This is a genomic window from Xenorhabdus beddingii (assembly GCF_002127545.1).
In the GTDB taxonomy this organism is placed as follows: domain Bacteria; phylum Pseudomonadota; class Gammaproteobacteria; order Enterobacterales; family Enterobacteriaceae; genus Xenorhabdus; species Xenorhabdus beddingii.
Genome location: NZ_MUBK01000025.1, coordinates 1 through 57,671, shown reverse-complemented (window position 1 = coordinate 57,671; position 57,671 = coordinate 1). Strand labels below are relative to the sequence as shown.

Genomic DNA, 57,671 nt, shown 5'->3' with positions numbered 1-57,671 from the left:
TGCAACAGCTTGCCGCTGCCGGTCATGTAAGCGGTCAGGGCACCAACACTGTTGATGCACACCGAAACGAAAATCAGCCAGGCACCCGCGCCGCCGACGTAGCGTTTCGCCAGCCCGCTGAGTTGCAGATGGGCGCGGGTGCGCAGGGTGGATTCGGCGACGTACAGCATGGTGATGGTGGTCAGCACACCCACGAGCACTAGCCAGAACAGCAGCGGAAAAAAACCGGCTTTTTTTGAAGCGTAGGCGATGGATAGCACACCGGCACCGATGTTAGTACCGACTATCATCGCCACTCCTTCGAGGAAACTCAGTGACTTGCCGGGTACAGGTGTCCGCTTTTCGGTGGCAATTGCCGAAGAAATACGGGTATTATCAGAAGACATGCATTCCCCTTTATCGCACGACGGCAACGACCACTGGGATAGGTCGATTCCACGGTGGTTAACAGCTTACATCGAAAGACGACCGATATTTACCTTCCGTCCAATTGAAGATGATCAGTTATGCAGCAATTATAGACCAAGCTGACCATGCTGCTTGTAAACAGCATGGTCAGCTTATGCTTTAGGGGATGATAGGTGGTGTCATTACGCAGGGAAAAGCGACCTGATGGTATATTTTTGACTGGGAATCAGCGTGCTTTAAAGTTGATTATTCTGAAGCGTAACCTTGTGGTGGTAAGACCTTGCCATCCATGACTGCGGCATTCCCTTTCATGGTTAAACGGCCATCCAGAAACCAGCCAATGACCAGAGGATAAATATTATGCTCCTGGGTTTGGACCCGCCCGATAATATCTTCTTCATTATCCCCTGCAAAAATAGGCACTTTAGCTTGTAGAATGACCGGTCCACCATCCAGCTCTTCGGTAACAAAATGGATAGAAGTCCCGTGTTCCTGATCACCATTTGCCAGGGCTTTCTGGTGAGTGTGCAGGCCGGGATATTTGGGTAACAGAGAAGGATGAATATTGAGCAGGCGCCCATGATAGTGCTGTACAAAATCAGGTGATAAGATCCGCATGTAACCGGCCAAAACAACCAAATCTGGCTGGTATTGATCGATCGCCTTGAGCAGGGCATGATCATAACTTGTGCGATCCGCATATATTTTCGGATTGACAAAATGAGTGGGAATGTTCGCTTGTTCAGCCCGTATCAGGCCATAGGCATCAGCATTATTGCTGAAAACGGCAGAAAGACACCCATTAATCCGGTTTTGCTGGCAGGAATCTATGATGGATTGAAGATTACTGCCATTGCCGGAAACTAAAACGACAATTTTTTTCATGGTTTTTCTTCGCTGAAGCATTCATTGACTGATATGCCCTTGATCTTGCAGGGTGCCGTTTTATTGGCGGCAACCTGCAATTTATTGGGAGCAATATTGATTTTTTGATAACCTATTTTGTTATCACTTATTTTGTTATCACTTATTTTGTTATCACGTATTTTTTATAACTTATTTTGTTATAACTTATTTTGTTATAACAACAGGTTGCTCATCAGCGTTAAGTTCGGAAATAGTGCCTATTTGCCATGCGTTTTCACCTGATGCTTTCAGAAATGAAATGGCCTTTTCTGCCTGAGACTGGGGCAGGGCGATCACCATCCCGACTCCGCAGTTAAACGTGCGGTACATTTCATGGTCGCTGACATTACCGGCCTGCTGTAACCAGGTAAAAATGGCCGGCCATTGCCAACTGTCAGCATCGATCTTGGCTTGCATATTTTCTGGCAGGACACGAGGAATATTCTCCCAGAATCCCCCCCCCGTCAGATGGGCAATGGCATGAACATCAACTTTTTCAATCAGTTCAAGAACGGATTTGACGTAAATTTGAGTGGGTACAAGCAGATGATCCGCGATGGATTTTCCTTCAAGCTCAGTGGCTTCAGGGTTTGTCTGGCTGACTTCGAGGATTTTGCGGATCAGGGAATAACCATTGGAGTGTGGCCCACTTGATGCCAGCGCCACCAGTGCATCACCAACCTGAACCTGACTGCCATCAATAATTGCTGATTTTTCAACGACGCCGACGCAAAAACCGGCGACATCATAATCTTCACCGTGATACATGCCCGGCATCTCGGCGGTTTCGCCACCGACCAGCGCACAGCCTGCTTGTTTGCAGCCTTCGGCTATACCCGTGATGACACTGGCGGCAGTATCAACATCCAATTTGCCCGTGGCATAGTAATCAAGGAAGAAAAGTGGCTCGGCTCCCTGAACAACCAGGTCATTGACACACATGGCGACCAAATCAATTCCGATGGTATCATGGCGTTTCAGATCCATGGCCAGACGCAGTTTGGTGCCGACACCATCGGTACCGGAAACCAATACAGGTTCACGATATTTCTGTGGCAGGGCACATAACGCACCGAAACCACCCAATCCACCCATCACTTCTGGGCGACGGGTCTGTTTTACGACACCTTTGATACGGTTGACTAAGGTATTGCCAGCATCAATATCGACACCAGCATCTTTATAGCTAAGAGAGGTTTTGTTGGTCACTGCGTAGCTCCCAGGCGGTTGCACTTTTTTATGTATAGAACAGAATAAAACAGAACGGCGACAATTCTAACAGTCTAAGCAAACGTTTGCGATAGCTTTGTACAAGATCTCTGTCAAATGAAAATGGTAGAAAAATACTTATGGTTGATAAAAATCAATAGATTGATAGTGGCGTGATGAGGAAAAGGCGGTATAATCCCGCGATTTTTTATCTGCCGGCTATATTAGGAGAAACTCATGAAGATCGTTGAGGTTAAACACCCGCTAGTTAGACATAAACTTGGTCTGATGCGAGATCATGATATAAGCACTAAACGCTTTCGTGAACTGGCCTCAGAGGTGGGTAGTCTTCTGACATATGAAGCAACTGCTGATTTGGAAGTTGAAAAAGTGACCATTAATGGATGGTGTGGTCCGGTAGAAATTGACCAGATTAAAGGGAAGAAAATTACCGTCGTACCTATCCTGCGAGCGGGATTGGGCATGATGGATGGCGTACTGGAAAATATCCCCAGTGCGCGAATCAGTGTTGTTGGGGTGTATCGTGACGAAAAAACACTCGAACCTGTGCCTTACTTCCAAAAATTGGTTTCTGACATTAATGAACGCATGGCATTGGTTGTCGATCCCATGTTGGCAACCGGCGGCTCCATGATTGCCACCATTGACCTGTTGAAGAAGGCCGGGTGTCCGGTCATTAAAGTGTTGGTTTTGGTAGCGGCTCCGGAAGGCATCGCTGCACTGGAGAAAGCCCACCCGGATGTCGAACTTTATACGGCCTCCATTGATGAATATCTCAACGAACACGGATACATTGTTCCTGGCCTGGGGGATGCGGGCGATAAAATATTTGGGACTAAATAACATTTTCAGCCGGCTAGCCAGCCGGCTTTTTTTTGCTTTCTGGTAAGACGATATAAGAGGATATTCAGCATGACCCGTCGGACTATTGGGGTAGACGACAGACCCTCTTTGGTACAGACCATTCCATTGAGTTTACAGCATTTATTTGCCATGTTTGGTGCAACCGTTTTGGTTCCCATTTTGTTTAAAGTCAATCCCGCCACCATTTTATTGTTTAATGGTATTGGAACCTTGCTCTATCTGTTTATTTGCAAAGGAAAAATTCCGGCTTATCTGGGTTCCAGCTTTGCCTTTATTTCACCTGTATTGCTGCTACTGCCCTTGGGATATGAGCTGGCATTGGGGGGATTCATTGTCTGTGGTTTACTGTTTTGTCTGGTTGCCCTGATTGTTAAAGTGGCGGGCAGAGGCTGGATTAATGTCATGTTTCCACCCGCAGCGATGGGCGCTATTGTTGCGGTCATCGGTTTGGAACTGGCGGGTGTCGCTGCTGATATGGCCGGTTTGCGTCCGGCATCCGGTTCTGATGTCAATGCGACCAATCTGACCATCTCTATGGTGACATTGGGCGTGACAATATTGGGTTCTGTGGTGTTCCGTGGTTTTATGGCGATTATCCCGATTCTGATTGGTGTTTTAGCGGGCTATGCGCTGTCATTCTATATGGGGGTTGTAGATTTAACACCGGTACGTGAAGCGCCGTGGTTTGCATTACCTACTTTCTATACCCCGCGTTTTGAATGGTTCGCCATCATGACGATTTTACCCGCCGCGCTGGTAGTGATTGCAGAACATGTTGGGCATTTGGTGGTTACCGCCAATATTGTGCAGAAGGATTTGCTGAAAAATCCCGGTTTGCATCGTTCAATGTTTGCGAATGGTTTCTCAACAATGATTTCGGGTTTCTTCGGCTCAACGCCCAACACGACCTATGGTGAAAATATCGGTGTTATGGCATTGACCCGCGTCTATAGTACATGGGTGATTGGCGGAGCGGCGATATTGGCGATATTGCTGTCTTGCGTCGGTAAATTGGCGGCGGCGATCCAGATGATCCCGGTTCCCGTGATGGGCGGTGTTTCTTTATTGTTATACGGTGTAATTGGTGCGTCAGGTATTCGAGTTTTGATTGATTCTAAAGTTGATTACAGTAAAGCTCAGAACCTGATCCTGACTTCCGTTATTTTGATTATTGGTGTCAGTGGGGCAAAAATTCAGATTGGTGCTGCGGAATTGAAGGGAATGGCGCTTGCCACTGTCGTCGGTATTGGCCTGAGTTTACTTTTTAAGTTGATCAGCATTATTCGCCCGGAAGAGTCGTATATTAATTCTTCTGTCGAATCGATTAAAAATAATCAAAAGAGTGAAACAATAGAATAATCTATAAATATTTTTTTATATTAATGAGACACGGTAATTTCTGAAGATCCCTTACTCTCCGCATTGCGGGGAGTAAGGAAGTGTTCTGTAATTTTTAAATGGCATTTGTTATATAAATTATTGGATTTACTATTATTTAATGTCTTATATTGTCGATGTTTATTTTATCTATACCCGTCATACTTCAAGCTGCCTCTTTGTTGGCTGCACTCACTCACCCCGGTCACATAGTTAGCTATGCTCCCGGGGATTCGCTCCCTTACCGCCGCGATGCAACTCGAATTATTTTGGGTATATATCGATAAATTATGATGCCTGAATCTCTGAGCTACTGATTTCATTAATATCTAATATTATAAGAAATAATTTCACCATTATCTTTGTATTCCTGGATGTTTCCCCTGTTATCAATAAAAAGTGTTTTTAATGGAACATAATGTGATGTGTCTGAAATAATATTATAAACATTGGGTCTTAAAGGAGAAAGAAATTTAGGATATCTCCCCGTGTCAGTTGTCATGAAATTTCCACTATCCGAGGCTATTACGCACATGTTATTATTATTCCATTGTGTCATTCTGATTTTCCATTCCTGAAGATATTCGCTTCCCCGACAAATAATATCAGCCCAAGGATCACATATCCATGGGTCTGGTTTAATGGATAAGAATGTCTTTTCATCCATTATTGAATGAGCACGCTCTGTCATATAACATATATGGATAAAACTATGGTCATAGGGGGGAGAGACTTTATAAATGGTGATGTAAATGTTATTTCTTGGGTTTTGGTCAATGTCTTTGTAAATATTAAAAATCTTAAATGAATGGTTTTTTATTAAATAATGTAAGGCATACTTACAATGTTCGCCACAGTTTCCGACAAGATTAATTCTGAATTTTCTTTCATTAATACGGGTATATATAAGAGGTAATTTATCTATGTTATTTCTAAGGTCTGTGAATTTTCGTAATTCCTTGACTAAGTAGTCTTTTTTTAAAAAAACATCTTTAAATTTAGATATTATGGCAGGTTCGTTTTTACCTATTTTATCTATATTTTTTGTTTCTAAAGGGATTTTATTAGATGAACCTCCCATAAAAGCGGTTTGTGTTTTTTTTACCACATCATGTAATATATCTTTTATTAACATACAAACTCCAAGTGAAACACCTAACTTTCTGAAAACTCCTTACTCTCCACTCTGCGGGGGAGTAAGGAAATATCCTGCAATTTTGATATGTCATTTGTCATATGACTTACTCGGATTCAATGTTTTTGCTGCCTAAATTTATTTTATTGATATCGATAAATCCTGATTTACTAAGCTCTGACCTGCTGATTTCACCCATATTATAGGGAACGACTTTGCCATCATTGATTGTCATAATTTTGCCCACATTATCAATGAAAATAACTGCTGATGCAATATAACGGAATATATCTGAAATAATATTATAAACATTAGGTCTTAAAGGGGAGTAAAATTGATTATATCTATCTGTTTTCGTTTCCATAAACATTTTACTATCCGATGTTGCTACGTATATATTATTATAATACCATTGTTTCATTCGGTTTTTCCATTGCTGAGGATATTCTTTTCCCCGACAAACAATATCAGCCCAGGGATCACATATCCATGAATCTGGTTGAATGTGTGAGAAAGTATCGTTATTAAATTTTTCCCGAACCTGGTCTGTCATATGATATAGATTGATAAAACAATGGTCGTTGGGAGAAGGGGTCTCATAAAGGATGAAAAAAATGTGATTGCTTGGATTGGAGTTTATATTTTTGCAAAGGTTAAAAATTTTAAATGAATGATATTTTATTAAATAATGTAAGGCATACTTACAATACTCGCTACAGTTTCCGACAAGATTAAGTTTGAATTTGCTTTCATTAATATAGCTATATATATAAGGCAACCTGTCTATATGATCTCCCATTGTTGTGAATGCGCGTAATTTGTGGAGTGTTATTGATTTTTTAGCGGCGGTATCGAGCAATCTGCATGCTATTTCGGGTTCCTTTTTTCCTGTTTTATCAATGTCTTTTGTTTCTAAATAAAATCTATTAGTTGATCCTCCCATAAAGGCGGTTTGTGTTTTTTTTACCGCATCATGTAATATATCTTTTATTAACATACAAACTCCGAGTGAAAATAAGTTAAGGTAGATAATTTAAAATTCCCAGTAATGTACCGTATTTTTACCATTGGGATAGATGGTTCCAAGATGTGCAATGAACTTATTACCATTGGATATATTGGTATAGGTTCTTTCTCTAAGAGGAGAATAATTTTGATTATGCGCTAATTTCTCATCACTGAGAACGGTTCGAATACATAACCCTTTTTGGTGCCATTTCGCCATTTGATTTTTCCATACATCATCATAGTGTTGTGCAAGACAAATAATATCAGCCCACGGATCACAGACCCATGCATCTGATGGAATGGCGTTAAATTTTAGAAATCTGTTGGGGTGATAAGAAAGGCTATCTGCCTGATAAATTAAAATAAATGTATGATCGTAAGGTTGCAGTAAAACCGGAAGCTGTACATAGATAGGGCATTCCTTGTTTGTAGTGTATGTTTTCCTGATATCGGCAGGGCACATTTTCATGAGATGATAAAATGCAAAATAGGAGTATTCCCCGCAATTTCCGACAAAACCGGATGCCGGTCTATTTCTTATCAGATAGTCATATTGTTGGGACATTTTTGTTGTTTCTTCCATTTCAGTGCGTAGTTGTTGGAGATGAAGGTGTTTAAGTCTTATTGATAAATCAACATTTCTGCATGATTCAGTTGCTGGCATAAGTTCTGAACGATAAAAAAACTTATTACCTGCCCCCCCAGCGAAGACATATTGTGTGAGTCTTAAAGTTTTACGTAGAATATCTTCAATTAACATATTAACCTCCAAATGAAAATTTCATTATTCTCTTATCATAATTCACACATTGTTAAATAATATCTGAGGATTTTTTTTAAATATTATTTAATCGTAAATTAAGTCACTAACTATAAAATAGTTTTCTATTTTTATTTTATGAAAGATGATGCCTAACTTATAGATTATTTCACCAATGTTTGCTTTCTAAACTCATGTGGGTAAATTTCTTTAATATTAATGCTATTTTTGCAAGCTCTGGGATACTGAATAGTCATGTGAAAAATACTTGAATAACATAATAGTTTATGGCTATAGAGAGAAAATGAGATAATCATTGAAAATATGTGCTTATAAACAGTGAAATACGCCAGAACATTTTACTCTATAACCGCTCATCGCTCTTGCATTGCGGATAAAATAATCTTTGTTATGGAAGAACCTGCTTCAATACTAACCTAAATGCCTATCCGGATGCCAATAAAAAAATAAAACAGGGCCATTCGGCTTATCGTATCCCCGGTTTGTTATGACAAAGGCGAACACAGACAATAAGTTCCCATTGTAAACAACGCATTCATTTTATTTACAGGCGCTTTTTGTGGTAGACTTAGCGCTGTTCGTTATCCATTCTGTCTGAGGTGCTTCTGAATACACCGTCGCAGCTTTCATTGCCATTATATTTGCCAGATGATGAAACATTTGCCAGTTTCTTTGCCGGTGAGAATACTTCCTTATTAGCCGCAATAAGATTGGCCATTAGTCAGTCACATGGTAGTTATATCTATTTTTGGTCCCGCGATGGCGGGGGTAAAAGTCATTTACTTCATGCAGCCTGTGCCGAATTGTCCCAACAGGAAGAAGCTGTAGGGTATGTACCACTGGATAAACGCGCCTATTTTGTTCCCGAAGTCCTTGATGGCATGGAACATTTATCATTGGTGTGCATCGACAATATTGAGTGTATCGCAGGTGATCAGGAATGGGAGATGGCAATTTTCAACCTCTACAACCGGATTGTGGAGATTGGCCGAACTTGTCTTTTGATCACAGGTGATCGTCCTCCACGGCAGATTAACCTCACTTTGGCGGATCTGGCATCTCGTCTGGATTGGGGGCAAATTTACAAATTACAGCCCTTGTCTGATGATGAAAAGATCCAGGCATTGCAGTTGCGGGCAAAATTACGGGGTTTTGAATTGCCAGAAGATGTCGGGCGTTTTGTGTTGAAACGGCTCGATAGGGAAATGCAAACGTTGTTCAAAACGTTGGATGAGCTTGATCGGGCTTCTATTGTGGCACAACGCAAACTGACGATCCCGTTTGTGAAAGATATCCTTGAGCTTTGAGTTAACCAACGCGAGAAGTCAACGAGATCAGAATATAAAAGTGATAGAGAAATGCCTCTATCACTTTTTTGTTGGGTATTTCTGAAACAGGATCAGAACAGAATCTCTTTGACCTGCTCAGGTGGGCGACCCAAACGCGCCTTATCGCCGGCAACAACAATCGGACGCTCTATCAGTTTTGGGTTTTCAGCCATCGCCTGAAGCAAGGCTTCTTGTGAGAGCGAATGATCATCGAGGTTGAGCTCCTTATAAAGCTCTTCTTTGGTTCTCATCAATTGACGGGCATCTTTGAAATCGAGCTGTTTTAATAATACGGCCAGTTGTTCCACCGTCGGCGGTGTTTCGAGATAGTGAATGATTTTCGGGGTAATACCGAGTTCTTCAACCAGCCTGAGTGTTTCACGGCTCTTTGAACAACGGGGATTGTGGTAGAAAGTCACTTGTTGCATATCAAAATCCCTCATTTTTTATATTGGCTATAACTTTGTTGCAATTGGCGTAATTGATCAATCCGGGCATCATACCGTGCTTGAGCATCACTGCCTAATTTTGCCAATTTACTGGCTTTACTAAGGTAATCAACGGCCATATCAAATTCATCCTGTAATGCCATTACTTCCGCATATGCTGCTAATTCCTCACCACTTTTTCCCTGCTTGCCAAGTGCTTCTCTCAATAGTTTCCAACCAATGAGATCGTTAGGGTTATTGAAAGTATAACGATACAGAAGTTGTGATGCCTGTGGATACTGGCTGGCTTGAAAATAGGCATCTGCGAGATTGATTTGCAGTATAGGGTTATTTTTCTGTTTGTTGAGTGCCTCCTGCAACCGGGTAATGGCGCTGGTATACTGTTTTTGTCCGATATTGATATCCGTCATGGCATCAATGAACCAAACATTATCTGGGTGTTTATCCATAAGTGGAGCCAATATTGTATTGGCTTCAGCATATTTTTTATCTTTAACCAGCAAAATTGCACGCCCATAGGCTGCAGCAAGCCGCTCTTTGGCAGTTCCCTGATGATATTTATCCAATAATTGATGAATATAAGGGAGTCCTTCGTTTGAGTACATTATCGAAAGACGGACACGGGCAAACAGAAAATCCTGAGACTCAGGGACGGTCTTAGCCGGATATTGATTTGCCCTATTACGAGCGTCAGCTAAACGGCTGTCAGGTAATGGGTGAGTATATAGCATCTGAGGCAATTTGGAGCTGTAGCGGGATTGATCTGCCAGAATCTGCATAAAATTAGGCATTCCATTCTGATCAAACCCCGCACGGCTGAGAGTCCTTATTCCAATACGATCGGCTTCTTGCTCATTTGCTTGGGTAAAACTGATCATATTTTGCTGAAAACCCGCAAGTGTGCCACTGAGAGCCGCTATGCCTGCCTGTGGATTAGCCATCATCAGCAGAATAGAACCCAGGGCGCCGGCCCAGGCAAGGGGGCTTTTACGCTGTTGATCTTCTATCAACCGTGCCAAATGCCGCTGTGTGACATGGGAAATTTCATGGGCTATGACTGACGCCAGCTCACTCTCATTGCGGCTATAGCGCAACAGGGCTGAATGGAGAACGACATTACCACCAAAAAATGCGTAGGCATTAATATTGGGGTTATTGAGCAGATAGAAATGGAAAGGGGTTTTTACTGAGTCCGCGTGTTCAACTAATCTTTGACCTAATTTATTAATATATTGCGTCAGCAACGGGTCATAAATCAGAGGCGACTGGGCGCGTATCGAACGGATGTATGAATCACCTATTGCTATCTCCTGATTGATACTGAGGGTCGCTCCCGCAGTAGTACCGATATCAGGCAATAAATCTTCGGCTGGTGCGGAGAATACAGGGTGATTGCCCAATAATAACAGGCTGATAAAGAGGGTTATTAGAGATTTTCTTGGTATTTTTTTCATAAAGCGATTCTCATAAAACGATCTCCATAAGACAATGTGTTCCAATTAGCCATCCATTTCATGAATACGTGTATGATAGTAAAGGGTACCTTAAAATACGTTAATCGTAATAATTTTTAATAAAAAATAGTCACAGAGTGTCGCTGTCAAGGAGTTGTATTTATGTTGGATATGATTATGCAGTGGTATCGCCGCCGCTTCACAGATCCACAAGTTATTGCATTATTGGTTATTTTGTTGGCTGGATTCGGGATCATCTATTTTTTTAATGGAATTCTGGCACCTGTCCTTGCTGCCATTGTGCTGGCGTATTTGCTGGAATGGCCAACCGTGCAATTAGGCAAATTGGGCTGTAGCCGCCCGCTTTCCGTCTCCATAGTATTAACTATTTTTATGGGAATCAGTGCACTGGTTATCCTGATTATTGCACCAACTGTCTGGCAACAAGGGTTAAATTTGTTCTCTGATTTACCTAATATGTTTAATCGGTTTAATGATTACGCGCATACTTTACCTTCCCGCTATCCTGCGTTGGTCGATGCCGGCATCATCGAAATGGTCGCTGACAATTTACGCAGCAAACTCTCTCTGGCGGGGGAGTCTGTTTTTAAATTTTCGGTGGCGTCTTTGATTGGTTTGTTGACGCTGGCGATTTACCTGATCCTGGTTCCCTTAATGGTGTTTTTCTTGTTGAAAGACAAAAATCAAATGGTAGCGGCATTACAGCGGATATTACCGCGCGACTACGGTTTGGCCGGTAAATTGTGGAATGAGATGAACCAACAAATCACTAACTATATCCGTGGCAAAGTCACTGAAATGGTGATACTGACCCTCTGTACATATGCGGTATTTGCTTTCTTTGGATTACATTATTCTCTGCTGCTTGCGGTTTTGGTCGGTTTATCTGTACTCATTCCCTATATTGGTACGGTCATTGTGACGATCCCCGTTATTGTTGTCGCCCTGTTTCAATGGGGGCTGGGAACGGATTTCTGGACGTTGTTTATCGCCTATTTGGTTGTACAGGGATTAGACGGCAATCTCCTCGTGCCCATTTTATTTTCGGAAGCGGTCAATCTTCATCCTCTTGTCATCATTCTTTCGGTCATTATTTTTGGCGGATTATGGGGTTTTTGGGGCGTTTTCTTTGCCATTCCACTGGCTACGTTGATCAAGGCGATCATTCATGTCTGGCCGGAGGAAAAAACTGAAGGACAAGAAGAGTAGGGCAAATGCCAATCTTAAAGGTGGGGGAGTAGTTTAGGGATATAAGGGGTTGTAATGAGCAACTCCCCCTCCCCGGAGGTCAGCCTTTGGCTGGCGGGAACGAACTTGTCGTTCCCTTGCCGTCGCGCTATATCTTGAAATCCATCGGGTATATAACGAATTCACAACGCATGCTGTTTCAGATAATCGAGTACAATTTGATGATGATCACTGGTTTTGAACTTATCAAAAACATATTCAATATCGCCTTGGGGATTAATCAAGAAACTAATGCGGTGAATGCCGTCATAGGTTTTACCCATGAACTTCTTCTCTCCCCAAATACCAAACTGCTCGGCAATTTGATGATCAACATCGGACAGGAGTGTGAAATTCAGCCTCTCTTTTTCTGCAAAGCGAGCGAGTCTTTCAGGTGCATCGATGCTGATCCCCAATACTTCAACATTGAGACTTTTTAGTTCATTCATCGTGTCACGCAAACCACATGCCTGAACGGTACAACCGGGTGTCATGGCTTTGGGGTAAAAATAAACTAAAACCCGCTGGCCTTTGAAGTCAGACAAATTAATGGTTTCGCCGGCTTGGTCAGGAAGGCTGAATTGAGGTGCCTTATCACCGGCTTTTAATGGATTCATCACGCATTCTCCGTTTAATTGTTTTGATGTAAATTTAGATGAAAAATTAATTGTCTTGGGAAAACCAGATAGGACTCTGATTTTCCCGGAAGTCGTATTACTGTCTATATTTAATCTCTGACCAGTCCCGCAGCATAACACAACCACTATACATTACCCTTGGACAATAAAATCGTTATCAAAAGCAGTGGGCTATTCCAGTCCAAGCCATTTCTCTAAACGTTTCCGGCAACATTATTTGATCAACCCGAAAGCATGGCAAGTGAAGTATGCGGTGAATCACTCATCGCCGTAAATCCTCGCCCAATGCGTGGGCGGGGATATAAAGCGAAACGTCCTGTCCTTGGTTAAACTTATAAATGATTTTGTACAACAAGACTGCCTTGTGCATTTAACTCTGTGCATAGGTGGTAAAAAGTTTCTTTGAATAACCTCCCATTATCATTTAATGGGTGATGGCCTGTAATTTGAATTTGCAGGCGGGCGGCATGATTTCCTTCTGCGGGATGCGTTTTTGATACCAGTTCAGCGATATTCAGATTCTGGGCGGTAAACAGGCTGGTAAAACGTTCAACAATTCCGGGTGAATCATCGACATCGACTTTGACGGTAATGGTCGAAGGAAATTTGGTCTGGATACCACATCGGGTACGTTTCATCACAATGAGTAATTCAAGCTCTGCGCCTTTCTGTGGCAACGTTGACTCGATCAGGGCAATGGCATTCCAGCTACCAGACAGCAACATGATAAAAGTAAATTCTTCGCCAAACATTGCCAGACGGCTATCCTCAATATTGCAGCCGCATGTACTGGCAAGACGGGTGATAGTATTGACGATGCCGGGACGATCTGTACCCAGGGCCGTGATCACTAAAAAATGCTGTTCTGATGTTGGCAAAGCGATTTTCCTTTAGTTGTAATGAGTGCTAGTTGTAATAGGTGCTAGTTGTAATGGGTGATTGCTGTGTGCGGTATATTTAAACATAAAAAATGATCAAGGGAAGGTCAATCGCATTTGTTGGGGAGCCGATTATAATTTCTGTTTAATCGACTACACTTGGTATTAATAAAATTCATTGAAATCGCGTGCTTAAGGAGTTTTCTTCTGTATAACAAGACAGTACCATAAACTTCTCATTTGCAGTTTAAGGTTTCAATTAAGGGGAAATGGCAATGGTAAGCGATCACTCTGATTTTACAGGCAGTATAGTGGCATTGATAACACCGATGGATTCGGCTGGCCGGATTGATAAGGCCGGTTTGAAAAAGTTAGTTGATTATCATATCGCCAGTGGTACATCTGCGATTGTATCTGTTGGCACAACCGGTGAGTGTGCAACACTTAGCCACGACGAGCACGTTGAAGTTGTACTGAGAACCCTGGAAGTGGCGGATGGGCGTATTCCTGTGATTGCCGGCACTGGGGCAAACGCGACAGCAGAAGCCATTTCACTGACCCAGCGTTTCGAAAATACCGGCGTTGTGGGTTGCCTGTCAGTGACACCTTATTATAATAGGCCGTCGCAAGAAGGTTTATATCTGCATTATAAAGCGATAGCTGAGAATACCGACTTACCACAAATTCTGTATAATGTGCCATCTCGTACCGGATGTGATTTACTGCCACCGACGGTTGCCCGTTTGGCGAAATTGAAAAATATTGTTGCAATTAAGGAAGCAACGGGGAACTTAAGTCGTGTCAGCCAGATCCAAGAATGGGTTAATGATGAAAATTTCATTTTGCTGAGTGGTGATGATGTCAGTTTTGTCGATTTCATGAAGCTGGGTGGCAGAGGGGTTATTTCTGTGACAGCGAATGTTGCAGCGGCGGAAATGGCCCGGATATGCAAATTGGCTGATCAGGGCGAATTTTTGCAGGCCCGTAGCCTGAACAGCCAACTGATGGAATTGCATCATCAATTATTTGTTGAACCTAGCCCGACGCCAGCCAAGTGGGCCTGCCGTCAATTGGGTCTGATTACCGATGATACACTGCGTTTGCCTATGATTCCGTTAACACAGGAAGGGCAAGTTTCAGTGGGTAAGGCCCTGAAAATGGCTGGATTACTGTAAAATTTAGGGAATTTTAATGGCAACATTATTGCAAAAATCGAAAGTCATGAAGGTAGCAGGTTTGTCACTGGTCGTTTTGTTGGCAGCTTGCTCCAGCGATCAGCGCTATAAACGTCAAGTCAATGGGGATGAGTCTTATCTTGAAACGCCTCCACTAAAAACGTTGAACATCCCTGCGGGAATGATATTACCGTTACAAAACGGTGAATATAATATTCCGGCGGCGGCTTCAACAAGTGCCGTGGGTAAGGAGCTGGATATTCGTCCGCCGTTGCAAGCCCTGGCTTTATTGACGGGTTCCCGCGTTGAGAATAGTGCACAAAGCAGTAAATTGTTGCTTGAAAATAGCCCGGAATACAGCAAGTTGTGGTCAGAAATCAATAGCTTGCTGACAAAGAAAAATTATCAAATCAGCCAGAAAGATGATGCGACGCAAACGTTGACGACGGATTGGATTACATGGACTCGGGCTGATGAAAATACGCCTTATCAGGCGCGTTACCGGATTTCGGTTTCCCAGCAGGGTTATCAAACAGCCCTGTCTGTTGCAAATGAAGGGTTGAAACATGGTGGACAGGACATCACCAATCCGGCAGAAATTCAACGTTACACGATCCTGATGCTTAATGAATTGGCGACGGCTTTAAACCAGCAGCAGGAAGAGGCCAGCCAAAACAGCGCCAAAGATTCTGGTGCATTACCCGTACAGAGTGGTAGTGACAATACCGGGTTGCCAAGAATTATTGTCCGTGCACCCTACGATGTCGTCTGGAACAGATTGCCATACACCTTAGAAAGTGTCGGTATGCAGGTGACGGATCGTACCCGCTCCACGGGAGCGATAACGGTCACTTACAAGGGACTCAGTGCTTCTGATTGGAAAGCGTTGGGCGTAGAAGCCCCTTCCCTCAGCGAAGGAAATTACAAGTTACAGGTAGGCGATTTGGATAACCGAAGCAGCCTGCAATTTATCAGCGAGAAAGGTAAACCGCTGACCCAATCTGAAAATGATCAAATGGTGGCTGTGCTGGAAGCTGTGTTCAGCAAATCCACAGGTAAGTAATATATAAAGGGGCCTCAGGCCCCTTTATTTTTTGGGTGAAGTTTTTCGTTTAAAAAAGTCATATCCCTGGAGTATAAAATGCAGAAAAAAGCTGAGTTGTATCGTGGAAAAGCAAAAACAGTGTATACCACTGACAATCCTGACCTGCTTGTACTGGAATTCCGTAATGATACATCAGCATTGGATGGTGAACGCATCGAACAGTTTGATCGCAAGGGCATGGTGAATAATAAATTCAATCATTTCATTATGAATAAACTGGAAGAAGCGGGCATTCCTACGCAAATGGAACAACTGCTGTCAGATAATGAATGCTTGGTGAAAAAACTTGATATGGTGCCTGTTGAGTGCGTTATTCGTAACCGGGCGGCCGGCTCTCTGGTGAAACGCCTTGGGGTCGAAGAAGGAATGGTACTTAACCCACCGCTATTTGACCTGTTTTTGAAGGATGACGCTAAACATGATCCGATGGTCAATGAATCCTACTGCGAAACATTTGGCTGGGTGAATAAAGAACACTTGTCTGAAATGAAACGATTGAGCTACAAGGCCAATGAAGTATTGAGCAAACTGTTCGACGATGCGGGTTTGATTCTGGTGGATTTCAAATTGGAGTTTGGTCTGTTTAAGGGGCAAGTCGTATTGGGCGATGAATTTTCACCCGATGGCAGCCGTCTGTGGGATCAGCAAACCATGGATAAAATGGATAAAGATCGCTTCCGTCAGAGTCTGGGTGGTTTGATTGAGGCGTATGAAGAGGTTGCACACCGTATTGGCGTTATTTTGGATTAATGACGCAAACGATTACTTAAAAATTATGGTTTAAAATAATAGAGGGTTTAACATGACAGGATGCCCTTATCATCAATAAGGGCATCCTGTCATCGTTTCGCAGGTTAAGCCAAACGGTTAAAACAGGTATTTTGTTTTTTTCTTCCAGCCGTTTTGTTGCATACAGCTATCATACATGTTGTTTCTGGAATCCCTGTTCACATCTATCACATAGCTTTCGAGCGTGGGAATACTATAACTGCAAGTCCCCTTTTTTGTTTCACAGGGGTGGGTGACTGTTCTGAGTTCTGTTCTTTGGGCAACTTCATTTTTTACCGGAAATAGCCTTGATGCTGAATAATAGCATGTTGTTTTTGCTTCACTGAAAGGAGTTGGGCTACTTGTTGCAGGAACCCATTGAGTGGTACAGCCTGCTAAGGAAAGACTGATCATTATGAAGAATGTTAATTTTTTCATATTGTTTATACGAACGCATCCTGTTTGCAAGGTGTTCCTTACAACCTTTCTGCATTCACCTTGATAAAAGTGTTAATGTTTATCAGTAAGATGTCATGAGGCCGGTTTGTTACTGATGTTATGTATAAATTGCCCTGGTTGTGATGCTTTCCACGATCAAGAAACAAAGCGGCGCCTTGATTGGAATGAGTAATAATTTATCAAAGTTATTATCTAAAGCAAGAATGCTAACAAACTGCGCATGGCTGCGCTATTTACCCAATTTAGGTATGGTGCTTCATGTACCGGGAAAATGGGTTTCATGTCATTTTATTACCGATTGTTTTATATGTGAATATAACCGCTAATAAGCATTCTTCCACTGAATGTTAATATTTTTGATTAAGTAAAAAAAATTTTAAGTTATTATTCTATTTGTGCCAGAACTGATGTTGCTTGGTTTGAAAATAGTCAAATGTTGTTTTTTTAGGAAATAAAAATTAATGAGCTACATTGATCCTACGTTACTTATTTTGCTCGTATTGGCAGGGTTAGGCATCATCAGCCATAACATGACCGTGACGCTTGCCATGTTATTTCTGTTAGTGGTTCGAATCACACCCTTGAATCAGTTTTTTCCTTGGGTAGAAAAATATGGTCTGACGATAGGCATACTGATTCTGACCATTGGTGTCATGGCACCGATAGCCAGCGGGAAAATCTCTTCACAGGAAATCTTTAACTCTTTTTTGAATTGGAAATCACTGTTGGCTATGGCTGTTGGGGTGCTGGTCTCATGGTTAGGCAGCCGTGGTGTTGCTTTAATGTCCAGCCAGCCTTCTACGGTAGCAGGATTGTTGGTCGGCACCATATTGGGGGTTGCGCTATTCAGGGGCGTTCCTGTTGGCCCATTGATTGCGGCGGGCATTCTGTCAATCATGATGGGTAAGTTATGACCACTGTGTTATGACCATATGGGTGTACAGGCTGAAATAACCCCATTGGCATGGGGTTGAATTTGGAGTCATTATGTTGGATAGCGCATGGGTAACGTTGCAGGCACAGATGCAACAACAGGGACAGCGCCGTTTAGTTGTATTGAGTGGTCAACCTCAATGGAGCGAATTGATTGTTAGTCAACTAAAAGAACAATTTCAGGGAGATTGGCTAACGGTTTCATCTTATGAACCGGATGGCATCGAACCCACAAAAGCGGTGAGTTTGCTTGGGCGTGAATTTTTACACGGCGTCTTTGATGCAATGACCGGCTTTAATGCGGAAGCCTTGGCGATATTGGCCGGCACGTTAAAAGCGGGAAGTTGGCTGGTGATGCGCGTACCCGATTGGTCACAGTGGACGGAACAACCGGATAAAGACAGTGTGCGTTGGAATGAATCGGGGGGGATCATCCCCACTCCTTATTTTGTCCAGCATATCCAGCAGCAGATCCTCGCATTTCCTGATGTACTATTATGGCGACAAAGTGTATGGCGACAAAGTGTATGGCAGCAGGGTACGCCTTTTCAATTACAGCCCTTGCACCAGACTGGGTTGTGGCAGGTGCCTGACGGAAACCCAACGGTGGGTCAGCAAACGCTTCTTGAAGAATTGTTACAGTCATCAGGCGGGGTTTGGGTCATCACTGCGCCGCGAGGGCGGGGGAAATCTGCCCTGGCCGGGATGTTGGTTCGGCATTGGCAAGGAACATGTTGGTTATGTGCCCCGGCAAAAATCACAACCGAAGTTATTCAGCGTTACTCCGGCATTTCAGGGCAAGAAACGCCATTCTGGGCGGTAGATAACTTATTGAAGCATTGCCGATTGAAAAAGAATGGGCTGGGAAATAAAAACGACGCTGACTGGTTATTGATTGATGAAGCGGCGGCGATACCTACGCCACAATTGGCTGAACTTATCTGTTATTTTCCCAGAGTGTTGTTAACTTCAACGGTGCAGGGATATGAGGGAACCGGGCGTGGCTTTTTGTTGAAGCTGTGTGCTGCATTACCTGACTGTCATGTTCGTGAATTGAACACCCCCATGCGCTGGGCTGAAAATGATCCATTGGAAACCTGGCTGGATAGCGCGCTGTTCTTTAATGATAAACAGCTCCTTGATGATCAACTGCGCCTTGACGATCAACGGCCTCACTGTCATCTTGAAAAAAACCTGAATCTTGAAAAAGACCTGTATTTCTACCCTATTGAACAACCCATGTGGTTACAGCAACCCACGTTATTGCGTCAATTTTATGGATTATTGACTAGCGCCCACTATCGCACATCTCCCCTCGATTTACGCCGGCTGTTGGATGGTCATGGGATGACGTTTCTCTCTGCCATGTCTGGTTCAGTGGATGAACCGCAATTAGTGGGTGCGATGTGGATGGTGAATGAAGGGGGATTATCACCGGCACTGGCGCATGAAATATGGGCAGGAAGGCGTCGTCCGAGGGGAAATCTGGTGGCTCAATCCTTAGCCGCACACGGCGGTTTTCCACAGGCTGCGATACTGCGATCACAGAGAATCAGCCGTATCGCAGTGCAAGCTCACTATCGTCGCCGTGGCATTGCGCAACACTTAATAACTCAACAGTGTCAGGAAGCCAGAAAACACAAGTTGGATTTTCTTTCTGTCAGTTTTGGTTATACCGCCGAACTTTGGGCGCTCTGGCAAAAATGTGGTTTTCGCTTGGTCAGAATGGGAACCCACCGGGAAGCGAGTAGTGGTTGTTATACCGCAATGGCTATTTTGCCATTGAATGGGCAAGGTGAGCATTTTGCTCAATTAGCGCAACAGCAATTATCCAGGGATGCCCGTGGGTTGGGAGCGTTGCTTGGCTTTGCCTTACCGATTGAACACGATGAGGATAATCAGCTCAATGGCAGTGACTGGCAGGAATTGGCTGGATTTGCGTTTGCCCATCGTTCCTTATCGGCATCTTATTGTGCATTACAAAGATTATTGTTAATGAGCGATTTGGCTTTGCCTGCATTAAGAAAACATCTTCAGCAGCAGAGAGATATCGAACAGTGTGCGGGCGATTTATCGTTAAGTGGGCGCAAGGCATTATTGAAGCATTGGCGGGAAGAGACGGCCCACGCTTTGGCAAGTATGGATGCAATACTTGCCAATCAGTGGAAAAACTGGGTTATTTCTTGCGATTCTGCTGAGACCAATCGTCCTCATCATCCCATTGATCGTTAAGATCACGATGGGGTGGCAATTCGGGTTTGTTATCTAAAAAACGCTTTTGGTCGACGCGACTTAGCGCCTTGACTGCATTAATGATAGTGCCGACGAGCACTAACAGAACAATCCACCAATAATCTATCAGCCAATGCATTACGTTCTCCTCGGAATATTAAGAGCCTTTTCCATAAGGCTCTGGGAGCCTGATCAGTTATCTTCCTAATCTTTTTCTAATCGACTATTTTCCTGAGCTACTATTTTCCTGATCTTCTACCATGATGTATTTTTTAAAAATATAAGTCAGGTTGGTTTTTAGCCAGTCTATGCCGGCAATATCATGATGTTGCCAGACATTCAGGAGGACGTCTTCATCGAACAAACGTTCAGCTTCATGGGATATAGGCCAATAACTGATATGCCACGGCTCATAAGCTACGCCAGCATCAGGGCGAGTATAGGGGCGATAGAAATCATAGTGAGACATGTTTTCTGTCAGCCAATCGGTCAGTGGCTCAAAGTAGCCCCCGTTTTCATATTCCCGGGGTTCCAGCAGCAATGTCTTGCCCTGCGGTAGCAGGAATGGGTCATAGACATCCAGTTCAGTCCCCCAATGATGACGACTTGCTCCCGGCAAGGCTGACCAACGAAGAATGGCTTCACAACGTTCACCTTCGCTCATCTCTGAAATGTTGAGCGGTTGGCTATGAACATCTAAAACTGGACGCTGACCGCGAAATTTTTCATTCCAGATAGTTTGCTGGCGTGTGAAATCACGGAATGAGCTGGCGGGTTGTAGCTTAAATCCCGCCTTGGCAGCCTCTTTCTGCATGGCAAGAAAGGCTTTGGTGGCATTGAACTGTAAACGGTGATTGCCCGCCAGCGTGACCAAATGTTCTGTGGACAAGCCAGTCAACATGTCAGGTGTCATCATTTAATGAGTTGCTCCATGATACGTTGATAAATCAGACTCAATGCCTGTAAATCAGCCACGTTGACGCATTCATTGGTTTTATGGATAGTGGCGTTAATGGGCCCCAACTCCACAACTTGAGCGCCCATCCTGGCAATGAAACGCCCATCTGATGTTCCCCCGCCCGTTGATAGCTCCGGTGTACGCCCGCAATAATGGGTCACTGAGTCAACCACGGCATCAACGAGTGCGCCTTTACAGGTCAGGAAAGGCTGACCTGACAGCCACCAGTCAAGTTCATACTTCAGATTATGCTTTTTCAACATGGCTTCCACCTGTTGGCGGATTTCGGCATCCGTTAACTCGGTGCTGAAACGGAAATTAAATTGCATCCACAATTTACCCGGAATAATGTTATTGCTGCCGGTTCCGGCCTGAATGTTAGCAATCTGCATGCTCGTGGCGGGGAAAAATTGATTGCCATTATCCCATGTGGTATTGACCAGATCGTGTAGAAAGGGCAGTGAACGGTGGATCGGATTATCGGCCAATTGAGGATAGGCAACATGGCCTTGAGTGCCAAAAATAGTCAGGTTGGCCGTCAGGGAACCCCGGCGTCCATTTTTGATCATATCTCCCAGGTGTTGTTGGCTGGAAGGCTCTCCCACCAGACAGTAATCCAGACGCTCATGACGAGACATCAATGTTTCAACCACCTGAACGGTACCATTTGTTGCCTTGGCTTCTTCATCAGAGGTGATGAGGAAAGCAAGGCGGCCTTTATGGGCAGGATATGCCCTGACGAAACGTTCAGCCGCCACAACCATCGCAGCCAGAGACCCTTTCATATCTGCGGCACCACGGCCATAAAGCATTCCATCGCGGAGAGTCGGTTCGAAAGGTGCGGTCTGCCATTGTGAGATATCTCCGGCAGGGACGACATCGGTATGCCCGGCAAGGGCAAACGTTTCTCCTGTGCCCCGATAAGCCCAGAAATTCAAGGTATCACCAAAAGGCATTCGCTCTATCGTGAAGCCGATGTTCTGCAGACGTTGGATGAGCAACTCCTGACAGCCCTGATCATCCGGACTGACAGAAGGGCGCTTAATTAACTGTTGAGCAAGATCGATTACAGGACAAGTCATAATGAGATCCTAGCCATGCGAGAAAAATTGTTGATACTGTTCAGCCTTGAAGCCGATTAAATACTTCTCTATTGCTGAGGCCGCTGTTTTTGAGATCAAACGGTTTGAGATCAAAAGGGGACGCTTTATGATTGACGGTTGTTCCAGCATCAGTGCCTGAGCGGCTTCTGCATTATTAATGGCGGCTTTTTGCTCATCAGATAATTTTCGCCAGGTTGTACCACGGGTATTTAGCAGGGGTTCCCAACCAATGGGTTCAATAAAGGATTGGAGTAGCTCAGAAGATAAACCGTCAGCGCGATAATCATGAAATTGATAGGGGATCTCTTGGTCTTCTAACCAGCGACGCGCTTTTTTTATGGTATCGCAGTTTTTGATACCGTAGAGGGTAAAAATGTTGTGAGAAGTGGTATCCGACATGATGAGATCCTTGGTTTGGTTTAACGTAGCCGACATAATGCGGGAAATTTAGGATTTTATCCAGATAGAGATATCCCCTTCATCTTTCAGGTTGCCGCTTTGTCGGCGGCATCTTGAAATCCATTAAGTATAGGGTTATTAAGCAATAATAAATTAAATAAATAGCACCTATAATTATTAGGCGTGAAATTAATCTGCTCTGAACTAATTTGTTATTCTTAATAACCCACAATTTCCCCGCTGACAAAACTTAGGGAAATTGTGTTTCATATTGGGCGGGTTGAAAAAGAACCCAATGTTAGATGAACTCTGTTTTCCTATGTTTTAGATAGATGATAGTGGCTTCGAGACGGGAGCGGGATTTAAGTTTTTTCAATAAGTTACGGGTATGAACTTTCACAGTCTCTTCTGAAATAAACAGGAAGTCAGCAATTTCTTTATTTGTCATTCCTTCTGCAATTTCTTTTAAGACATCTAATTCCCGCTTGGTTAATTTTGATAAAGGGTCGACATAAAGATGGCGGGTAGATAAATATTGATAAACTTTTTCACTGAACACCGCATGACCATCCGCCGCTTTTTTTATGTTGTTCAACAGAGAAACAAGTTCGATATCCTTTAATAAATAGCCATTAGCCCCGGCATCAACGGCATCATAAATATCACTGCGATGATCTGAATCAGAAAGTACCAAAATATAGGAATCAAGGCCCTTGCGCCGGAGAGATTTAATCGTATCAATTCCTGAAAGACCATAGATATTCAGATCCATCAAAATAATGTCTGGTTTTATCTGGCAAGCGATATTAATTGCATCTTCACCATTGTCAGTTTCGGCAGTCACAATGAGTTCCCGTTCCAATTCAATCAACCCTTTTAAGCCGTGACGAATGATAGGATGATCATCGACTATCATGACTGAATGATTATGCATGTTCTTTCTCCCATATAGAAATGCAGATTTTATGTTTAATAAAACATAAAAGACAGAGCTCTGCTTTATGTTAAATTGCTGTGTGATTTTTATGGAGTATATTGAATCATCATTAATGAGATTCTGAAAATATATCCTGATATAAAAAGAGAAATATCGCAAACAGGTTTAACCATTCAGGTGAAATGAAATTCACTTTCATAAGAAAATGTGTTTCCTTAATTGCTGATAATTTTCTAAATAAACTGAGGTTAATATTTTATAGATTAAATTTTGTTTTTGTAAACTTATTTTAAATGCTGACTTTAAAATACTTGTTTAATTAATTTATCAGTTCATTAATGAGGAATAAAATACCTCTCTATAGGTATCATTAGGTTCCTGTCTATATCATGTTGGTTAACATCAAATCATGACTAGCTTACTTTTTGTTCTTGGGTTTTTGCGGGTTATAAACAAAATAATGCTACTGACATCATGATTTAACTTCCCGTAACTATTATACTGAGCAAATTTTCACTTCGATATGACGCGTAAAGGATCAAATAATGGACGAAAAACTAAAACAAAGTGCGCTTGATTTCCATGAATTTCCACAGCCGGGGAAAATCACGGTGACTCCGACTAAGCCACTGACAACTCAACGTGATTTGGCACTCGCGTATTCACCGGGTGTCGCAGCCCCTTGCCTTGCAATAGCAGAAGATCCTTTGGCGGCGTATAAATATACTGCGCGTGGTAATCTTGTTGCGGTTATTTCCAACGGCACGGCGGTCTTGGGATTGGGCAACATTGGCGCATTAGCCGGTAAACCGGTGATGGAAGGCAAGGGCGTTCTGTTCAAGAAATTTTCGGGCATTGATGTTTTTGACATCGAAGTAGATGAAACCCATCCTGACAAACTCATTGATATCATTGCGGCGCTGGAACCGACCTTCGGTGGCATTAACCTTGAAGATATCAAAGCCCCGGAATGCTTCTATATTGAGCAGAAGCTCCGTGAGCGCATGAAAATTCCGGTATTCCATGATGATCAGCACGGGACAGCCATTATCTGTACCGCTGCGGTATTGAATGGCTTGCGGGTTGTTAACAAAGATATCAGCCAGGTACGCATGGTTGTATCGGGTGCTGGCGCTGCTTCGATAGCCTGTATGAACCTGCTGGTGGCTTTGGGGCTGAAACGTGAAAATATTGTCGTTTGTGACTCGAAAGGGGTTATCTATCGGGGTCGCGAAGAGAATATGGAAAAAACCAAAGCGGATTATGCGATTGAAGATAATGGCAGCCGTACATTGGCCGATGTGATCCCGGAGGCTGATATTTTCCTCGGTTGTTCAGGGCCGGGCGTATTGACACAGGACATGGTGAAAACCATGGCGCCTGCTCCGTTGATTATGGCATTAGCCAATCCGGAACCGGAAATCCTGCCGCCATTGGCAAAAGCCGTTCGCCCTGATGCCATTATCTGTACTGGCCGCTCTGATTTTCCTAATCAGGTGAATAATGTCCTGTGCTTCCCATTCATTTTCCGTGGCGCACTGGATGTTGGGGCGACCACCATCAATGAAGAGATGAAACTTGCCTGTGTACACGCTATCGCAGATTTGGCGCTGGCTGAACAAAGTCAGGAAGTCGCCTCCGCTTATGGCGATCAGGATCTGTTTTTTGGCCCGGACTACATTATTCCGAAACCCTTTGATCCCCGCCTGATTGTAAAAATCGCTCCGGCCGTCGCGAAAGCAGCGATGGAATCCGGCGTTGCAACACGGCCTATTAGCGATTTCGGGGCATATGTTGAGAAACTCAATGAGTTTGTCTATAAAACTAACCTGTTCATGAAACCGATCTTTTCTCAGGCGAAAAAAGAGAAAAAACGCATTGTGTTGGCAGAAGGGGAAGATATCCGCGTACTGCATGCCACACAAGAGCTGGTTTCCCTTGGATTGGCATTCCCTATCCTGATTGGTCGTCCCAGTGTGATTGAAATGCGGATTAAGAAGCAGGGTCTGCATATTGAAGCCGGTAAAGATTTCGAAGTTGTGAACAATGAAAATGACCCGCGTTTCAAAGAATACTGGCAAGAATATTATCAAATAATGAAACGTCGTGGCGTTTCTCAGGAACAGGCTCGCCGGACAGTGATTGGCGATCCAACCTTGATCGGGGCCATCATGGTTCATCGTGGTGAAGCCGATGGCTTGATTTGTGGCACGGTTGGCAGCTACAGCGAACATTACCAAGTGGTGAAAGATGTCTTTGGTTTCCGCCAGGGGGTACATACCGCAGGTGCCATGAATGCCCTGATGTTGCCGATGGGAAATACTTTTATTGCGGATACTTATGTCAATGAAGATCCCAGCCCAGAAGAACTGGCAGAAATTACGCTGATGGCGGCTGAAACTGTTCGTCGTTTCGGTATTGAACCTAAAGTGGCCTTATTATCGCGCTCAAGTTTTGGCTCTGCTGATTGTGATTCTGCGCGAAAAATGCGTAAGACACTGGAATTGGTTCAACAAATGGCTCCCTCACTTGAAATTGACGGTGAAATGCACGGCGATGCGGCTTTGATGGAAAGCATCCGCCGGGATATCATGCCGGACAGCCCACTGAAAGGTTCTGCAAATTTGTTGATCATGCCAAATATGGAAGCCGCCCGTATCAGCTATAACTTACTGCGTGTCACGAGTTCGGATGGCGTCACTGTCGGGCCAGTCTTGATGGGCGTGGCAAAACCGGTTCATATCCTGACCCCGATTGCCTCGGTGCGTCGTATCGTGAATATGGTGGCATTGGCGGCGGTTGAAGCACAAACCCATCCTCTCTAAATGATGTCTGTGATTGTCCTGATCCTGCCGTGAGATTGGGATGAAATTGTGAACTTCCCTGTTAAGTCTATGCTTAACAGGGTATTTTTATTTGTAAACGATTCTCATTATCTATAATATGCGGGCAATTTTTCTTTAATAATGAATAAATATGAAAACATCTACCTGCATAAAATCGACTTTCTTAGCGTGTTCCCTGTTACTGGGTGGCTGTGCCGTAGCGCCAAACACGGCGCAAAATACCTCTAAAGAGGCACTTCAAGTCCTGCCTGCTGAATTAATGCAATCCGGTGCGGTGCTGGATATGAAAACCGGAAAGACCATAACGCCTGATGAACTGCTTGAACAATTGGCGAGCTTTCCCCGGGTTATTGTGGGTGAAAAACATGATAACCCTTACCATCATCAGATCGAGTTATGGTTGGTGCAACAACTGGGGGAAAAACGTCCTCATGGTTCCGTATTACTGGAAATGATTAGCCCGGACCAACAAGAAAAGGTTAATAAAGTTAAAAACTGGTTACAGGGTAACCCGATTGTCAGGGATGAGCGAGTCCAGAAATTATTGGCGTGGAATCAGGGGTGGCCGTGGAAATGGTATGGCGACTTGGTTATGGAACTGATGAAAGCCCCTTACCCATTGTTGGCGGCAAATTTGGATCGCCATGAAATTGATCAGGCATACAAAAATCACAGGGCAGGAGACAGAACCCCGCTGGTTCCTGATGATGTGAAAAAGCGCCTCGAAATAACCATTAAAAATTCTCATGGTGGAAACATCGACGACCAACACCTCTCTGCGATGACTCAGATTCAGCAACTGCGTGATCAGCGAATGGCAGAACAGTTAGTTAAAGCGCCCGCTCCGGCGTTGTTATTTGCAGGCGGATATCATGCGGTAAAAGCGATGGGTGTTCCTCAGCATGTGAAAAAAATAGCGCCGGATGAAAAAATGGTTGTCTTTGTCATTGCAGAAAAAGGGGTATCTTTGAACAACGAATATGCTGATTTTGTCTGGTTTACGCCAAAAGTGAGCGAAAATGTAACCAAATGAGGGTAAGTATCACAAGGATGTGATTAATAAATAAAAATAGTTTTCATTTATATATTGAATTGATTATCATTCATCTCCATTCATTATTGACATAATGTGCTATAAGAGATGTTGACGTATACCGCTTATCAAAATGCTCACACGGGTCATGTGGCAAAATCCTTTCTCGCTGCGATCACACTTCATGCTTTGTTGGTGGGCTGGCTCGTCTACAAACCAAAGGATGTTGATATCGAGGAGTTTCTTCCCCCGCCTGCGGTGATGGTGGAACTTTCAACGCAGACAGAAGCAATACAAAAAATACAAAAACAGCCAGTTGGCATTGATCAACAGCTTTCTGTTACCAGTAAGCAGCAGGAGAGCAAAGTGGATGAAATCAATGTGCCTAAATTGGACGTGAATGAAAACGCCTTGCTTTTGGTCAATAAACAGAAAAAAAAGCAGAAAGAACAAGATGTACTGAAAAAAACACAGCCCGTTAAACGAGTAAAAACAAAAGAGCAGGAAAGTGAGAAGTCTCGCAGTAGCGCGGCACCCACCACCAGTAATGCAACGGCTGATAATGTCACTGTTCGCACAGCGGCATCCTATGAAAGTAATTCTGATGCCATTGCCGACGCTAAAGCCATCTGGCAGGCAGAAGTCAGCGGTCACTTAAATCGTTATAAAAAATACCCGGAAGATGCCCAGAGAAGAAAACGGACAGGGCGTCCGGTGGTGAAATTTACGGTTAATCAATCGGGAACGTTGATTGACAGTGAATTGGCACGACGTTCAGGAACTAACTCACTAGACAGGGAAGCCAGGATGGTGCTGGAAAGGGCGCAGCCTTTACCTAAGCCACCCGACGTCATTTTAACTCATGGCAGGGTGACGGTTGAACTGCCAATAGATTTTTATTTATCCCAATAAAAATACAGGATGGATGGCATGTCACAGTATAAAACGGCTTTTCCCCCCGATACGAAAGAGCCAAATAATAAAAAGATAATGTGTAACCAAAAGACAGCTTTTAATAAGGTTATGCACGGTAAAAGAGTGATGCTTGGCTTTTTGCTGGGTGGTAGTTTATTCAGTTACAGTTTTGCTACTAGCGCAATGGAGGAAAAAATGGTGCCGCCTACGGCCACAAAGCAGCCACATAAAATGGAGATGCACGAAGATGTTCGTGTTGATAACTATTATTGGCTGCGTGACGACAAGCGTCAGGATAAAAACGTTATTGATTATTTAACGGCTGAAAATCAGTATACCGAACAGATGCTGAAATCGGGTCAGGCATTGCGTGAAACCCTGTATAAAGAAATGACTGACAGAATGAGTAAAGAAGATCAGTCCGTTCCTTATACCTATAATGGGTATGTCTATCGTACCGTTTACGAGGCAGGAAAAGAGTTTCCAATCTATCAGCGTAAGCCGGTGGATAATTCAACCGATTGGCAGATTATGGTTGATGGCAATGAGCGGGCAAAAGGCCATAAATTTTATCAAATGGGTGGATTTGCCGTGACGCGGGATAACAAGCGCATTGCTATAGCAGAAGATACCCAAGGGCGCCGTAACTACCAGATCTCATTTAAAAATTTTGATGGTGACTGGCAAAGCAATAAGATAGAAAATAATGTCATAGAAAACACGTCCGGCAATATTTTGTGGGCAAATGATGGCGAAACCTTGTTTTATGTGCGCAGAGATCCACAAACGTTGCTGCCTTATCAGTTATTCCGCCATCAATATGGCACGGATACCAAGCAGGATAAAAAAGTCTATCAGGAAAAAGATGATCGATTCTATTTGTCGATTTCTGAAAGCACTTCGCTTGACTATATTTTGATCTCAAGTGGCAGTTATTCAAGCTCAGAATATCGACTGATCGATGCCAATAATCCGCAGTCGGAACCGCAGGTTTTCTCTGCCCGTCAGGCAGGGCGTGAGTATGATCTCGACCATTTCCGTGGGCAATTTTATATTCGTTCTAACCATGAAAACCCTTTGTTTGGTTTATATCGGGCGGAGGCTATCAATAAGCCGTGGGAAACCGTCATTGCGCCACAAGAAAACACGGATCTGGAAAATTTCGCCCTGTTCAATAATTGGTTGATTGTACAGGAACGGACTAAAGGATTGTCATCAATCCGTCAGATTGATTGGAAAACTCAGCAGGAAAAACGGGTCCAATTTGATGATCCGGCATATATGGCTTCGCTGGGTTATAACCCAGAACCCGATACCCATGTATTGCGCTATCGTTATTCATCCATGACAACGCCAAGTTCGGTATTCCAGTGGAATATGCAGACGGGTGAACGCGAATTGTTGAAGCAGCAGGAAGTGAAAGGGTTCAACAAAGCACATTATGCAAGCCAGCGTATTTGGGTCAAAGCCCGTGATGGCGTGGACGTTCCGGTTTCTTTGGTCTACCGCAAATCGTTATTCAAGCAAGGGGAAAACCCGATCCTGATTTACGGCTATGGTTCTTATGGCATCAGCATGGACCCTTATTTTAGCTCTGCGCTACTGAGCTTGCTGGATCGTGGCTTTGTCTATGCCTTAGTGCATGTCCGAGGAGGTGGCGATCTGGGTAAGAATTGGTACTTGCAAGGTAAAATCAAAAACAAGATGAACAGCTTCCATGATTTTATTGATGCAACCAAGACACTGATTGCTGATGGCTATGGGAACAGCAAACGGGTTTATGCAGAAGGTGGCAGTGCGGGTGGGTTATTAATGGGTACGGTGATTAATCAGGCTCCGGAATTATACCGGGGAGTGATTGCAAAAGTGCCTTTTGTGGATGCTTTGACCACCATGCTCGATCCCTCCATTCCATTGACAACGGGTGAATATGAAGAGTGGGGTAATCCTAATAATAAAGAAGATTACTTGCGTATTAAATCTTATAGCCCTTATGACAATATTCAACATCAGCGCTATCCCCATTTGTTGGTTACAACAGGCTTGCATGATTCTCAGGTGCAATATTGGGAGCCGGCAAAGTGGGTGGCTAAATTAAGAGAAATGAAACAGGGCAACAGTCTCTTATTATTGGAGACGAATATGGATACCGGACACGGCGGAAAAACCGGTCGTTTTAATCGTATCAATGATATTGCCTTTGATTATAGTTTCTTATTAATGTTAGATGATGCTAAAACGTATTTTCCAGAATTAGAAGATTAATAAAAATAGCGAGTTATTACCAAGGTGCTGATAATTTTTATCAGCGCCGTGGATATTTTATTCTCAAATTTGAGAAGCAATGTGAACAATAATAAACATTATTTAATTTAATGGGATGATATTAATGAAAACTGTGGCAAAAATAGCTGGAGCCAGCGCAATGTTGATTGGGCTTCAGGGGATCGCTTATGCTGAAAACGCAGATGACAACAAAAAAGAAAAAGTCGTTCGGTTCAGCAGTCTGAAAGTTTCAGGTGCTCAGGATAATAATAATGCTCCTCAGATTGAGGCAATGGAAAAACCGGGTGCTTATAGTTCTGTGGGCGAAGATAATAAATTGGAGTCCGTGGATAGTATATTACGTAGCTTGCCGGGGACTTATACTCAGATGGATGCGAGTCAGGGGCAAGGGATCGTCAGTGTTAATATCCGTGGCTTAAGTGGTTTTGGCCGTGTCAATATGATGGTGGATGGGGTTAGCCAGAGTTTTTATGGTTCTTCACCCAGTGAATTTGCACATGGATCTCAGCCTTATAGTCAATTTGGTGCCTTGGTTGATCCCAATTTTATTGTTCGTGTTGACGTTGCCCGAGGGCAAGCTGATGGTTCTGATTCTGTCAATGCCTTAGTTGGAAGTGCCAATTTCCGTACCCTTGGTGTTGATGATGTTGTATTCGAAGGCAATAAAGCAGGAGTTCGTACTAAATGGACCTATGGTAACAATGGTGCCGGCCGAAGTGGCATGATGGCGGTTGCAGGAAAAACACAGGCATTCAGTCCAGAAGGTTCTTTGGGCGCTTTATTTGCTTTTAGTGGTCACAATATTGAAGCTCATTATAGAAATGCTGACGGTGTCAGTAGTGAAAAGTTTGGTACAAGCAAAACATTTAAACAAAAACCTAACTCCCAATTGATGAAACTAAATATTAAACCCAATGATTTTCATGACTTGGAGTTTAGTAGTCGTCTTTACCATAATAAGTTTAACAAGCGTCATATTGATAATTATGATTATTATTTGAAATATCACTACACTCCATTTACTGAATTGGTTGATACCAATGTTATGCTTACTACCAGCAATGGTCAACAGAGTTATCAAAGTGAGTCGGTGGGAGTTTTTGATAAAAGTGAAGCAAAAAATAAATCCAATTCTATCAATATAAAAAATACCAGCCGATTTAATTATGGTGACACTGACTTTGCATTCACTCTAGGTGGTAAATGGATGCGAACTGAATATAGTAAAGAAATAAAAACCAGGTCGAAGAATGAAAAAGAAGACATGCAAATAAAGGAAAATAATGCTTTTGCGCCAAGTGGTAAGCAAGATATAACTAGTATTTATGGTGGTTTGAAAATTGAACGCAGTATTTATACTGCTAATCTGGGATTGAATTATCTAGATTATAGTGTCAAAGGATTAAAACCAGCTTGTGAAGATCGTGTGAGTTGTTTTCCACAAGGAGAAGCACAATTAAATTTAAAAGAGAGTGGGTTTAATCCAAATATCTTATTGTCAGCAGAAATAATTCCTGAATTTCAACCGTTTATAAGTTATACCCATTCAATGCGAGCGCCCAATGCTCAGGAAATTTTTCAATCCAATGACAGTGGTACTTCTATTAATCCATTCTTGAAAGGAGAGAAAGCGGATACATATCAGATTGGATTTAATAGCTATCGTCCAAATTTAATTGTGGATGAAGATGTTTTTCGCCTGAAAGTAACGTTATTCCATACCAAAATTAAAAATTACATCAGTAATGATCATTATATGCTTTGTACTGGAAAGAAATTATGTAAACTTGATGGAAAATTATCGGCTGAAGAAGAGCGTGCACTTGATGTAAATGTTTCTACTTATATCTATACCAATAGTTTGACGCCAGTAACTATGAAGGGTTATGAGATTTCTGCTAATTATGATGCAGGTATGTTTTATAGCTCATTGACATATAGCCAGCAAAAAACACAGCAACCGACATCATTATCGGCGCATTATTTTGGCGCAAGTCCTGAATCCCAATTACCAGAACGTTATTTAACACTGGATACGGGAGTTCGTTTTTTGGATGAAAAATTTCGGATAGGAACCATTATGAAATATACTGGTCAATCTTATCATCAGAGCCCTAATGATGATAGAGATGATGACAACCAAATTATAATGGAAAAATCAGATAAAATTCCAATGATCGTTGATCTATATGGTGATTATCAGGTTAACAAAAATTTATCAGTTAAATTGTCAGTTCAAAACTTAACTAATAAAAACTATTCTGACGCATTGAACCGTATGAATTCGTCGCCAATCATGGGGGATCAAGACACTAAAACTCAAACCGCCCGTGGCCGAACCTACGTTATGGGAGCAGAAATTCGTTTCTAATGGGGTTTTAAGTTTAAATAGGCTGATAAAAATAGCGGTGAAAATTCACCGCTATATTTTTAACAGAGACATAGGGAATTCACTAGATGATATCTGATAAATGGAAAGTAATTACATAAAAGATAGCAAAATAATTAACTGATTTTGAAAAAAAACATGGTGTGGTTAATTACTCATCTCATGAGAGAATAGTCTGTCTAATGCTATTAAAATAGCTGCTGTTATACTTGCTATACATAGGGTTATAATACTCATTGTATTATAAGATATAACGCCATGTTTCTTTAATATTTTAAATATGTCTTTAAGTAGATTTGAAATATCTTTAATGCTTTTGTTGATATCTTCCAATGTCTGACGACTAATAGCCAAGTCTGTTGTTACCTTTGTTAATTCGTTCATAATGTCCTCGCTATGTAATTCTGTGTGTAATAATCCCAAACTGACCGTGGTGTGACCTACGTTATTGGAGCAGGAATTCGTTTCTGATTAGGTTTTAATAATCAGATAAATAGCGGTGAATTTTCACCGCTATTTTTTAACAGAGACATATGGAAACTGCTAGGTGATATCTGATAAATAGAAACTAAGTGTATAAAAAATATCAAAATGATTAACCTCTTTTGAAAAATCCATGGCGTGGTTAATTATTCTTGTTTTGGAGTGAATATATTGTTTAATATAATATTAATGGCTGTTACTATAGCATCTAAGGAATCATTTACATTATTCATTGCGCTATAAGATATAATATTATATCGCTCTAATATCCCAAATATACTTTTAAGTATATCAGCAATGGCTCTAATAATTTTTTTGATATTCTCAAGTTTATGACGAGAAATAGCTACGTATGTTGTTACATTTGTTAATTCGTTCATGGTTTCCTCACTATATAATTCTATGTGTAATGTGATTGTTTGTCAAAATATAATGCGGATGAAAAATTCAATATCACGATAAAATAAAGGGTGATATGTAATCATAAATAATAATAGGATTTAAAGTATATTTATTTATTCCTTACAAGGGAAGTAACCACTCTAAAAAATGCACTAGAGTGGTTATTTATTTTATGGGGTTGGATTAATAAACAAGTCATTAAGAATTTTGTCGCCACCTTCAGTCAGTGCAGTCAGAATTGCTTTTGCAATTTCCTTCTTTTTTTTACATCTTCTGTTGGGTGGGCATCATATATTGCGTTAACTATTGCCAGCGCTAGACTATTGAGACTATCCCAAGTACCTTTGATCGCAGTCCAAAAGTCTTTACCATAAGGTTCTTTTGTTTCTTGTGTGGTTAATTCTGTCATAATATCCTCACTATTTAATGTTGTGTGTAATATAATTAATCAATAATCTGATGATCGTCAGCCAGAAAAGATATAATAGCTTTGTGATAGATGGAAAATATTAAGTTTTAGACAGAGGGAAGCAAAATAACTAATTAAAATAAACCACAGAGAATAATAAATTAATGCCACTTGGTTAAATCATTTCCCTACGTAATTAAGTATAGAATAGAAAATTATCTCATCAACCAATAAAATGAGAAAAAAGTGGGCTAGGGGAAAAAGTTAACGTAAGCATTTAATTAATCCCCAAATATTTCGCGTTAATTTTATTTCTTTTTCTTGATGTCTTCTTTTACCTGCGTCACCTGACTCTCAACCCAGCCATCCTGCAACCGCGTTTTCAGCCTATCACCTGCTTTTACCTGCTTAATTTGCTTCAATAATTTTCCGTCAGATGTTTCACTGATACTGTAACCACGACTTAACGTTGCCAGCGGGCTGACCGCCTCCATTCGTGAACAGGAAACAGCAAATTTTTCCCGATAACGTCCTAGTTGTCGTTCAAGCGCCTGTTTTAAACGGAAATCAAATTGCTGGATAGATTGGCTATAGTGCCGAAGCTCCCGCTCAGGATGGATTTGTAGCAGTCGCTGATTCAATTTCTCATATGAAGTTGCATTCTGTTTCAGACAACGTAACAAACTATCAATCAACCTTTGGCGTAATTCAGCCAAATGATGTTGCTGACGTGCCAGACGTAAATCTGGGTGTTGTTGCCGGAGACGGTGCTGCAATAGATTAAAAATGCGTTGTTTTTGGGCAAAGAAATAATCCAGCGCCATTTCAAGGCGTTGTTGCAAGGATTGAACTTGTCTTAATAACTCTATTTGATTGCGGCTAACCAACTCTGCTGCCGCAGAAGGTGTTGGCGCGCGTAAATCAGCGACAAAATCCGCAATGGTTACATCGGTCTCATGCCCGACGGCACTGACAATGGGAATGCGGCTTTGAAATATTGCCCGTGCAACGTGTTCATCATTGAAGCACCATAAATCTTCCAGTGATCCTCCGCCACGCCCGACAATCAGGATATCACACTCTTGTCGGGCATTTGCCAGTTCGATTGCCCGAATAATCTGCAATGGCGCTTCGGCTCCCTGAACAGCGGTGGGATAAATGACAATGGGCAGGGAAGGATCACGCCGTTTCAGGATATTCAGAATATCGTGCAGGGCTGCGCCACTGGCAGAAGTTATGACACCGAGTCGTTTTGCCGGCGAGGGCAGTGGTTGTTTATGAATTTGATCAAACAAACCTTCGGCGGCGAGTTTTTGTTTCAATATGTCAAACTGCTGTTGCAGCAAACCCTCTCCGGCAGGTTGAATACTTTCCACAATCAGTTGATAGTCACCGCGCGGCTCATACAGGGTAATCTGTGCCCGAACCAACACCTGCTGACCATTTTGTGGACGAAATGTTGCCCGCAGATTGTGACTTCGAAACATGGCAGCACGAATTTGTGCCCGTTCATCTTTTAATGTGAAATACCAATGCCCTGACGATGGCTGAGAAAAATTGGACATTTCGGCGGACAACCAAATCCTGCCCATTTCCAGCTCCAATAGCTGACGAACAGTCTGATTGAGACGGCTAACAGAAAAAATTCCGGTATTGGCTGGTAGTGACATGTGAGCTAGATCAAATTCCAAAACAAGGACTTAATTGAACGATATTAATCTCATCACATGACTAATCAAGAATTTTTTTCAAAAAATGCTGGAGGCAACCGATTTCGGCCTGTATAATGCCGCGGCAATATTTTATCCCTCTTATTGCTCCATAGCCTGGTGAGATATTGCCCATGTTACGAATTAAAAAAGAAGCATTAACGTTTGACGATGTTTTGTTGGTTCCTGCCCATTCTACAGTCCTGCCCAATACCGCAGATCTGTCCACTCAATTAACCTCTACTATTCGCCTGAACGTACCTATGCTGTCCGCAGCGATGGATACTGTCACGGAATCTTCACTGGCAATCGCACTGGCACAGGAAGGGGGCATTGGCTTCATTCACAAAAATATGTCAATCGAGCGTCAGGCTGAAGAAGTCAGCCGAGTGAAGAAGCACGAAAGCGGTGTTGTTACCGATCCGGTTACTGTCACGCCACAGACAACCCTGCGTGAAGTCCATGAACTGACCGAACGTAATGGTTTCGCGGGTTACCCGGTGGTCACAGAAGCGAACGAATTGGTGGGTATTATTACTGGCCGTGATGTGCGTTTCGTTACCGACCTGGATCAGCCAGTAACTGCGGTGATGACGCCTAAAGAACGTCTGGTGACGGTAAGAGAAGGCGAAGCCCGTGAAGTTGTCTTGCAGAAAATGCACGAACAACGTGTTGAGAAAGCCCTGGTTGTTGATGATAACTTCCATTTGCTCGGCATGATTACGGTGAAAGATTTCCAGAAAGCCGAACGTAAGCCAAACGCCTGTAAAGATGAGCAGGGCCGTCTGCGTGTCGGTGCTGCGGTTGGTGCCGGTGCGGGTAACGAAGAGCGTGTTGATGCATTGGTCGCTGCGGGTGTAGATGTACTGCTTATTGACTCTTCCCACGGCCATTCTGAAGGTGTTTTGCAGCGTATCCGTGAAACCCGCGCTAAATATCCTGATTTGCAAATTATCGGGGGTAACGTGGCGACGGGCGAAGGTGCCAAGGCGCTGATGGAAGCGGGTGTGAATGCCGTTAAAGTCGGTATCGGCCCAGGTTCTATTTGTACAACCCGTATCGTGACAGGGGTGGGTGTTCCGCAAATCACTGCCATTGCAGATGCGGTTGAAGCGCTGGAAGGAACAGGCGTTCCTGTGATTGCAGATGGTGGCATCCGTTTCTCTGGTGACATTGCTAAAGCCATTGCGGCGGGTGCAGCCTGTGTGATGGTCGGCTCCATGCTGGCAGGGACAGAAGAATCTCCGGGTGAAATCGAACTGTATCAAGGTCGTTCATTTAAATCTTATCGCGGCATGGGTTCTCTGGGCGCAATGTCCAAAGGCTCTTCTGACCGTTACTTCCAGACGGATAACGCAGCGGACAAACTGGTGCCAGAAGGTATCGAAGGCCGTGTAGCTTATAAGGGCCTGCTGAAAAGTATCGTTCACCAGCAAATGGGTGGCCTGCGCTCTTGTATGGGTCTGACGGGTTGTGCAACCATTGATGAACTGAGAACTAAAGCCGAATTCGTTCGTATCAGTGGTGCCGGTATTCAGGAAAGTCACGTCCATGATGTGACGATCACCAAAGAATCACCCAACTACCGTTTAGGTCTGTAATTTATTTAGCGTGGCCCGTCTATCGGGCCACTGACTTTTTTATCTATTTTTTATTGCCACTTGTTTTTGGAACTCACCTCAAATGACAACTAATATCCATCAGCATCGCATTCTGATCCTTGATTTTGGTTCGCAATACACTCAGCTTATTGCCCGCCGCATTCGTGAAATTGGTGTTTATTGTGAACTTTGGACATGGAATGTCACTGAAGAGCAAATCCGCGAATTTAACCCGAGTGGGATTATCCTTTCTGGTGGGCCAGAGAGCACGACGGAACACAATAGCCCGCGTGCGCCGGAATACGTTTTCAATGCAGGTGTACCTGTGTTGGGTATCTGCTATGGTATGCAAACCATGTCTATGCAGTTGGGCGGACAGGTTTCTAATTCTGATGAGCGTGAATTTGGTTATGCTCAGGTTGAAATCAAGAATGATTGTGCGCTATTCCGCGATATTCAGGACGCTCTGAGTGAGGCCGGCAAACCGCTGCTGGATGTATGGATGAGTCATGGTGATAAAGTGACGGCGATCCCCGCTGATTTCACCACTATTGCCAGCACGGATACTTGCCCGTTCGCCATTATGGCCAATGATGAAAAACGTTTTTATGGCGTGCAATTCCACCCAGAAGTAACTCACACTCATCAGGGTCTGAATATCCTGAAACGCTTTGTGCTGGATATCTGTCAATGTGAGGCGCTGTGGACACCCGCCTCTATCATTGACGATATCGTAGAGCGTCTGCGTGCGCAGATTGGTGATGATCAGGTTATTCTGGCCCTGTCTGGCGGTGTGGATTCCTCTGTCACCGCACTCCTGTTGAACCGTGCGATTGGCAAGCGCCTGACTTGTGTCTTCGTAGACAACGGCCTGCTGCGTTTGAACGAAGCGGATCAGGTGATGGAAATGTTTGCCGGTAAATTTGACCTGAACATCATCCATGTTAAAGCAGAAGACCGTTTCTTGTCTGCCTTGGCGGGAATTGATGAACCCGAGGCCAAGCGCAAAGCCATTGGTCACGTCTTTATTGATGTATTTGATGAAGAAGCCTCTAAACAAACGCAGGTCAATTGGCTGGCACAGGGCACCATTTACCCGGATGTTATCGAATCCGCAGCATCTGCAACTGGCAATGCCCATGTGATTAAATCTCACCACAATGTGGGTGGCCTGCCAGAAGATATGAAACTGGGTCTGGTTGAACCGCTGAAAGAGTTGTTCAAAGACGAAGTTCGTCGTATCGGTTTGGAGTTGGGACTGCCCTATGAGATGCTCTATCGCCACCCGTTCCCGGGTCCGGGCTTGGGCGTTCGCGTGTTGGGCGAAGTGAAGAAAGAGTATTGTGATTTGCTGCGTCGTGCCGACGCCATCTTTATTGAAGAGCTGCATGCCGCCGACCTGTACCATAAAGTGAGTCAGGCATTTACCGTATTCCTGCCGGTTCGTTCTGTCGGGGTTATGGGCGATGGACGTAAATACGACTGGGTTGTTTCCCTGCGTGCGGTAGAAACCATTGACTTTATGACTGCTCACTGGGCGCATTTGCCCTATGATTTCCTGGGGCGGGTATCGAACAGGATCATTAATGAAGTGGATGGTATTTCGCGGGTCGTCTATGACATCAGCGGTAAGCCCCCTGCGACGATTGAGTGGGAATGATTTAACACTTCCCCAAGCCTCACCAAATCATCATAATTTTCTGATTAAGGCCCTGTTTTCAGGGTCTTTTTGTTTATAGCTGAAACCAAAATAAGAAATTTTGCCGCTTACTCTGCCATAGCTTTAATGGGGGAATTTCTCCCTTTTAATACGAAAGGCGTGGAAAGAGGACTAAAATGTGTCCGGAAGTCCTTGATCACAACAGATTCAAAATGATTAGAACACCTTTACTCGGTATAATACTGGGCTGATTATGGGCCAAGGCCATTCAAAAACGAATTAAAAGTGGAGTTTCACAATGACAAGTACCCAACAACGCGCCGAACTACAGCGTCAAATCTGGCAAATTGCCAATGATGTGAGAGGTTCAGTTGATGGCTGGGATTTCAAACAGTATGTATTAGGTACGCTGTTTTATCGCTTTATAAGTGAAAACTTTGCAAACTATATTGAAGGCGGTGATGAGAGTATCAACTATGCTGAGCTTTCAGATGATGTTATCACTGACGATATTAAAGATGATGCCATTAAAACTAAAGGCTATTTTATTTACCCAAGCCAGCTGTTTACTAATATTGCCGCAAATGCTAATAAAAATGATAATTTAAACAAAGACTTAAATTCAATTTTTGTCGCTATTGAAAGCTCAGCCAGCGGCTACCCATCTGAAGCCGAGATTAAGGGGCTTTTTGCCGATTTTGACACCACCAGTAACCGTTTAGGTAATACCGTTAAAGACAAAAACACCCGCTTAGCCGCTGTATTAAAAGGTGTGGCAGGGCTTCAATTTGGTCAGTTTGAAAATAACAAGATTGATCTATTTGGTGATGCTTACGAGTTTTTAATCTCCAATTACGCTGCTAATGCAGGTAAATCAGGCGGTGAATTTTTTACACCACAACACGTGTCCAGGCTAATCGCTCAGCTCGCCATACACGGGCAAACCAGCGTGAATAAAATATATGATCCAGCCGCTGGTTCGGGCTCACTGCTGTTACAAGCCAAAAAACACTTCGATGCCCACATTATTGAAGACGGTTTCTTTGGTCAGGAGATTAACCATACCACCTATAACCTTGCGCGTATGAATATGTTTTTGCACAACATTAACTACGACAAGTTTAATATTATGTTGGGTAACACCTTAACCGAACCGCATTTTGGTGATGACAAACCGTTCGATGCCATCGTCTCTAATCCACCGTATTCGGTGAAATGGATTGGCAGCGATGATCCAACGCTAATCAACGATGAACGTTTTGCTCCCGCTGGTGTATTAGCGCCAAAGTCTAAAGCCGACTTTGCCTTTGTACTGCACGCATTGAGTTACTTATCCAGCAAAGGCCGCGCAGCGATTGTTTGCTTCCCGGGTATTTTTTACCGCGGTGGAGCTGAGCAAAAGATCCGCCAATATCTGGTAGATAACAACTATGTTGAAACCGTGATCTCATTAGCACCCAATCTGTTTTTTGGCACAACCATTGCTGTAAACATTCTTGTGCTGTCTAAACACAAAACCGACACCACTACTCAGTTTATTGATGCAAGCACTCTGTTTAAAAAAGAAACCAATAACAACATACTTACCGATAATCATATCGAACAAATTATGCAGGTGTTTGATAGCAAAGCTGATATTGAACATTTGGCAAAATCAGTCAGTTTTGAAGCCATCGCCGCTAACGATTACAATCTGTCGGTGAGTAGTTATGTAGAAGCCAAAAACAATCGTGAAGAGATTGATATTACAAAACTCAATGCTGAACTAAAGACTACCGTCAAAAAAATCGACCAGCTGCGGGCAGATATTGATGCCATTGTTGCTGAGATTGAAGGCACGGAGAATAAGGCATGAGCAACATGAGCTTTATGGAAAAACTGCTTGATGGCGTTGAGGTGGAATGGATGGCCTTGGGTATGGTAACGAAATATGAACAACCGGCCAAATATCTTGTTAAATCAACTAACTACAGTGACGACTTTGAAATTCCAGTATTAACAGCAGGTAAGACTTTTATCCTTGGATATACAGATGAAACGGATGGTATTTATAAAGCGTCAGAAACTCCTGTTATTATTTTTGATGATTTTACAACGGCAAATAAGTGGGTTGATTTTGATTTTAAAGCCAAATCATCAGCAATGAAAATGATTTCATCAGCAGATGAGTTTAAGTCCCTATCTAAATACATTTATTATTGGTTGAATACATTGCCTAGTGAATTAGTTGACGGTGATCACAAACGTCAATGGATTAGCAATTTTTCAAACAAGAAAATCCCCATCCCACCCCTCGACATTCAAACCGAAATCGTCCGCATTTTGGACACCTTTACCGAGCTTACCGCTGAGCTTACCGCTGAACTTACCGCACGCAAAAAACAGTACAACTATTATCGCGACCAGTTGTTAAGTTTTGAAGAAGGTGAGGTGGAGTGGAAGACTTTGGGGGAAATTGGTGAATTTATTCGTGGCAAACGTTTTACTAAAGCTGATTATGTGGAACACGGTATAAGCGTTATCCACTACGGTGAAATTTATACACAGTATGGTGTATCAACCAGTCATGCGCTTTCAAAAGTTAGCCCTGAAATGGCAACGACTTTACGCTATGCAGAGCCGGGGGACGTTGTGATAACCGATGTTGGAGAAACAGTTGAGGATGTAGGCAAAGCTGTTGCGTGGATCGGAAATGAAAAAGTAGCTATTCATGATCACTGTTATGCTTTCCGTCATGCGATGAATCCGAAATTTGTTTCCTATTGTATGCAAACAACTCCATTTATTGCTGAGAAAGCAAAATATGTTGCTCGAACCAAAGTCAACACATTGTTGATTAATGGGTTTGCAAAAATATCTATCCCAGTTCCATCCATTGAAGAACAGAATCGTCTTGTCGGCATCCTAGATAAATTCGACACCTTAACCAGCTCCATCAGTGAAGGTTTGCCGCGTGAAATTGAATTGCGTCAAAAACAATACGAATATTATCGCGATCTGCTATTGAGTTTCCCCAAACCAGAGGTAGAAGCATAATATGAGCAAAACGCTAACGGAAATAGCCCAGCAGCTAAAAGATACCAACAAAAAAGTACAACTGATCTATGCCTTTAATGGTACGGGTAAAACCCGGCTTTCGCGGGAATTTAAACAGCTTGTTGCTCCTAAAAATGATAATGATGAAAGTAGCAACAATGAAGAACTATCATTGACGCGTACTAATTTTTTGTATTACAACGCCTTTACCGAGGACTTGTTTTACTGGGATAACGATTTATCTGAGAATACCGAGCCTAAACTCAAAATCCAGCCGAATTCATTTACAGATTGGGTGCTGAAAGATCAGGGGCAAGATCGGAATATCATTGCTAACTTTCAACGCTATACGGATGAAAAATTAACTCCACATTTTAGTGAAAATGGTTCGGAGGTTACATTTTCTTTCGAACGTGGCAATGAAGCACTAACTGAAAATGTTAAAATATCAAAAGGCGAAGAAAGCAACTTTATCTGGAGTATGTTTTACACACTGATTGAGCAAGTAATAAGCGTGTTGAATGTTGCAGAACCCAGTGAGCGAGAAACAGATCAGTTTAATCATTTACAATACGTCTTTATTGATGATCCTGTGAGCTCGTTAGATGAAAACCATTTGATTGAGTTGGCAGTACATCTTGCTCAACTTATTAAATCTAACGAGTCTAGCGTTAAATTCATCATCACGACGCATAACCCTCTTTTCTATAACGTGCTACACAATGAGCTAAACAGTGATGATAAAAGCTATAAAAAGAAATGGTTTGAGAAATACAGGCTGACAAAACATGAAGACAGTACATATCAGCTAGCAATCCAACCTAATGATTCACCATTTTCATATCATCTTTATCTGAAGTCAGAACTCGAAAAAGCCATCGAAAGCGGTCAATTAAGCAAGTATCACTTCAACTTTTTAAGAAATATATTAGAAAAAACCTCTACTTTTCTTGGCTATAAAAAGTGGGGTGATTTATTGCCAAAAACCGATGATGGCAGACCTAATCCTTATGAAGCCAGGATTATTAATATCTCCAGTCATTCAAAACATGCAGGTGAAGAGGTCGCTGAGCTTACGGAAGATGACAAGCGTGTTTTGCGCTATCTGGTTAATGAAATTAATACTATGTACCGCTTCCAACAGGCAGAAGACTAGCGTTAACCAAATTTATAGGTGAAGTATGTACGAATACAAAACGGTTGCTGAATCAAAAAACTTTATCGTACTTGATAAATACATTAAGGAATTACAGCTAAATGAAACCTACCAAAGCGAAGATGATTTAGAACGGGAATTGATCGACGATTTAGTCAGCCAAGGTTATGAATATGTTACCGGCTTAAACACGCCCCAAACAATGTTGGCTAATGTGCAGGCGCAATTGCAGATCCTGAATAATGTTAATTTTTTAGAAAGTGAGTGGCAACGCTTTGTTGAGCAATACTTAGATAAGCCCAACGATAGCAGCATAGACAAAACGCGTAAAATTCATAACGATTATATCTACGACTTTGTTTTTGATGATGGGCATATCGAGAACATCTATCTCGTGGATAAGAAAAACATTGCCCGTAATAAAGTACAAATCATTAAGCAATTCAAGCAAACAGGGGTGCAAGCGAATCGATACGATGTGACCATTTTGGTTAATGGTTTGCCATTGGTACAAATTGAGCTTAAAAAGCGCGGAGTTGCTATCCGTGAGGCCTTTAACCAAGTGCACCGTTACAGTAAAGAAAGCTTTAATACAGAAAACTCTCTGTTTAAATACTTACAGCTTTTTGTGATTTCAAACGGTACAGACACGCGCTATTTTGCCAATACGACCAAGCGTGATAAAAACAGTTTTGATTTCACCATGAATTGGGCCAGATCTGATAATACGCTGATTAAAGAGTTGAAGGATTTTACAGCCACATTTTTTCAGAAAAATACTTTGCTGAATGTGTTAATTCATTATTCTGTATTTGATGTTAGCAATACTTTATTAGTGATGCGCCCCTATCAAATAGCGGCTACTGAACGTATTTTGTGGAAAATTAAAAGTGCGTATCAGGCTAAAAATTGGAGTAATACTGAAAGTGGTGGCTACATTTGGCATACCACGGGGTCGGGAAAAACCTTAACTAGTTTCAAAGCGGCGCGTTTGGCTACTGAGTTGGATTTTATCGATAAGGTGTTTTTTGTGGTCGATCGTAAAGATCTGGATTACCAGACCATGAAAGAATATCAACGTTTTTCGCCTGACAGCGTTAATGGTTCGGAGAGTACCGCAGGGCTAAAACGGAATATTGAAAAAGATGACAATAAAATTATTGTTACTACCATTCAAAAATTTAATAACTTAATAAAAAGTGAAAGCGATTTACCAATATACAATAAGCAAGTCGTGTTTATTTTTGACGAAGCACACCGCAGCCAGTTTGGTGAAGCACAAAAAAACCTAAAGAAGAAATTTAAAAAGTATTATCAATTTGGTTTTACGGGCACGCCAATTTTCCCGCAAAATGCTTTAGGCGCAGATACCACCAGTAGTGTATTTGGCCGAGAATTACATTCGTATGTGATTACCGATGCCATTCGTGATGAAAAAGTGTTGAAGTTTAAAGTTGATTATAACGATGTAAGACCACAGTTTAAGTCCATTGAAACCGAACAAGACGAGAAAAAGTTAACAGCGGCAGAAAACAAGCAAGCTTTTTTACATCCTGTTCGTATTCGTGCAATTTCCCAGTATATTTTAAATAACTTCAGGCAAAAAACACATCGTCTCCAAGCCGGTGGCAAGGGGTTTAATGCCATGTTTGCTGTCAGTAGCGTGGATGCCGCCAAAGCTTATTATGAAGCGTTCAAGCATTTACAAAAAGAGACTAAAGAAAATAAAGCAAATAAAAAACCGCTTAATGTCGCCACTATCTTCTCTTTCGCCGCTAATGAAGAGCAAGATGCTATTGGTGAGCTTATTGATGAAAGTTTTGAGCTCACCTCAATGGACAGCAGCGCCAAAGAATTTTTAAGCGCGGCCATTGATGATTATAATGCAGCGTTCAAAATGAATTTTGGTGTAGATAGTAAAGGTTTCCAAAACTACTATAAAGACCTTGCTCTGCGGGTGAAAAATCAAGAAGTCGATTTACTGATTGTTGTTGGCATGTTCTTAACAGGATTTGATGCGCCGACATTGAATACTTTATTTGTCGATAAAAATCTGCGTTACCACGGTCTAATGCAAGCTTTTTCACGCACTAACCGTATTTATGACGCCACGAAGACCTTTGGCAATATCGTCACCTTCCGTGATTTAGAACAAGCTACAGTTGACGCTATCACTTTGTTTGGTGATAAAAACACTAAAAACGTGGTGCTGGAAAAAAGCTATAAAGAATACATGGAAGGCTTTACTGATTTAGTCACCGGCGAAGCACGTCGCGGATTTTTAGAGGTAGTGACAGAGCTACAAAGACGCTTTCCTAATCCTGATGATATTGTTAAAGAGCAAGATAAAAAGGATTTTGCCAAACTATTTGGTGAATATTTGCGTGCGGAGAATGTACTGCAAAACTATGATGAATTTGCAGGATTAAAGGCTCTACAACATGTAGATATTAGTAATCCAGAAGCTGTTGAGGCATTTAAAGCTAAATACTACCTGAGTGATGAAGATATCGCCGCGATGCAAGCGATTGAGATGCCAACCGAGCGTGCTATTCAAGATTATCGCTCAACCTATAATGATACGCGTGATTGGTTACGCCGTGAAAAGTCGTCTAACGAGAAAGATAAATCTACTATTGACTGGGATGATGTCGTCTTTGAAGTGGACTTGCTCAAATCGCAGGAAATTAATTTAGATTACATTCTTGAGTTGATTTTTGAAAACAATAAAAAGAATAAAAATAAGGCAGAATTAATTGATGAAGTTCGCCGTTTAATTCGTTCCAGCCTTGGCAATCGAGCAAAAGAAAGTTTAATTGTTGATTTCATTAATCAAACTAACTTAGACGAAATTATCGACAAGGCCAGTATTATTGATGAATTTTTCAAATTTGCTCAAGCTGAACAAAAACGTGAAGCAGAAGAGTTAATTAGCTCGGAGAAATTAAATGAAGATGCGGCTAAGCGCTATATTACAGCATCATTAAAACGAGAATATGCAAGTGAAAACGGCACAGAGCTCAATTCCACTCTACCTAAGTTAAGTCCACTTAACCCGGAATATAGAACGAAAAAGCAGACTGTTTTCCAGAAGATTTCTGCATTTGTTGAGAAGTTTAAAGGTGTAGGTGGGAAAATATAGATGTAAGCTACTAAGGAAACATCGCATACAGAGACTCTCTCTATTATGAAAACTTATGTACAGGGTCTAGATGGTTTCAATTATGGCTTCATCCAGTTTAAGAAGCATATGCTTCTTAAACATGAAACCACCCGCTATGCGCTGAGGAATCCCCAGAAAATAGACAGGCATAGCGTTGTGTGATCTACTGATTGTTCCACCAAGTCAATAAGGTCACCGCTATGCCTGCACGTGAAATATGTCATAACTTCTTTGAAGATGCTTTAGCACCGTTTCATCAATATCGTCAGAATGCATTAATCGATGCCACTGTCGCTTTGATTAATGGAGCTTCTCTTACACTCACCAGTATTGGACGTTTTTTACCAGGAAGCGCTCACGTCAAACATAAAATTAAACGCGTTGACCGACTACTCGGTAATAACGCTCTCCATAGGGATGTTCCTGATATCTTTCGTAATATTATTGCCATGCTGACTGAATCACTCTCATTGTGTGTCATTGCTGTTGATTGGAGTGGATATCCCTCACAAGAACATCATGTGCTCCGCGCTGGTTTAATTTGTGATGGGCGCTCAATCCCTTTGTTAAGTCAAATAGTTCCGTCATGTGAACAACAAAATGTAAAGATACAAAACGCATTTCTTGACACATTAGCACGCGCTGTTAACCCTAAAGCCAGAGTTATTATTGTTACGGATGCAGGCTTTCAAAATGCCTGGTTCAAACATATAAAAACGCCCGGTTGGGATTTTGTCGGACGCATTCGAGGAAATACTCAACTAAGGCTTGAGAAATACGGTGAGCATTGGTTTAAACGGCAAGCGTTAAAAGCGATGACAACACCCCAATTTTTAGGGCTTGGTACACTATCAAAAGCGGAATATGCACGTTGTGATGGTTATTTTTACCTTCATAAAAGAGCCAATAAAGGTAGAAAATTCAAAAAATCACGATATCGAATGGTGCGAAAATCTCAGGTGAAAGATGGGTGTTCGGCAGCGATGGAACCTTGGCTTATTTTTACTAGCATGGATGATTTTAAGCCTCGTCAGGTTATGAAACTTTACAGCAGGAGAATGCAAATAGAGCAAAATTTCAGAGATGAAAAGAGCAAACGTTTTGGGTTTGGGCTGAGGGTTAGTTATAGCCACGGCGCTGGTCGCTTATCGGTATTGAGTTTTCTTGCAACACTGAGTTCGATTGTACTTTGGTTGATTGTTTTTTATGCTGAAAATAAAGGAATACATCTTAATTATCAGTCAAATAGTATTAAATCAAGGAGAGTCATCTCTCATCTGACATTAGCGAAGAAGGTATTACGTCATTCGCCGCTAATATTATTTGAAATCGTACTTAATAAGACACTCAAATACCTCGCCAAAATCTACCAAAATATGGTTTTGATTTACTAGCGCTGATTTGTGGGGATCCCTCAGCGCTTCGGCGGGGTTTTTGCTTTCTTGGGTTAATGATAACATCGGAAAATATCACCTCTTTAAACTGGATTTTTCTTGCTCTTGGGTGTATCAAGGTAGATGGGTTTGACTCTGAATGAGGGAAGAAAAATGCCGGGGAATATAGCTCTTCCGTATCATGAAATAATGTTACATTATGCTCAGCACAGAAGAAGAAACTTAGGGTGGCTGCGTTATATTGCTGGCTCGACCATTGGCTATCTGGTGGATAATACTCATTACCAATTGATACGGCGTGTATTCGTTTTTATCGATGTTGGTTATCGTACAAGTCCACAACCAACAAATGATTTTCTATGCGATGATATTACTGAACAAGATCTGGCTCAGGGTGTATTCACTTTGTTGAATCAAGTGAACGTTAATTGTATTTTTCTGGCAATAGATCGGGTTGGAATGAGACGTCATCCTCAGATTGTAGCGAACAGGTGCGGGATGCCTGTTTTTGCACCACAAGGGAACATAAGAATCGAATTTCAACCGAATAATATTAACCCCACGCAGTGTTTTCTCGAAAAAAACCCACCACTCAATCAGATAAAATATTTTTATCCACAATTTTAATGGTTGTCTGCTGTTACTTGCAGCCTGCTGGTGAGTACGACAAGTTCAAAACCCCAATATGGGAATAATTCCAAGCCTCGCACTCGCGGGGCTTTTTCATTTCTACCCGTAGTCAACTCAGCGCTGATAACCGAACGGGGTCGGTCAACACCAATATCGTAGTTAAATTAACATATTAGGTGTTATCTTGGGTGATTCGGTCAACATACTGACATCCCTCTACGCTATGTAAATCAATTAGTTAATTTTATTTTCAGAGAAAAAGAGATCACCCCATGAAAGATGAATTCGAATGGTGCGATGAATTCGATGGATTTTAATTCCCCCAAATTCGAGGGAACCTAGTAGTCTACTTTTTATTTTCGCCTTTTTTCAATTTAAGCCCAAAGAGAACAAGCCCAATAGCCAATAAGCTTTCGACAGTACCCAGTAAAAAATCATCATATTGAATAAATCTAATACCCGCCATAAAAAGTAATATCACACCGGCAAGAATGAATTTAAATGACTTTTGTTTGAGTGGGTTTTTATCGTTCTGTTGCATAAAAATCCTTTATATTAAATGTTAAAATCTAGCATGAGTTTCACATATTCGGTTATTCCGAACAACTGAATCCTAACTATTTGAGGTTCATTAGATATGGTAATCCCCATATCGGCACCCTATTAACTCACTAACGAGGTGAATGATGGAAAAACGTATTGAAGAACTGGAACAAAAGGTTATTGAGTTGGAAAAACAGCTCACTGAACTGCAAGGAGCTGTTAGTCATTATCATGCCATCCATCAAGTAGCGATTGATGAAATTAGACTCATGCTAGCAAGATGATTTCTTTATGTATTTTGCATATGATTAATCGTTAGTCGATTGAGCAAGTAGCAAGGTATTTATTGTATGCTTAAGGGCTAATTGCGATTAATTATTCAATATTTCCATGATAGAGGATTTTGTTGTTCACTGTGAATTTTTCCAATAGTAAGAAAAATCTTTGTTTTTAGCATCATAAAGCAAGTAAACAGTTTGATTTCATTGGGAGTATCAGAGTCAATAAAAGAATAAGAATTCTTTATGGAACCATCCTCGCTCATAATGTTAACAGACATCTCGTCAGAGCGTTTGTCTGTTGGATAATCTAACCGGTACTTATCTAAATGCGGCCTGTAATGTAAGCTCTGGAAAATTAAGTTCCCCTATCCGATCTACAAATATTTGTGGGTTCATGAAGAGTCTCCATCAGGAATTGTTATGATAAATTGTCCAAAATTTATGATATTAACACTATCAGATACGGGAGTATCTGTAACTTTTAATGGAACTGTAGGCCATTACAACAACAAGGGAATTCTTAAGTTATGCATAGGTAATAAAATGGATATTCCCGCACACATTAAAGTTTTTGATAAGCGTTCCGTGATTACCACTAAAGCTGATATCACTTAATTTCAGCGCAAAATTTAGCTTACCTTCTTTAACTAACTCACAGGGGCGAACATAGCTCACCCCACGGACGCCCATTGTTCAGATGGGGTGGATTATGAAGATGAAAGAAAACCCTGATTTGTGGGCCGATTTATTGAACGGCCTGAGAAACTCGTGGCCGCAGATATCCGGCTCCGCTTTGGCAATTGCCATTTGTTACGGTCGCCTGATTTACGACGGTGTAGAACGGAAGAACCGATGGGTAGAGGCGTTATTGTGTGGTGCCTTGTCATGGTGTGCTTCCAGCGGTCTGGAAATGTTCGGCATTCCCGGTAGCTTTGCACCGGCTATCGGTGGCGCTATTGGTTTTATTGGTGTTGAAAAGATACGGGGATTTGCTATCCGCGCCATCAATAAGCGTTTGGGAGGTAAAGAATGAGCAGAGGCATTCGTAATAACAACCCCGGCAATATTGATCACAACCCTGCCAATAAGTGGCAAGGTCAGTTAAAGCATGACCCAAAGATTGAGAAGCGGTTCTGTCGGTTTGAATCCCCTGAGTATGGTATTCGGGCACTGATGAAGTTGCTGTCCAACTACCACAAGAATGGTTATCAGACCGTGGCGAAGATGATAGACCGTTGGGCACCGACTAATGAAAACAACACATCGTCTTATATCAAGGGTGTTGCTAAGGCACTGAGTGTCGATCCCCATCATGTTATCCGTGTGGATAAAGCCACCTTGATTGCATTGGCTAAATCCATTATCCGGCACGAGAACGGTAAGCAACCGTATTCCGAGGCGACGTTTGAGAAAGCGTTTGAGTTGCTATGAAGCTGGAAAAATTTATCTTTCCAGTCGCCTTGATATTGTTCGGTGGTATGGCTTTTGCTCTCCAGTTGCAAAGTGACAAGATAGCAGAATTGAAGAGGAATAAAGCCGAACTCAGTCAATCCCTATCTGAACAAATCGCCATCAACACCACCCAGCAAGAGCGGATCAAACACCTTGCAGAACAGGATGCAAAGCACTTACAGGTACTCGCCAATGCCAAGAGTAAAATCGATGAGCTTCACACTGCTTCTCTTGCTCACCCTGAGCGGGTGTATGTCAAAGCCAAGTGTCCCGTGCCTAAAACCACTGCCCCCTCCGGCATGGATGATGCAACCCCCGCCCGACCTACAGACTCCGCTATCAGAAATTATTGGCTACTCAGAGAACGCATTGCCACCTCTGAACAAATGATTTTGGGGTTACAGGAGTATGTTAGGACGCAGTGCCGGTAAGCCCCTAGGACTCAGGGGCTGAGGGTGTTTTGGTGGTGATTATCGTCGAGGGGGGATCCCCCCCATAACACAATCCAATATATCTTGTTCGTTGTCGGTGTTGGCAGTTGGGTGGTTCCGAACATGAGCTACCCAAGCATTTACTTGGTTATGAACAATTGGTCGATTTTGCTGGACTCGATGTCGAAATAAGTGTGCTACGACCTGATCAAAATTGACGAATTCACCCCTAACTATAGGTGGAAGTATATCCTGCTCGTAGCTGAGTGGAGTTATATTGAAAGCATGGTGAGCCAAGGTATAGGTATCAGCCCTATTTTCTATTCTGCTTTGGGTCGCATAAAAACCTAAATGATTGATATAACTACTTATTGTCCTTTCTGCCACCACATTACGAAGACGATAGGCGACAAGAACTGTGAGAGTCATATTATGCTGCGCATACCCTGTTATCGCTAGAGATCTAACACCATATTGTAGGACAGGTCTGATAAATTGTCTTAGTTCATTATAAATATCTTGGTGTCGTTCGGACATAACCACCTCCAAAAAGAAACCTATTTGCAACAACACATAAACCCCTTCGAAACAAATAACAAGCGAATAATACTGAACAATTAGTACCACTCTGAAAATAAAGGCAATATTTCTTTGCCCATTCCCTTGAATGGCTAAAGGAATATGGATAACCCATGCTGCCACTCCGTTCCTGCCGCGTACCCAACGCACACGGATTGGTGGCATTTTTATTTGCGCCGGGTTATCGCCGTCTGCCTGTATGAGCCATGACATGTTTCCTTTCACATCGAGCGTACAGACAGAATCAAAAATAACCCATGCCACCGGATAGAACGGATCATTATCAGCAACATCTCGCTGTAGGCAGACGAAGTGGTGTGACAGCCGGAGAGACGGCCTGTATTGCCATCATCATTCATTGAGTGGTGATCGCCATACAGAGCAGCAATGTCCGATTATCGGATATTGGATAATAAGTGGCTTTCTGAACGTTTTCCCAGAATTTTATATCACCCTAGTTCAACATTTGTCGGGGTTATATCAACCCAATCAGTTGAATATGCTAAATGAGGCAAAAACAATGATGATAATTCGTATTAATGAAGATGGCAGTGCTTCAATAACGGCTGCTGGATATATGGCATGTTACGGTAAGGATGGAAAACTTAAGATGACTGTAGGGGATGCGCCCCAGTATCTCGTCATTCACAATGCATTCAAACCGAAAACAAAGACCTACGATGCAGGCATGACACTGTCAGTGGATGCGGGGATCACCAGTGACGATCACCTCCGCCAGATAGTCCGTGAAGAAATAAGACAGTTCGTCAGCCGCGAGAGTGGGCGAGGCGGCCTGTTCTCGAAGTGGTGACATCATGCCACCGCGTATCCCCAGAGCCTGCCGTCAGTCAGGCTGTCCCAAGACCACCACTGACCGCAGCGGCTACTGTCCTGATCACCTGCACACCGGCTGGCAATCTCACCAGCAAGGCCAGAGCCGGCATCAACGCGGTTACGGCAGCAAGTGGGATAAACTCAGGGCCAGAGTCAAGCAACGGGACAAACACCTGTGCCAGCAATGCTTACGCGAAGGGCGCGCCGTAACCGGGGTGACCGTTGACCACATCAACCCCAAGGCCCATGGCGGCACGGATGAACTGTCCAACTTGGAATTATTATGCTGGTCTTGCCACAGGCGCAAGACCGCCACGGAGAGACTGCGATGAGTCACGAAGAACAAACATTGCTCATGTTTAAAGGGCTGGTCAGTGAATTGCCCGATGACTATCGTCAAAACTACGCACACTGCGTTGATGTCATTCGAACGCTGCTCGCGGATTACCCCCACGGTGAAGCCTTGCTGGCGCTCGGTATGATCGGGGCAGAGCAGCAGAGGCAAGGTCAGTGGGCGCAAGGTCAGAAACATTAGTCTCATGTTAAAACCCTATCAACAGGGATAGTGACGATGAGGTTAACCCTGATGTGATTTTAATTTCCATGTGAAATCATTACACATGTCATAGTCACGCAAGGGGGGCGGGTCAAATCGCTACCCCTCTCGCCCCTGAGGACCGCCGCCTTCCCTCTTTTCACATCGCCGCGAAATACAAACCTTTTTTTGGGGTGCCCCAACCGCGCCGTTTTACAGGAGAAATCACATGGCAGGACGACCGCCAACCCCGACCCACCTGCGTTTGGTGAGGGGGAACCCCTCCAAGCGCCCGATTAACACCCGTGAGCCGATGCCGGAAAAAGGGGTCCCCCCTGTCCCCAAGCATTTCGGGAAAATAGGCCGGTACTGGCACGAGCGGATCGCCGGGGAACTGGATAAGGTCGGTGTGCTGACTAGCCTGGATGCGAAAGCCCTTGAATTGCTGATTGAAGCCTACGTCGAATACCGCACCCACTGTGACACACTGGAGAAAGAAGGTTACACCTACCGCACCGATCAGGGGTTAATTAAAGCGCACCCGGCGGCAGGCATGAAAGCCGATGCATGGAAACGTATCCACACCATGCTGGGCGCGTTCGGCATGTCACCCTCCAGCCGGTCTAAGGTCAACATGGCCGGGGAAGACAAAGCCGATCCCCTGGCTGAATTTTTACACATGAGGGATTAATCATGGCAAAGGTATCAGACGGCATCCGCTACGCCGAACGGGTTGTGGCGGGGGAAATTGTCGCCGGGGAACTGGTCAGGCTCGCCTGTCAGCGATTCCTCAATGACCTGAAAACCGGCGAGGCGCGGGATATCCATTTCAGCGAACCCCGTGCCCGGCATATCCTGAATTTTTACAAATTCGTGCCCCACGTCAAAGGGGCACTGGCAGGCAAGCCCATTGATCTGATGGACTGGCATATTTTTATTCTGATTAACCTGTTTGGCTTTGTGCGTCCGCTGGTCGATGAGTCCACCGGCGAGGTAGTCTTGCGCAATGACGGCAGCGGGCGGCCGGTGATGGTGCGCCGTTTCCGCACCGCCTATAACGAGGTGGCACGCAAGAACGCCAAATCCACCCTGTCGTCCGGTATCGGGTTGTACATGACCGGCGCAGACAGCGAGGGCGGGGCGGAAGTTTATTCGGCCGCTACCACCCGTGATCAGGCGCGCATTGTCTTTGAGGATGCGAAGAACATGATCAAACAGGCCAGACCTTCATTGGGACGGCTGTTTGAGTTCAACAAGCTGGCGATATATCAGGAACAATCGGCCTCCAAATTTGAGCCGCTGTCCAGTGACGCCAATAACCTGGACGGCCTCAACATCCATTGCGGCATTGTCGATGAGCTGCACGCCCACAAGACCCGCGATGTCTGGGACGTACTGGAAACTGCCACGGGTGCCCGGCTGCAATCACTGCTGTTCGGCATCACCACGGCGGGCTTCAACAAGGAAGGGATTTGTTACGAGCTGCGTGACTATGCCGTCAAGGTTCTGCGTGGTCAGGTGGAGGATGACACTTTTTTCGGTCTTATCTACACCCTCGACAAAGAGGACGATCCCTTTGATGAAACCGTCTGGCAGAAAGCCAATCCCGGACTGGGGATCTGCAAGCGCTGGGATGACCTGCGGCGGCTGGCGAAAAAAGCCAGAGAACAGGTCTCAGCCCGGCATAACTTCTTCACCAAGCACATGAATTTGTGGGTCACGGCGGAATCAGCGTGGATGGACATGCTGAAATGGGATGACTGTGAACCGATTGCCCCGCCGCATGAGCTGAAAACCTACCCGCTGTGGGTCGGGGTGGATTTGGCGAACAAGATTGACATCTGCGCCGCCGTCAAGGTGTGGCAGGCAAGCAACGGTCATGTTCATGCCGACTTTAAGTTCTGGCTGCCGGAAGACCGGATGGAACGCTGTTCCCGGCAGATGGCGGAGCTGTACCGCAAATGGGGGGAGATGGGCGTCCTCACCCTGACCGATGGCGAAGTGGTGGATCACGGCCAGATAAAGGAAGAGCTGCAACACTGGGTCAGCGGTGAAAACCTGAAAGAAATCGGCTTTGACCCGTGGAGCGCCACCCAGTTCAGCCTGGCACTGGCGGAAGAGGGATTACCCCTGATTGAAGTTTCCCAGACCGTGCGCAACCTGTCGGAGGCCATGAAAGAGGTTGAGGCGCTGGTCTACAGCGGCAAGTTCCATCACAACGATCACCCGGTCATGAACTGGATGATGGCTAACGTCACCGCCAAACCGGACAAGAACGACAACATTTTTCCCAACAAATCCACGCCGGAAGCCAAGATAGACGGTCCCGTTGCCCTGTTTCGCCATGCTTCACTGGAAAATCCCCGTACCCCGCTGACAGCAGAAACGGCTGATCCTGACGGCCTGTTCAGTGCCGACGTGTATGTCAGTCCGGAAACGGCCATGAAACTGGCCGCCGTCTACGCCTGCATTTATGTGCTCTCGTCCTCCGTGGCGCAAATGCCGCTGCATGTGATGCGCAAAACCGGAAAATCGGTGGAGATGGCGCGTGACCACCCGGTGTTTTATCTGGTGCACGATGAACCGAACGACTGGCAGACCAGCTATAAATGGCGGGAGCTGAAACAGCGCCATGTCCTCGGCTGGGGCAATGGTTATACGTGGGTGAAGCGTAACCGCAAAGGGGACGTGTCCAGCATTGAGGCCTGCATGCCGTGGGAAACCACCCTGTTGAACACGGGGGGGCGCTATACCTACGGGGTCTATAAAAACAGAGGGCTGGAAAGCGAATGCGTAGGTTATCCGGCGGGGTGATTATCTGACGGTGGGCAATGAATTGAAGATGGTGACGGACAATGTCGTCAGTGATGGCAAGGGCGCGGCCATCATTCCCTTTTCCCCCATGTTGCGTTATTCACCGAAATTACATGATCGTATTGAAACCGAACGACCCTTTGGGGTTTTTAAGCAGACCAGCAGCGATCAGGGGAGTTTCCAGCGCAAGCCGGGGATTTTCACCAGTTCCAGCCTGTCTTTTGAAGAGGCATTATTCTGATGTTTTACCATCCGTTTTCTAATGACATGGTGCGGGCCATCAATGAAGGAGCGCATCTGGTTCTGGCCGCCCGGCTGGACTTCGTGTCCGGGACTGTCTGCGCGCATACCGGCGTCGGGAATTTGGTTATTGCGGGTGAAACGTATCTTGGCGTGGGTAATCTGGGGGAAGTTGAAGCCGCATCGGAAAGCATGACCACCAGCCCAACCCAACTGGTTTTAAAGCTGACCGGCTTTGATCGGGGGCTGGTGGGAACCGTGTTAAACGAGCGGGGACGCGGCAGGGAAGCCCGGGTCATGATGGTCGCCATCGGGGAGAATGGTCATCCCACCTTGGCCGAAGTGCTGTTCGCGGGGCAGATCTCCACCATCAACGTGGTGGCGGGTAATGAAAATGCCGTCAGTGTCACCATTTCCAACCGTTTTGAGCGCTGGTCAATGGGGCTGCCCGATAGATTTACGGATGAATCATGGCAAGCCCGGCGGCAGGGGGATCGCATTTTCCGGTATGTGGCACAGATGGCGGAACGCGCCATCTACTGGGGCAACAAAAAAGATGCGCCTGCTTTCATTTACAAATAGGTGATATGATAACCAGCTTAACTTATTACGGATAAGGTAATGGCATGAAATATTCCTCACTTTTTGTCTCTGCTGTGTTGTTGTTTTCATCTTCTTCGTATGCAATGGCACAGGAAGGCTATTGGTATGAGGGGGCCCCAAGTATTCAGAAAAGGGGTTGAAGGAACTCATTCAAGAAGCAAAAAACACCCCGTCAAATCAGTGCGCGACTTGCAGGAATACAACAAAGGGGAAGTGGAAGTTTATGTCAACAAATCGAAATGTGATTTGCGTAATTTGGAAGAATACGCAAGGGCATTAGAAAAGAGGCTAGAAGAGAATGAAGTATCCCACTCTTAGCCACGATCTCAATCAAGTGAATAGCCTCATTTACGGGGCTTTTTTGTTGGTAGTGTCCCGTCCTAAATAAAGTTGACACTTTCCTTCATCTCTTTAGGAGAGTGTTATGAAATCAGAAAGTAAACGCACTCAGCGTGATTATTCATTGGCTTTTAA

The 57,671-nt window shown here is 43.4% G+C and carries 57 protein-coding genes and 1 pseudogene (1 of these 58 running past the window's edge); 36 read left to right on the top strand and 22 right to left on the bottom strand.

Annotation, left to right across the window (positions count from 1 at the left end):
* The 3 genes from Xbed_RS14350 to purM all read right to left on the bottom strand — a co-directional run.
* A protein-coding gene (locus Xbed_RS14350; RefSeq protein WP_086113592.1) for an aromatic amino acid transport family protein crosses the window boundary here: on the bottom strand, positions 1-386 show its beginning. 859 nt of this gene lie to the left of the window's left edge; the window shows 386 of its 1,245 coding nt (coding positions 1-386); its start codon is at positions 384-386; its stop codon lies off the left edge, out of view.
* A gap of 268 nt (positions 387-654) precedes the next feature.
* Complete coding sequence (purN, locus tag Xbed_RS14345; protein WP_086113591.1) at positions 655-1,293, bottom strand: phosphoribosylglycinamide formyltransferase; 639 nt, start codon at positions 1,291-1,293, stop codon at positions 655-657.
* Between the two features lie 186 nt (positions 1,294-1,479).
* Positions 1,480-2,523 (bottom strand): phosphoribosylformylglycinamidine cyclo-ligase, encoded by a 1,044-nt coding sequence (gene purM / locus Xbed_RS14340; RefSeq protein WP_086113590.1) that lies wholly within the window; start codon positions 2,521-2,523, stop codon positions 1,480-1,482.
* Positions 2,524-2,760: 237 nt separating this feature from the next.
* On the opposite strand from purM, the gene upp reads away from it, so the two are divergent.
* Entirely contained in the window at positions 2,761-3,387 is a 627-nt protein-coding gene (gene upp, locus Xbed_RS14335; RefSeq protein WP_086113589.1) for a uracil phosphoribosyltransferase, read from the top strand.
* A 69-nt stretch (positions 3,388-3,456) separates the two neighbouring features.
* Positions 3,457-4,767: a uracil permease gene (gene uraA, locus Xbed_RS14330; protein ID WP_086113588.1), complete on the top strand. Its 1,311-nt coding sequence runs from the start codon at positions 3,457-3,459 to the stop codon at positions 4,765-4,767.
* Positions 4,768-5,107: 340 nt separating this feature from the next.
* Here the strand turns inward: uraA and Xbed_RS14325 are convergent, their stop codons facing one another.
* The 3 genes from Xbed_RS14325 to Xbed_RS14315 all read right to left on the bottom strand — a co-directional run bounded on the left by Xbed_RS14325 (position 5,108) and on the right by Xbed_RS14315 (position 7,688).
* Complete coding sequence (locus Xbed_RS14325) at positions 5,108-5,920, bottom strand: hypothetical protein (RefSeq protein ID WP_086113587.1); 813 nt, start codon at positions 5,918-5,920, stop codon at positions 5,108-5,110.
* A 106-nt stretch (positions 5,921-6,026) separates the two neighbouring features.
* A complete protein-coding gene (locus Xbed_RS14320) occupies positions 6,027-6,917 on the bottom strand; it encodes a hypothetical protein (protein WP_086113586.1) in 891 nt (296 codons plus the stop codon).
* Between the two features lie 36 nt (positions 6,918-6,953).
* Positions 6,954-7,688, bottom strand: coding sequence for a hypothetical protein (locus tag Xbed_RS14315; RefSeq protein ID WP_086113585.1), 735 nt, complete (start codon positions 7,686-7,688; stop codon positions 6,954-6,956).
* Between the two features lie 620 nt (positions 7,689-8,308).
* Between Xbed_RS14315 and hda the strand changes: the two genes are divergently transcribed.
* Positions 8,309-9,016 (top strand): DnaA inactivator Hda, encoded by a 708-nt coding sequence (hda, locus tag Xbed_RS14310; RefSeq protein ID WP_167371924.1) that lies wholly within the window; start codon positions 8,309-8,311, stop codon positions 9,014-9,016.
* Positions 9,017-9,108: 92 nt separating this feature from the next.
* On the opposite strand, the gene arsC is transcribed toward hda, so the two are convergent.
* Together arsC and bepA are read right to left on the bottom strand one after the other, a co-directional pair.
* Positions 9,109-9,465, bottom strand: coding sequence for an arsenate reductase (glutaredoxin) (arsC, locus tag Xbed_RS14305; protein WP_086113583.1), 357 nt, complete (start codon positions 9,463-9,465; stop codon positions 9,109-9,111).
* Positions 9,466-9,476: 11 nt separating this feature from the next.
* Positions 9,477-10,940 (bottom strand): beta-barrel assembly-enhancing protease, encoded by a 1,464-nt coding sequence (gene bepA / locus Xbed_RS14300; protein ID WP_086113582.1) that lies wholly within the window; start codon positions 10,938-10,940, stop codon positions 9,477-9,479.
* A gap of 162 nt (positions 10,941-11,102) precedes the next feature.
* Between bepA and Xbed_RS14295 the strand changes: the two genes are divergently transcribed.
* Positions 11,103-12,170, top strand: a complete 1,068-nt coding sequence (locus Xbed_RS14295; protein ID WP_086113581.1) for an AI-2E family transporter — start codon at positions 11,103-11,105, stop codon at positions 12,168-12,170.
* A 161-nt stretch (positions 12,171-12,331) separates the two neighbouring features.
* Here Xbed_RS14295 and bcp read toward each other — a convergent pair whose 3' ends face one another.
* Positions 12,332-12,805, bottom strand: a complete 474-nt coding sequence (gene bcp / locus Xbed_RS14290) for a thioredoxin-dependent thiol peroxidase (protein WP_167371926.1) — start codon at positions 12,803-12,805, stop codon at positions 12,332-12,334.
* Positions 12,806-12,953: 148 nt separating this feature from the next.
* Here bcp and Xbed_RS14285 point away from each other — a divergent pair, with 148 nt between their 5' ends.
* On the top strand, positions 12,954-13,100 hold the full coding sequence (locus Xbed_RS14285) for an AraC family transcriptional regulator (RefSeq protein ID WP_208612249.1): 147 nt from the start codon (positions 12,954-12,956) through the stop codon (positions 13,098-13,100).
* Between the two features lie 58 nt (positions 13,101-13,158).
* On the opposite strand, the gene Xbed_RS14280 is transcribed toward Xbed_RS14285, so the two are convergent.
* Positions 13,159-13,704 carry a glycine cleavage system transcriptional repressor gene (locus Xbed_RS14280; protein ID WP_086113580.1) on the bottom strand — a complete coding sequence of 182 codons (546 nt, stop codon included), beginning with the start codon at positions 13,702-13,704 and terminating at the stop codon, positions 13,159-13,161.
* Between the two features lie 275 nt (positions 13,705-13,979).
* On the opposite strand from Xbed_RS14280, the gene dapA reads away from it, so the two are divergent.
* From dapA to purC, 3 genes are all read left to right on the top strand, one after another.
* The gene (gene dapA / locus Xbed_RS14275; RefSeq protein WP_086113579.1) at positions 13,980-14,879 is read left to right on the top strand and encodes a 4-hydroxy-tetrahydrodipicolinate synthase; all 900 of its coding nucleotides are present in this window, start codon (positions 13,980-13,982) and stop codon (positions 14,877-14,879) included.
* 16 nt (positions 14,880-14,895) lie between these two features.
* A complete protein-coding gene (gene bamC / locus Xbed_RS14270) occupies positions 14,896-15,942 on the top strand; it encodes an outer membrane protein assembly factor BamC (RefSeq protein ID WP_086113578.1) in 1,047 nt (348 codons plus the stop codon).
* Positions 15,943-16,020: 78 nt separating this feature from the next.
* Positions 16,021-16,734 carry a phosphoribosylaminoimidazolesuccinocarboxamide synthase gene (gene purC, locus Xbed_RS14265; RefSeq protein ID WP_086113577.1) on the top strand — a complete coding sequence of 238 codons (714 nt, stop codon included), beginning with the start codon at positions 16,021-16,023 and terminating at the stop codon, positions 16,732-16,734.
* 117 nt (positions 16,735-16,851) lie between these two features.
* Here purC and Xbed_RS19770 read toward each other — a convergent pair whose 3' ends face one another.
* Positions 16,852-17,220 carry a hypothetical protein gene (locus Xbed_RS19770; protein WP_167371923.1) on the bottom strand — a complete coding sequence of 123 codons (369 nt, stop codon included), beginning with the start codon at positions 17,218-17,220 and terminating at the stop codon, positions 16,852-16,854.
* 452 nt (positions 17,221-17,672) lie between these two features.
* On the opposite strand from Xbed_RS19770, the gene Xbed_RS14260 reads away from it, so the two are divergent.
* Together Xbed_RS14260 and Xbed_RS14255 are read left to right on the top strand one after the other, a co-directional pair.
* Positions 17,673-18,125, top strand: coding sequence for a DUF441 domain-containing protein (locus Xbed_RS14260; protein WP_086113576.1), 453 nt, complete (start codon positions 17,673-17,675; stop codon positions 18,123-18,125).
* 73 nt (positions 18,126-18,198) lie between these two features.
* Positions 18,199-20,376, top strand: a complete 2,178-nt coding sequence (locus Xbed_RS14255) for a tRNA(Met) cytidine acetyltransferase TmcA (RefSeq protein ID WP_086113575.1) — start codon at positions 18,199-18,201, stop codon at positions 20,374-20,376.
* Here the strand turns inward: Xbed_RS14255 and Xbed_RS14250 are convergent.
* From Xbed_RS14250 to Xbed_RS14230, 5 genes are all read right to left on the bottom strand, one after another.
* Positions 20,321-20,515 (bottom strand): YpfN family protein, encoded by a 195-nt coding sequence (locus Xbed_RS14250; protein WP_086113574.1) that lies wholly within the window; start codon positions 20,513-20,515, stop codon positions 20,321-20,323. The genes Xbed_RS14255 and Xbed_RS14250 overlap by 56 nt on opposite strands.
* An 84-nt stretch (positions 20,516-20,599) precedes the next feature.
* A complete protein-coding gene (locus Xbed_RS14245; RefSeq protein WP_086113573.1) occupies positions 20,600-21,292 on the bottom strand; it encodes a M15 family metallopeptidase in 693 nt (230 codons plus the stop codon).
* A complete protein-coding gene (gene dapE / locus Xbed_RS14240) occupies positions 21,289-22,416 on the bottom strand; it encodes a succinyl-diaminopimelate desuccinylase (protein ID WP_086113572.1) in 1,128 nt (375 codons plus the stop codon). Before dapE ends, Xbed_RS14245 begins: the two co-directional genes overlap by 4 nt.
* Before the next feature lie 9 nt (positions 22,417-22,425).
* Positions 22,426-22,836 carry an ArsC family reductase gene (locus Xbed_RS14235; RefSeq protein ID WP_086113571.1) on the bottom strand — a complete coding sequence of 137 codons (411 nt, stop codon included), beginning with the start codon at positions 22,834-22,836 and terminating at the stop codon, positions 22,426-22,428.
* 298 nt (positions 22,837-23,134) lie between these two features.
* Positions 23,135-23,770 (bottom strand): response regulator, encoded by a 636-nt coding sequence (locus tag Xbed_RS14230; protein WP_086113570.1) that lies wholly within the window; start codon positions 23,768-23,770, stop codon positions 23,135-23,137.
* A 548-nt stretch (positions 23,771-24,318) separates the two neighbouring features.
* On the opposite strand from Xbed_RS14230, the gene maeB reads away from it, so the two are divergent.
* The 5 genes from maeB (at position 24,319) to Xbed_RS14205 (ending at position 33,224) form a co-directional block, all read left to right on the top strand.
* Positions 24,319-26,598 (top strand): NADP-dependent oxaloacetate-decarboxylating malate dehydrogenase, encoded by a 2,280-nt coding sequence (maeB, locus tag Xbed_RS14225; RefSeq protein WP_086113569.1) that lies wholly within the window; start codon positions 24,319-24,321, stop codon positions 26,596-26,598.
* A 151-nt stretch (positions 26,599-26,749) separates the two neighbouring features.
* Positions 26,750-27,652, top strand: coding sequence for a ChaN family lipoprotein (locus Xbed_RS14220; protein ID WP_086113568.1), 903 nt, complete (start codon positions 26,750-26,752; stop codon positions 27,650-27,652).
* Between the two features lie 108 nt (positions 27,653-27,760).
* Complete coding sequence (locus tag Xbed_RS14215) at positions 27,761-28,564, top strand: energy transducer TonB family protein (protein ID WP_086113567.1); 804 nt, start codon at positions 27,761-27,763, stop codon at positions 28,562-28,564.
* Positions 28,565-28,693: 129 nt separating this feature from the next.
* Complete coding sequence (locus tag Xbed_RS14210) at positions 28,694-30,832, top strand: S9 family peptidase (RefSeq protein WP_422641366.1); 2,139 nt, start codon at positions 28,694-28,696, stop codon at positions 30,830-30,832.
* Positions 30,833-30,956: 124 nt separating this feature from the next.
* On the top strand, positions 30,957-33,224 hold the full coding sequence (locus Xbed_RS14205; RefSeq protein ID WP_086113566.1) for a TonB-dependent receptor domain-containing protein: 2,268 nt from the start codon (positions 30,957-30,959) through the stop codon (positions 33,222-33,224).
* A gap of 165 nt (positions 33,225-33,389) precedes the next feature.
* Here the strand turns inward: Xbed_RS14205 and Xbed_RS14200 are convergent, their stop codons facing one another.
* The 4 genes from Xbed_RS14200 to xseA form a co-directional block, all read right to left on the bottom strand.
* Positions 33,390-33,626, bottom strand: a complete 237-nt coding sequence (locus Xbed_RS14200; RefSeq protein ID WP_086113565.1) for a hypothetical protein — start codon at positions 33,624-33,626, stop codon at positions 33,390-33,392.
* 245 nt (positions 33,627-33,871) lie between these two features.
* Positions 33,872-34,105 (bottom strand): hypothetical protein, encoded by a 234-nt coding sequence (locus Xbed_RS14195; RefSeq protein ID WP_086113564.1) that lies wholly within the window; start codon positions 34,103-34,105, stop codon positions 33,872-33,874.
* 254 nt (positions 34,106-34,359) lie between these two features.
* Positions 34,360-34,536: a hypothetical protein gene (locus tag Xbed_RS19765; protein WP_167371922.1), complete on the bottom strand. Its 177-nt coding sequence runs from the start codon at positions 34,534-34,536 to the stop codon at positions 34,360-34,362.
* A gap of 308 nt (positions 34,537-34,844) precedes the next feature.
* On the bottom strand, positions 34,845-36,206 hold the full coding sequence (xseA, locus tag Xbed_RS14190; RefSeq protein ID WP_086113563.1) for an exodeoxyribonuclease VII large subunit: 1,362 nt from the start codon (positions 36,204-36,206) through the stop codon (positions 34,845-34,847).
* Between the two features lie 173 nt (positions 36,207-36,379).
* Between xseA and guaB the strand changes: the two genes are divergently transcribed.
* The 8 genes from guaB to Xbed_RS14150 all read left to right on the top strand — a co-directional run bounded on the left by guaB (position 36,380) and on the right by Xbed_RS14150 (position 48,882).
* Complete coding sequence (gene guaB / locus Xbed_RS14185) at positions 36,380-37,846, top strand: IMP dehydrogenase (protein WP_086113562.1); 1,467 nt, start codon at positions 36,380-36,382, stop codon at positions 37,844-37,846.
* Between the two features lie 82 nt (positions 37,847-37,928).
* Entirely contained in the window at positions 37,929-39,506 is a 1,578-nt protein-coding gene (guaA, locus tag Xbed_RS14180; RefSeq protein ID WP_086113561.1) for a glutamine-hydrolyzing GMP synthase, read from the top strand.
* Between the two features lie 298 nt (positions 39,507-39,804).
* Complete coding sequence (locus tag Xbed_RS14175; protein WP_086113560.1) at positions 39,805-41,361, top strand: type I restriction-modification system subunit M; 1,557 nt, start codon at positions 39,805-39,807, stop codon at positions 41,359-41,361.
* Entirely contained in the window at positions 41,358-42,542 is a 1,185-nt protein-coding gene (locus Xbed_RS14170; RefSeq protein ID WP_086113559.1) for a restriction endonuclease subunit S, read from the top strand. Before Xbed_RS14175 ends, Xbed_RS14170 begins: the two co-directional genes overlap by 4 nt.
* A 1-nt stretch (position 42,543) precedes the next feature.
* Positions 42,544-43,698 (top strand): AAA family ATPase, encoded by a 1,155-nt coding sequence (locus Xbed_RS14165; RefSeq protein ID WP_086113558.1) that lies wholly within the window; start codon positions 42,544-42,546, stop codon positions 43,696-43,698.
* A gap of 25 nt (positions 43,699-43,723) precedes the next feature.
* Positions 43,724-46,840, top strand: a complete 3,117-nt coding sequence (locus Xbed_RS14160; RefSeq protein ID WP_086113557.1) for a type I restriction endonuclease subunit R — start codon at positions 43,724-43,726, stop codon at positions 46,838-46,840.
* Between the two features lie 221 nt (positions 46,841-47,061).
* Positions 47,062-48,255, top strand: coding sequence for an IS4 family transposase (locus tag Xbed_RS14155; RefSeq protein WP_086113556.1), 1,194 nt, complete (start codon positions 47,062-47,064; stop codon positions 48,253-48,255).
* A gap of 153 nt (positions 48,256-48,408) precedes the next feature.
* Positions 48,409-48,882 carry a hypothetical protein gene (locus Xbed_RS14150; RefSeq protein WP_086113555.1) on the top strand — a complete coding sequence of 158 codons (474 nt, stop codon included), beginning with the start codon at positions 48,409-48,411 and terminating at the stop codon, positions 48,880-48,882.
* 349 nt (positions 48,883-49,231) lie between these two features.
* On the opposite strand, the gene Xbed_RS14145 is transcribed toward Xbed_RS14150, so the two are convergent.
* On the bottom strand, positions 49,232-49,426 hold the full coding sequence (locus Xbed_RS14145) for a hypothetical protein (protein ID WP_086113554.1): 195 nt from the start codon (positions 49,424-49,426) through the stop codon (positions 49,232-49,234).
* A 145-nt stretch (positions 49,427-49,571) separates the two neighbouring features.
* Here Xbed_RS14145 and Xbed_RS19760 point away from each other — a divergent pair, with 145 nt between their 5' ends.
* From Xbed_RS19760 to Xbed_RS14125, 4 genes are all read left to right on the top strand, one after another.
* Positions 49,572-49,712: a hypothetical protein gene (locus Xbed_RS19760; protein ID WP_167371921.1), complete on the top strand. Its 141-nt coding sequence runs from the start codon at positions 49,572-49,574 to the stop codon at positions 49,710-49,712.
* Positions 49,713-50,418: 706 nt separating this feature from the next.
* On the top strand, positions 50,419-50,742 hold the full coding sequence (locus Xbed_RS14135) for a phage holin, lambda family (RefSeq protein ID WP_422641365.1): 324 nt from the start codon (positions 50,419-50,421) through the stop codon (positions 50,740-50,742).
* Positions 50,739-51,140 carry a structural protein gene (locus tag Xbed_RS14130; RefSeq protein ID WP_086113552.1) on the top strand — a complete coding sequence of 134 codons (402 nt, stop codon included), beginning with the start codon at positions 50,739-50,741 and terminating at the stop codon, positions 51,138-51,140. The genes Xbed_RS14135 and Xbed_RS14130 overlap by 4 nt, the downstream gene beginning before the upstream one ends.
* Positions 51,137-51,592, top strand: coding sequence for a lysis protein (locus Xbed_RS14125; RefSeq protein WP_086113551.1), 456 nt, complete (start codon positions 51,137-51,139; stop codon positions 51,590-51,592). Before Xbed_RS14130 ends, Xbed_RS14125 begins: the two co-directional genes overlap by 4 nt.
* A 39-nt stretch (positions 51,593-51,631) precedes the next feature.
* Here the strand turns inward: Xbed_RS14125 and Xbed_RS14120 are convergent, their stop codons facing one another.
* Positions 51,632-52,384, bottom strand: coding sequence for a hypothetical protein (locus Xbed_RS14120; RefSeq protein WP_086113550.1), 753 nt, complete (start codon positions 52,382-52,384; stop codon positions 51,632-51,634).
* A gap of 307 nt (positions 52,385-52,691) precedes the next feature.
* On the opposite strand from Xbed_RS14120, the gene Xbed_RS19470 reads away from it, so the two are divergent.
* From Xbed_RS19470 to Xbed_RS14080, 9 genes and pseudogenes are all read left to right on the top strand, one after another.
* Entirely contained in the window at positions 52,692-52,982 is a 291-nt protein-coding gene (locus tag Xbed_RS19470; RefSeq protein ID WP_139837497.1) for a hypothetical protein, read from the top strand.
* A gap of 4 nt (positions 52,983-52,986) precedes the next feature.
* A complete protein-coding gene (locus Xbed_RS14110) occupies positions 52,987-53,337 on the top strand; it encodes an HNH endonuclease (protein ID WP_086113548.1) in 351 nt (116 codons plus the stop codon).
* A complete protein-coding gene (locus Xbed_RS14105) occupies positions 53,334-53,540 on the top strand; it encodes a hypothetical protein (protein ID WP_086113547.1) in 207 nt (68 codons plus the stop codon). The genes Xbed_RS14110 and Xbed_RS14105 overlap by 4 nt, the downstream gene beginning before the upstream one ends.
* Before the next feature lie 229 nt (positions 53,541-53,769).
* Positions 53,770-54,231: a phage terminase small subunit P27 family gene (locus tag Xbed_RS14100; RefSeq protein ID WP_086113546.1), complete on the top strand. Its 462-nt coding sequence runs from the start codon at positions 53,770-53,772 to the stop codon at positions 54,229-54,231.
* A gap of 2 nt (positions 54,232-54,233) precedes the next feature.
* Positions 54,234-55,880 (top strand): annotated as a pseudogene (locus tag Xbed_RS14095) (terminase large subunit); the annotation flags it as partial.
* 102 nt (positions 55,881-55,982) lie between these two features.
* Positions 55,983-56,354: a phage portal protein gene (locus tag Xbed_RS20240; protein WP_339373814.1), complete on the top strand. Its 372-nt coding sequence runs from the start codon at positions 55,983-55,985 to the stop codon at positions 56,352-56,354.
* 10 nt (positions 56,355-56,364) lie between these two features.
* Positions 56,365-56,595 (top strand): hypothetical protein, encoded by a 231-nt coding sequence (locus tag Xbed_RS14090; RefSeq protein ID WP_139837496.1) that lies wholly within the window; start codon positions 56,365-56,367, stop codon positions 56,593-56,595.
* Positions 56,595-57,176: a hypothetical protein gene (locus Xbed_RS14085; protein WP_086113543.1), complete on the top strand. Its 582-nt coding sequence runs from the start codon at positions 56,595-56,597 to the stop codon at positions 57,174-57,176. Before Xbed_RS14090 ends, Xbed_RS14085 begins: the two co-directional genes overlap by 1 nt.
* Positions 57,177-57,302: 126 nt before the next feature.
* Positions 57,303-57,515 carry a hypothetical protein gene (locus tag Xbed_RS14080; protein WP_086113542.1) on the top strand — a complete coding sequence of 71 codons (213 nt, stop codon included), beginning with the start codon at positions 57,303-57,305 and terminating at the stop codon, positions 57,513-57,515.
* Positions 57,516-57,671 lie beyond the last annotated feature (156 nt).

Coding starts and splice junctions, on each gene's coding strand:
- purC (WP_086113577.1), top strand. CDS start 16,021: ATGCAGAAAAAAGCTGAGTTGTATCGTGGAAAAGCAAAAACAGTGTAT.
- Xbed_RS14125 (WP_086113551.1), top strand. CDS start 51,137: ATGAAGCTGGAAAAATTTATCTTTCCAGTCGCCTTGATATTGTTCGGT.
- arsC (WP_086113583.1), bottom strand. CDS start 9,465: ATGCAACAAGTGACTTTCTACCACAATCCCCGTTGTTCAAAGAGCCGT.
- upp (WP_086113589.1), top strand. CDS start 2,761: ATGAAGATCGTTGAGGTTAAACACCCGCTAGTTAGACATAAACTTGGT.
- Xbed_RS14320 (WP_086113586.1), bottom strand. CDS start 6,917: ATGTTAATAAAAGATATATTACATGATGCGGTAAAAAAAACACAAACC.
- Xbed_RS14220 (WP_086113568.1), top strand. CDS start 26,750: ATGAAAACATCTACCTGCATAAAATCGACTTTCTTAGCGTGTTCCCTG.
- Xbed_RS14080 (WP_086113542.1), top strand. CDS start 57,303: ATGAGGGGGCCCCAAGTATTCAGAAAAGGGGTTGAAGGAACTCATTCA.
- bamC (WP_086113578.1), top strand. CDS start 14,896: ATGGCAACATTATTGCAAAAATCGAAAGTCATGAAGGTAGCAGGTTTG.
- Xbed_RS14155 (WP_086113556.1), top strand. CDS start 47,062: ATGCCTGCACGTGAAATATGTCATAACTTCTTTGAAGATGCTTTAGCA.
- Xbed_RS14235 (WP_086113571.1), bottom strand. CDS start 22,836: ATGTCGGATACCACTTCTCACAACATTTTTACCCTCTACGGTATCAAA.
- Xbed_RS19760 (WP_167371921.1), top strand. CDS start 49,572: ATGGAAAAACGTATTGAAGAACTGGAACAAAAGGTTATTGAGTTGGAA.
- Xbed_RS14110 (WP_086113548.1), top strand. CDS start 52,987: ATGCCACCGCGTATCCCCAGAGCCTGCCGTCAGTCAGGCTGTCCCAAG.
- Xbed_RS14295 (WP_086113581.1), top strand. CDS start 11,103: ATGTTGGATATGATTATGCAGTGGTATCGCCGCCGCTTCACAGATCCA.
- guaB (WP_086113562.1), top strand. CDS start 36,380: ATGTTACGAATTAAAAAAGAAGCATTAACGTTTGACGATGTTTTGTTG.
- Xbed_RS19470 (WP_139837497.1), top strand. CDS start 52,692: ATGATGATAATTCGTATTAATGAAGATGGCAGTGCTTCAATAACGGCT.
- Xbed_RS14250 (WP_086113574.1), bottom strand. CDS start 20,515: ATGCATTGGCTGATAGATTATTGGTGGATTGTTCTGTTAGTGCTCGTC.
- Xbed_RS14210 (WP_422641366.1), top strand. CDS start 28,694: ATGCTTGGCTTTTTGCTGGGTGGTAGTTTATTCAGTTACAGTTTTGCT.
- Xbed_RS14105 (WP_086113547.1), top strand. CDS start 53,334: ATGAGTCACGAAGAACAAACATTGCTCATGTTTAAAGGGCTGGTCAGT.
- Xbed_RS14175 (WP_086113560.1), top strand. CDS start 39,805: ATGACAAGTACCCAACAACGCGCCGAACTACAGCGTCAAATCTGGCAA.
- Xbed_RS14255 (WP_086113575.1), top strand. CDS start 18,199: ATGTTGGATAGCGCATGGGTAACGTTGCAGGCACAGATGCAACAACAG.
- uraA (WP_086113588.1), top strand. CDS start 3,457: ATGACCCGTCGGACTATTGGGGTAGACGACAGACCCTCTTTGGTACAG.
- Xbed_RS14100 (WP_086113546.1), top strand. CDS start 53,770: ATGGCAGGACGACCGCCAACCCCGACCCACCTGCGTTTGGTGAGGGGG.
- xseA (WP_086113563.1), bottom strand. CDS start 36,206: ATGTCACTACCAGCCAATACCGGAATTTTTTCTGTTAGCCGTCTCAAT.
- bcp (WP_167371926.1), bottom strand. CDS start 12,805: ATGAATCCATTAAAAGCCGGTGATAAGGCACCTCAATTCAGCCTTCCT.
- Xbed_RS20240 (WP_339373814.1), top strand. CDS start 55,983: ATGAAACTGGCCGCCGTCTACGCCTGCATTTATGTGCTCTCGTCCTCC.
- Xbed_RS14315 (WP_086113585.1), bottom strand. CDS start 7,688: ATGTTAATTGAAGATATTCTACGTAAAACTTTAAGACTCACACAATAT.
- Xbed_RS14120 (WP_086113550.1), bottom strand. CDS start 52,384: ATGTCATGGCTCATACAGGCAGACGGCGATAACCCGGCGCAAATAAAA.
- purN (WP_086113591.1), bottom strand. CDS start 1,293: ATGAAAAAAATTGTCGTTTTAGTTTCCGGCAATGGCAGTAATCTTCAA.
- Xbed_RS14085 (WP_086113543.1), top strand. CDS start 56,595: ATGTTTTACCATCCGTTTTCTAATGACATGGTGCGGGCCATCAATGAA.
- Xbed_RS14195 (WP_086113564.1), bottom strand. CDS start 34,105: ATGAACGAATTAACAAATGTAACAACATACGTAGCTATTTCTCGTCAT.
- bepA (WP_086113582.1), bottom strand. CDS start 10,940: ATGAAAAAAATACCAAGAAAATCTCTAATAACCCTCTTTATCAGCCTG.
- Xbed_RS14260 (WP_086113576.1), top strand. CDS start 17,673: ATGAGCTACATTGATCCTACGTTACTTATTTTGCTCGTATTGGCAGGG.
- Xbed_RS14230 (WP_086113570.1), bottom strand. CDS start 23,770: ATGCATAATCATTCAGTCATGATAGTCGATGATCATCCTATCATTCGT.
- Xbed_RS14245 (WP_086113573.1), bottom strand. CDS start 21,292: ATGATGACACCTGACATGTTGACTGGCTTGTCCACAGAACATTTGGTC.
- Xbed_RS14145 (WP_086113554.1), bottom strand. CDS start 49,426: ATGCAACAGAACGATAAAAACCCACTCAAACAAAAGTCATTTAAATTC.
- Xbed_RS14215 (WP_086113567.1), top strand. CDS start 27,761: ATGTTGACGTATACCGCTTATCAAAATGCTCACACGGGTCATGTGGCA.
- dapE (WP_086113572.1), bottom strand. CDS start 22,416: ATGACTTGTCCTGTAATCGATCTTGCTCAACAGTTAATTAAGCGCCCT.
- guaA (WP_086113561.1), top strand. CDS start 37,929: ATGACAACTAATATCCATCAGCATCGCATTCTGATCCTTGATTTTGGT.
- Xbed_RS14160 (WP_086113557.1), top strand. CDS start 43,724: ATGTACGAATACAAAACGGTTGCTGAATCAAAAAACTTTATCGTACTT.
- Xbed_RS14130 (WP_086113552.1), top strand. CDS start 50,739: ATGAGCAGAGGCATTCGTAATAACAACCCCGGCAATATTGATCACAAC.
- Xbed_RS14200 (WP_086113565.1), bottom strand. CDS start 33,626: ATGAACGAATTAACAAAGGTAACAACAGACTTGGCTATTAGTCGTCAG.
- Xbed_RS14325 (WP_086113587.1), bottom strand. CDS start 5,920: ATGTTAATAAAAGATATATTACATGATGTGGTAAAAAAAACACAAACC.
- Xbed_RS14205 (WP_086113566.1), top strand. CDS start 30,957: ATGAAAACTGTGGCAAAAATAGCTGGAGCCAGCGCAATGTTGATTGGG.
- maeB (WP_086113569.1), top strand. CDS start 24,319: ATGGACGAAAAACTAAAACAAAGTGCGCTTGATTTCCATGAATTTCCA.
- Xbed_RS19765 (WP_167371922.1), bottom strand. CDS start 34,536: ATGACAGAATTAACCACACAAGAAACAAAAGAACCTTATGGTAAAGAC.
- Xbed_RS14170 (WP_086113559.1), top strand. CDS start 41,358: ATGAGCAACATGAGCTTTATGGAAAAACTGCTTGATGGCGTTGAGGTG.
- Xbed_RS14165 (WP_086113558.1), top strand. CDS start 42,544: ATGAGCAAAACGCTAACGGAAATAGCCCAGCAGCTAAAAGATACCAAC.
- Xbed_RS14135 (WP_422641365.1), top strand. CDS start 50,419: ATGAAGATGAAAGAAAACCCTGATTTGTGGGCCGATTTATTGAACGGC.
- dapA (WP_086113579.1), top strand. CDS start 13,980: ATGGTAAGCGATCACTCTGATTTTACAGGCAGTATAGTGGCATTGATA.
- Xbed_RS14150 (WP_086113555.1), top strand. CDS start 48,409: ATGCCGGGGAATATAGCTCTTCCGTATCATGAAATAATGTTACATTAT.